Source organism: Cellulomonas persica, from assembly GCF_007989825.1.
GTDB lineage: Bacteria > Actinomycetota > Actinomycetes > Actinomycetales > Cellulomonadaceae > Cellulomonas > Cellulomonas persica.
The window spans coordinates 169,257-226,457 of the sequence record NZ_BJUA01000004.1 but is presented as its reverse complement, the minus strand read 5'-3'; the positions used below and the strand labels follow the sequence as shown (position 1 = coordinate 226,457).

The window sequence follows — 57,201 nt, the reverse complement described above, 5'->3', positions numbered from 1 at the left end:
CGACGAAGCCGCCGACGCGCAGGTGCGGCGCTGGTGGAACCGCGAGTACGTGACCTCGGCGGTCGAGGCGGGCACCGTCGTCGTCGCGGAGGCGTCCACGAGCATCGTCGGTGTCGCGCAGCGCGGTCGCGCCGGGGACGAGCACGTCGTCTACAAGCTCTACGTCGCCCCGGAGGCGCGCGGCACCGGGCTCGGACCGCGCCTGCTCGACGCCCTCGTGGCGCGCCTGCCCGCCGGGACGCCGCGCCTGCTCGTCGAGCACGTCGCCGCGAACACGCGCGCGGCGACGTTCTACGAGCGCGAGGGCTTCGAGGTGCTGCGCGTCGACCCGCACCCGACCGAGGACCCGGCACTCGCGACGGTGTGGCGCACGCGCGACCTGCGCCGCTGACCGCCCGCCGTCGGGCCCGTGGGGGCCGGCGACGGGCGGGTCGGCAAGCAGGTCCAGCGGACGGTTCAGCCGGTCACCGCGGCGGGGACCATGTCCCGTGCGACGAACTCGCGGAAGTCGCGCGCGTCGCGCCCGAGCACGTCTCGCACCCCGTCCGTGGGCCGCGAACCGCGTCCGTCGAGGATCTCGGTGAACAGGTAGCCGAGCAGGTCGACGAGGTCCCGCGGCAGGCCGGCGGCCGTCAGGCCCGCGGTGTACTCCTCGACGGGGACGCCCTGAAACCGCACCGGCTGCCCGGTCACGGCGGCGATCTCGCCCACCGCCTCGGCGAACGTCAACGCGCGCGGGCCGGTGAGCTCGAGCACCTGACCGGCGTGCGCGTCGGAGGTGAGCGCGACCGCGGCGACGTCGGCGACGTCCTCGAGGTCGACGAACGGCTCGGGCGCCGTCCCGTCGGGGAGCACGACGACGCCGTCCGCGATGCCCTGCGCGAGGAAGTTCTCGGTGAAGTTCTGCGCGAAGAACGCCGCGCGCACCACCGTGCGCGCCGGGTGGGCCTCGAGCACGAGCCGCTCGGCCCGCTCCGCCTCGGTCTCGCCACGGCCGGACAGCAGCACGAGCCGCTCGACGCCGAGCTCGTGCGCCAGTTCCGCGAGCCGGGCGACCGTCTCGGGCGCGCCGGGCATCGCGAGGTCCGGCGCGTACGCCACGTACACCGCGCCCGCGCCGTCGAGGACCGGGGCCCACGTCGTCGGCTCGGCCCAGTCGAAGCGGTGCGGTCCCCCGCGCGCCGCGGCGCGCACAGGCAGGTCGCGGGCCTGCAGCCGCTCGACGATGCGACGGCCGGTCTTGCCGGTCCCGCCGAGCACGGCGACGGGGCGGGCCCCCGGTCGGTTCTGGGTCATGGTGACTCTCCTCGCGGTCCTGTGGCCCCTGTGGCCACAACTCCGAGCAAACCGGGCGGCGGCGAGACGTTCCATGGTCGAGAGACGCATCTTCATACGCGACCGTCTCACCGCTAGGGTCCGGCCATGGACGTCGTCGGTGGGCTGCTCGACGGGCCGCGAGCGCGCGGCGCGTTCCTCCTGCGGGTGCATCTACGCGCTCCCTGGTCGCTCCGGCTCCAGGACGAGTCGCCGCTCACGCTCGTCCCGGTGCTGCGCGGGTCCGCGTGGATCGGCCCGCCGGCACCCACGGCCGACGACCCCGGCGAGCACCTGGGCCCCGGCGACGTGGCCGTGCTGCGGGGCGGAGGCGTGTACGTCGTCGCGGACTCCCCGACCACGGCACCGCAGATCGTCATCGGCCCCGAGCCGGACGTGTGTCGCCCGGTCGAGGGCGTCCCGTCGCGGATGCGCGAGCTCGGAGCACGCACGTGGGGCAACGACCTCGACGGCGAGACGGTCCTGCTCACGGGGACGTACCTGACGGACAGCGCCGTGGGCCGCCGGGTGCTGCGCACGCTGCCCGCCCGCTCGGTGGTGCGCCGCGGCGAGGTCGACCCCGTGCTCGTCGACCTGCTCGCCCGGGAGATCACCCAGGACCTGCCGGGCCAGGACGCCGCGGGCGATCGTCTGCTCGACCTCATCCTCCTGTCCTGCCTGCGCAGCCGGCTCGCGCACCCGGGGGCGCCCGGCTGGTACCGCGCGGGCGGCGACCCGGTGGTGGGGGCCGTGCTGCGGCGTGTCCACGACGACCCCGCGCACCCGTGGACGCTCGAGGGCCTGGCCCGTGAGGCCGGGTTGTCGCGCGCGGCGTTCGCTCGGCGGTTCACCGCGCTCGTCGGCGAGCCGCCCGTGACGTACCTGACCGGTTGGCGGCTCGACCTCGCGGCGGACCTGCTGCTCGACCCGGACGCGACGCTCGCGTCGGTCGCACGCGCCGTCGGCTACGGCTCGCCGTACGCGCTGAGCGCGGCGTTCACGCGCGTGCGCGGCGTCAGCCCGAGCGAGCACCGGCGCCGCGTCCTCGCCGGCGACTGCGGCACGACCCAGCTCGACCCTGTCGCCCTGTGATGTTCCCGATCCCGGTCGCCGGGTGAGGCTCCCCGGGTCCCTGGACCGCCGACCCGGTGAGGGTCGGCACCGCCGGACGACGGTCGCCGCGACGCGCGACGGTCACCCGGTGGCTGCGGCCGGAGCACCCTCGTGCGGGTGCGAGCATGGTCGTGTGGAGTCCGACGAGCTGCTCGACGTGCTGCTCGCCGGTGGACGACGAGCCGAGCGCGCGACCCACGTGCGCCACCTGCCCGCCCGCGAGGGCGTGCGCGAGCCGTGGCCGACGTGGGCCGACACCGACCTCGTGCGCGGGTACCGCGCGCTGGGCGTCGAGTCGCCGTGGCGCCACCAGGTGCAGGCCGCGCAGGCCGCCTGGTCCGGGCGGCACACCGTGCTGGCGACCTCGACCGGCTCGGGCAAGTCCCTCGCGTACTGGCTGCCCGCGCTGTCCGCCGTGCGGGGCCGGGCCGCCGAGGCGTCGCTCGACCCGGGGCGGATCGAGTCCGCCCGCCGCCGCGCGAGCGTCCTGTACCTGTGCCCGACCAAGGCGCTCGCGGCCGACCAGCTCTCCGCGCTCGAGCGCCTCCTGACCGCAGCCCAGGTGCGCGACGTCCGGGTGGCCACGTGCGACGGCGACACCTCGACCGACGAGCGCCGCTGGGTGCGGGACCACGCCGACGTGGTCCTGACCAACCCCGACTTCCTGCACTTCTCCTTCCTGCCGCAGCACGAGCGCTGGTCGCGTCTGCTCGCGTCGCTGCGGTACGTCGTGCTCGACGAGTGCCATGCGTTCCGCGGGGTGTTCGGCGCGCACGTCGCGCTGGTCCTGCGCCGGCTGCGCCGCCTCGCCGCGGCGTACGGCGCCTCGCCGACGTTCGTCCTGGCCTCCGCGACCACCGCCGACCCGGCAGCCAGCGCGGCGCGGCTGCTGGGCGTGGACCCGGACGAGGTCGAGGCCGTCAGCGACGACACCTCCCCCGCGGGCCGCAAGACCGTCGTGCTGTGGGAGCCGCCCGAGCTGCCCGGGTACGGCCCCGACGCGAGCACCCCGTGGGCCTCGCTCCTGCCCGACGAGGACCCGTGGGCCACCCCGGGCGAGCCCGAGACCCGGCCTCGTCGCACCGCGACCGCCGAGGTCGCGGACTTGCTGGCGGACCTCGTCGCGCACGGCGGTCGCACGCTCGCCTTCACGCGGTCGCGCCGGGCCGCGGAGTCGGTCGCGACCGCGACGCGCGAGCACGTCGGGCACGTGGACCCGTCGCTGCGCGGGGCGGTCCAGGCGTACCGCGGCGGGTACCTGCCGGAGGAACGGCGAGCGCTCGAGCAGGCGATCCGGTCCGGCTCGTTGCGCGCGCTGGCCACCACGAACGCGCTCGAGCTCGGCGTCGACATCTCGGGTCTCGACGCGGTGCTCATCGCGGGCTGGCCGGGCACGCGCGTGTCGTTCTGGCAGCAGGCGGGCCGTGCCGGGCGCGCGGGAGCCGACGGGCTCGTCGCTCTGGTCGCGCGCGAGGACCCGCTCGACACCTACCTCGTGCACCACCCCGAGGCGGTGCTCGACACCGCGGTCGAGGCCACCGCTTTCGACCCGACCAACCCGTACGTGCTGGCCCCGCACCTGTGCGCGGCAGCCGCCGAGCGGCCCGTGCGCGCCGAGGAGCTGCCCCTGTTCGGCGACCGCGCGCTGGCCGTGCTCGACGACCTCGTGGAGCACGGGGTGCTGCGCCGACGCTCGTCGGGCTGGTACTGGACGCACACCGAACCCGCCTCTCGACTGACGGACCTGCGCGGCGCGGGCGGCAACCCCGTGCGCGTGGTCGAGACCGACACCGGCCGCGTGCTCGGCACGGTCGACGCCGCAGCCGCCGACGCGACCCTGCACCCCGGAGCGGTCTACGTGCACCAGGGCGCGACGTTCGTCGTCGACGAGCTCCACCAGGCCGACGACGTCGCGCTCGCCACGCGCCGCGACGTGGACTTCGGGACGTGGGCCAAGTGGCTGACGACCACGGCGATCGTCGACGTGCACGACGAGCGGTCCTGGGGTCCCGTCGCGTGGTACCTCGGCACCGTCGACGTGACGTCGCAGGTGCTCGGCTTCCACCGCAAGCACCTGCCCGACCTGCGCGTGCTCGGCTACGAGGACCTCGACCTGCCGCCGCGCACGCTGCGCACGTCGTCGGTGTGGTGGACCGTCCCCGCCTCCGTGCTCGACGAGGCGGGCGTGACGCTCGAGGCGCTGCCGGGCGCGCTGCACGCCGCCGAGCACGCCTCCATCGGGCTGCTGCCCCTGCTCGCGACGTGCGACCGCTGGGACCTCGGCGGGCTGTCCACCGCGCTGCACCCGGACACCGGCGAGGCCACCGTCTTCGTGCACGACGCCCACCCGGGCGGCGCGGGCTTCGCCGAACGCGGGTTCCACCTGGGCGCGACGTGGCTCACCGCGACCCGCGACGCGATCGCGGGGTGCCGCTGTGCGACCGGCTGTCCCGCGTGCGTGCAGTCGCCCAAGTGCGGCAACGCCAACCACCCGCTCGACAAGGCGGCCGCCCTCCGCCTCCTCGACACGGTCCTGCGGCACGCGGCCACCTGAGCGTCGGTCGCCCACGTCACGGTCGCCGCGCTCGGACCCGAGGGTCCCGGCAACCGCTCGTCCGGGTGGGACGCGTGGAACGCTCGCCTCCGCGCTCGCGGCGGGGCGCTGCGAGCCCGCAGGCCGCGGACCGGCCCGTGCGTGTGCCCGCGCCGTGGCGCCGGGTGCCGGAGCGCCGACCGACACCTCGACGACCGACCCGCCGCTCACGACGCACGCGAGCAGCCGCGCGCCGTTGCGGTCCGCGACGCGGCCGGCGAGCGCGCACGCCGCCGCGTCGTCGTACCCGCGCTGCACGTGCGTCGCGGCGGCGAGCGCCGACAGGTCGGCCGCAGCCTGGGCTCGTCCGCGCGCCGCATGGGCCGCCGCGACCGTCGCCAGCCCGGCGGCGGTCAGCAGCGCGACGAGCACGACCGCGAGGAGCAGCGCCGTCCCGGCCCCGCGGTCGTCGTGCAGGTCGAGGCGCCGCGTCGGCGTCACGGCTCGACCCACGCGGTCGCGCGGCCGCTCACGGTGACCGCCTGGCCGATCCCGGCGACCGGGAGCGAGCCTGCGACGACGACCGTCACCCAGCCCTCGTCGTGCGTGACCGTGACGCTCGCGGCGTCACCCGCCACACGACGCGAGGCGTCGACCACGGCACCGTCGTCCTCACCGAGCGCCGCGAGGCGCGCACCCGTACGGGCCGCCTCGGCGCAGCGCTGCTGCACCACGCCCGCCGCGCCCGCACCGAGCACGACGAGCAGGAGCAGGACGACCGCGGGCAGGCCGACCGCGAGCTCCGCCGTCACCGACCCGCGGTCGGCCTGCCCGCGCCTCACAGGGACAACGCCTGCTTGATGATCCCGCCGAGCAGACCCTTGACCTCGTTGCCCTTGAGGATCACGACGAGCAGCCCGGCGAAGCCCACCGCGGCGAGCGTCGCGATCGCGTACTCGGCGGTGGCCATGCCGGCGTCGTGCGCGCCCCGCGTGACGCGACGGGCGACCCGCGCCGGCACCCACCCGCTCGACGGCCGCCGCGTACGCCACCGCCGGTAGCGTGCCGACGCCGACTCGGCGTGCTCCGCGTCCGTCGCTACCACCTCCCGTGCGAGCCCCGCGTCCTCCCGCGCGCACCCCGCCTCGTCCGCGGGGCGCGCCTGCAGTGCTGTGCCGCGCATCCGGCACCTCCTGTCCGCCGACCCGAGGTCGGCCCTGATGTGAGGGCACGCGACCCGTGCCCGCCCGACCGGTGCCGGGCCGGGCCAGCGTCGCGAGCTCGTCCGGGCCACGGGGCGGCCCGGTCGCGATCTGGGGGCGAGACCCGTGCCGACGTGACCTGGGGACGGTTCGGCGACGTGCCGACCTCACGGCAGCACCCCGTCGAGCAGTCCGGAGCCGAGGCCGAGCACGAGCGGGGCCAGCCCGAGCAGCGCGAACGCAGGCAGGAAGCACAGGCCCAGCGGCAGGACGAGATGCACTCCGAGCGCGGCCCCGGCGGACCGCGCCCGACGCCGCCGCTCCCGCCGGATCGCAGCCGACCGCGAGCGCAGCGCGGGTCCCGGTGCCGCTCCGGTCTGCCACGCGTCCGCGAGACAGTCCCGCACGTCGAGCGCCCCGTCCGGTGCGTCGGCCCACGCCGCGGACCACGACGCGCCGAGCACGAGCGCGGTCCCCGCCGCGTCGAGCGCGCGCCCCGCTTCCCCGCCCGCCGCACGGCCGACCGCGTGCAGCGCGCGGGGCAGTGCGGCCCCCGACGCGACCGCGGCGTCGAGCAGGTCGAGCAGCAGCACGCCGTCGATCTCGGTCGGCCGCAGCGCACGGCGAGCGCGCCGCGACGACGAGCGGGCACCTCCACCGCCGAGCACGGGCCGGACGGTCCACGGCCCGACCGCGAGGACGAGGGACAGGACGAGCGCGAGCTCCACGTCAGGACCGCGTCAGCCGGACGCGGCCGGGCACCGGGCGTCGCGACCACCTGCGCCCTCGCGGTGGCGCGCTCGCCCCCCGGGCGGCGCTCGCGAGCAGGTGCGCCGTCCAACGCCGTCCGACGACGAGCAGGAGCACGCCGAGCAGGCCCGCGGTCGTGCCGAGTCCGCCGCCGAGCAGGACGCCGACCGGGTCGGCGCCGAGCAACGTGCCGAGGGCGACGCCGAGCAGCGGCAACCATCCGAGCACGCGCGCGGTCGCCCGGGGCCCGGCCAGCGCCGCTTCGAGGTCGTCCCGCTCCGCGGCGTCCGCGGCGAGGGACTCGGTGACGCGTTCGAGCACCCCGACGAGCGGCGCCCCGAGCTCGTGCGCGGTCCGCGCCGCCACGACCACGGCGGTCGCCCGCTCGACGAGCCGCTGCCGCTCGCGCGCGGCGACCCCGCCCCGGCGTGCGCGCGCTCCGGTGCCGCGCGACCGTCCTGGCTGTCGGGGGCCGGGCCCTCTGCGCGCCGCTCCTCGTCGGCCGTCGCTCCTGCGCCCGCGCGACTGGCCACCGTCCGGACCGCAGGCCGCGACGAGCGCCTCGACGGCCGGCACATCACCGTCGAGCGGGACGCCGAGCGCGGTCTGCCACGCGTCGTGCGGCGCGCGTCCGGACCGCAGCTGCGCGGCGACCGCCACCAGCAGCCCGTCGAGGCCCCTGCCCGGGTGCGTCGACGGAGCGTCCTCGTCGAGGTGCGGCGCAGCCGCGGAGCGGACCGGGGGCCGGCCGGGCGGACCGCCGACCGCGAGCACCGCGAGGGCGACGGCGACGCCCACGGCGGCGCTCACGTCGCGGGCTCCAGACGTGCCGCGAGCCGTGCCCACCCGGGTCCGCGTGCGACCGCGCCGGACGGTCCGACCGCGACCGCCGTCACGGCCTCCAGACCGTCGCGCCCACGCTGCACGACCGCGATCTCGGCGAGCATCCGGCGCGTCCGGCCTGGACCCGACCGCCGCAGGTGCAGCACCGCGTCGAACGCGGCGGACGCCTGCGCGGCGGTCGCGTCGCGGCTCAGGCCCGCGAGAGCGGCGAGCGCCTCGAGCCGGGCGGGGACGTCGGCCGCCGTGTTGGCGTGCACGGTCGCGCACCCGCCGTCGTGCCCGGTGTTCAGCGCGGCCATGACCTCGCGGACCTCGGCGCCCCGGCACTCGCCGAGCACGATCCGGTCCGGTCGCATCCGTAGCGCCTGCCGCACGAGCTCGGCCAGGTCGACCCGGCCGACGCCCTCGACGTTCGCGCGGCGGGCCAGGAGCCGCACGACGTGCGGGTGGTCGGGCGCGAGCTCTCCGGCCTCCTCGATGACGACGATGCGCTCGTCGTGCCGTGCCCACGAGAGCAGCGCCGCCAGCAGAGTGGTCTTGCCCGCGCCGGTGGCGCCCGAGACCAGCAGGTTCGCGCGGGCGTCGACGAGCGCGCGCACGACACCGGCGAGCTCACGCGGAACCGTCCCGACCCGGACCAGCTCGTCCATCGACAGCGCGCGCGAGCGCACGACGCGCAGGCTCAGCAGCGCGCTCCCACCGGCGACGGGCGGCAGCACCGCGTGCAGGCGCGTGCCGTCGGGCAGGCGCGCGTCGACCGTCGGAGCACCGTCGTCGAGGCGCTGCCCGCCCGCAGCCGCCAGACGCACCGCGAGCGCGCGCACGTCCTGCTCGGAACCGAGGTCCACGTCCGTGCGGATCAGCCGCCCGTCGAGCTCGACCCACACGTCGCGCGGACCGTTGACGAGCACGTCGCTGACGCGAGGGTCGTCGAGGAACGGCTGCAGCGGACCGGCCCCGAAGATCGCCGCTCGCACGGCCTGCACCGTGGCCGGCAGCACCGCCGAGCCGAGCACCGCGCCGCGTTCGCGCGCGACGAGCTCGACCGCTGTCCCGAGCGCGCGCTCCCCCGCAGGCAGCTGCTGCACGCGCTCACGGACGGCATCGACGAAGTCCGCCGCGACGAGCACCGGCTCGACGGGAGCCGTGGCGACGACGCTCACCACGCGCCCTGCCGCAGCGCAGGCACGCCACCCGCCGCCACGGCCCCACCGTGCGCCAGGCCTGATCCCGCGGGCGGGTCGGTGCCGACGGCTCGCGCCACGCGCGCGGCGGCCCGGGCGACCGCTCCGGTCAGCGGCACGCCACCCCGCTCGGTCGCCGCCGCTGTGCGCCGGTCGACGCCCATCCGCGCGAGGACCGGCAGGTCGACCGCGTGCGAGAGCTCGTCGGCGCTCAGCCCGCCGGGCGAAGGCCCGCACGCGACGAGCCCCACGAGCGCGCCGTGCCCGACGAGCCGGTCGCGCATCGCGAGCACCCCGGCGACGGTGCGCAGGTCCCGCGGCGCGAGCACGACGATCGCGTCGCACGCCGCGGCGACGGACTCCCCCGTCACGACACCGGCGCGCTCGAGGTCCACGACGACGACCCCGCACGCGCAGGCGAGCGCATGCAGCACGTCGGCGACGACACCGGGCTCCGGGAACGTCGGACGCCGCCGGTCGGCGCTGAGCACCGCGCACGGGCCCCAGCGTGGCAGCAGCGCGAGCACCTGTGCGCCGTCGACGTCGCCGCGCGCCGACGTCAGGTCGGGCCAGCGCACGCCGTCCGAGTCCTCGAGCGCGAGCAGCACGTCGATGCCCGCTCCGCACCGGTCGAGGTCGACGAGGGCCGTCGCCGTGCGCCGGGCGAACCGTGCTGCGAGCGCGGCCGCGAACGTCGACGCCCCCGCTCCGCCCCGGCCACCCACGACACCGATCACGCGAGCACCCGGCCGAGCGGACGCGGTCGGGGACGCCACCGCTGGCCCCGCCAGCGGCCAGCGGTCGCTCGCCTGCCACTCCCCGGTCTGCCGTTCGGCCTGCCAGTCCTCGAGCTCGCCCGATGCCCTCACGCGCCGCCTCCTCTCGTCGTCCCACCCGCCCGCTCGTCGCCCCGTGGTGGGGCCGCTCGGCTCTCTCGATGCCCCGGCTGACCGGCCGCTCCCGGTGCCCGGGCGGACCCGTCAGCCCGACCGCGGACCGCCACGCCGACCTGCACAGGACCCGGGCGCGGGCACCCGGCCGGCCCACCGACCGTGCCGGAGCAGCGGGCCCGACGAGCGCGGCGGACGGCGGTCTGGGGATACGGGGGTTGGGGCCCAGGGCTGGGGTCGGGTCGCGTCCCGCGCAAGCGCGAGCAGGCGGCGGCACGAGACCGGCGCACAGCGCGGTGACCTGTGTGCGGTGTCACAGGAGGTCGCTACGCTCGCGGGGTGCCTCGCCAGGCACGCCACGCCTCACCGCGACCGGGCACGCCCGACCAGGGAAGGAGCGCACGGATGGCCGACGAGCACGCCTCGAGCAGCCCCGCGCACCCGCCCGCGCGCGCAGCGGCGTTCTTCGACCTCGACAAGACGATCATCGCGACGTCGTCGGCCACGGCGTTCTCGCGCGGCTTCCTCGCCGAGGGCCTGCTCACGCGTCGCAACGTGCTGCGCACCGCGGTCGCGCAGTTCCTGTACCTCGTCGGCGGCGCCGATGCCGCACAGACCGAGCGGCTGCGCGCGAACCTCTCGCGCACGGTGACGGGGTGGCCCGTGTCGCAGGTGTCGCAGATCGTCGCCGAGACGCTGCACGAGGCGATCGACCCGACCGTCTACGCCGAGGCCGTCGCGCTGATCGCGGAGCACCACGAGGCGGGCCGCGACGTGGTGATCGTCTCGGCGTCGGGCAGCGAGATCGTCGAGCCGATCGCCGCGATCCTGGGTGCCGACCACGTGGTCGCGACGCGCATGCAGGTGCTCGACGGCAGGTACACGGGCGACATCGACTTCTACGCGTACGGCGAGAACAAGGCCCAGGCGATCCGCGAGCTCGCGGCCGAGCGCGGTTACGACCTCGAGGCGAGCTACGCGTACTCGGACTCGATCACCGACGCGCCCATGCTCGGGGTCGTGGGCCACGGGTTCGCGGTGAACCCGGACCGGGCGCTGCGCCGGCTGGCCGTCGAGAACGGGTGGGGCGTGCTCGCGTTCCGACGCCCGGTGCCGCTGTTCGACTTCGACCGCGAGGCGCGGGTCGCAAGCGCGCTGGTCGTCGCCGCGATGGTCGCCGGGGGCGTCGCGTGGTGGGTGTGGCACCGTCGTCGAGCGCGCGCGAGCTGACGTCCGGCCGTCTCACCAGCGGTCTCGCCGACGCATCCGTCCGCGGCCTCGACGCACGTCCGGACTGCGGACATGCGTCCCACCTTGTGATCGCGCCCGGTATGCGACCTGCGACGACGCGCGCAGCCCTTTCCGAACCCGTCGGATGGGGGTATCAACGGATCTACAACTGCAGAGCCGGAGGGCACCCACGCGCAGGTGTAGCCCACCTTCGGGCGGGTCGACCGGGCTGGTCCCGTTGCGACCAAGAAGATGCACGCTTGATCACCCTCCGGCGGCAGACGACGACGGCGTCCCACGGGGCGCCGTCGTTCGTGCGCCCCAACGCATCAGCCGCCGCCAAGTCGTCAGCACCAGGCGAAGTCGTCAACGCCAAGTGAAGTCGTCATCGTCAACTCACGACCTCGCGTGTTCCTGACGACCGGCGAGTGCGTGCCGACCCGACGACCCGCGGGTGCCGGCGCGGTGCACCGCGCCCGGGAGTCGTGAGCACCAGGGTGAAGTCGTCGGCACGGGGCGAAGTCGTCAACGTCATGTCACGACCACGAGTGGATCTGACGACCTCGCAGGGGGTCCGCGCGGCGGGCGGCCAGCGGTCGGCGCGGCGCGCGCCCCGGTCAGCGGGGCCGTGCTGGGGTGGTCAGGAGAGGGAGCCGGCGAGCACCGCGTCGGCGACCGTGCGGGCGGCCGCCGCGCCGGCGACGACCGCCGACGCGTACGACGTGAACCACGCCGCGACCCGTTCCGGCTCACCGGTCGAGTAGCCCGCGACCCCCGCGACGTAGGGCTGTGGAGCGTCGGCCCACGTGAGCTCGGGGAGCACCGAACCGGTCGGGTCGAGCCCGCCGGAGGTCGCGAGCACGCGGGCGACGAGCCGCGCGACGAGCCCGTTGCCCGCGACGAACGGCCGCACGGCCAGCACCTCAGCGTGCACGAGCGCGGCGACGACGAGCGCGGGCGCGTTCGTCGTGGCGACGGTGCGGGCGAGCAGGTCGATGCGTGCGGCGACCTCGCGGCCCGTGGGTGCGGGGCCGAGCCCCCGCTGGTCGAGCGCGGGCTCGTCGGTGCGCAGCCGCCCGAGCGCGTCGACGGGGAGCCACCCCGCACCGACGACGGTGTGCGCGCGGGCGAGGAGCTGCGGCAGCGGGGGCAGCGCCGCACGCTGCTGCGACCCGAGGTCGGGCACGAGCGACTCGACGAGCGAGGCCCCCCGCAGCGCCCCGACCAGCACCGCCTCCGCATCGACCGCCGGCACGCCGGCCGCGGACCCGCCTCGCGCAACGGTCGGCCCAGCACCGTCGTCGGCCGGACGTGGGGCAGCACCGGCCGCGGGCCAGCTCGTCGTCCCGGTCGCCAGCGACCGCACGAGGTCGAGCGGGAGGCGCGCCCCCTCCAGCGCTGCGCTCGCGTGCGCGGCGCGCAGCCCGGCCTCGGCTCGGACCTCGCGCCAGCGCCTGCGGTACGCCTCGTGCCAGCGCAGCTCGTCGCACGCCGCGCGCGCCCGCTCGACGGCGTCGGCCGTCACCTCGACCCACCCGGTCAGCGCGTCCTGCGTCACCCGGCGACGGTACCCGCGCGCGCGGGTACGCGGACGCCGCAGCAGAGCGCGCCACGACGCCCACGAGGCGACGACGCCCCAGCACACCGCGACGCCGTGCGCCGAGCGCTCGCGGAACCGGGGCGGCACACTGGCGGCATGGCCGGGCCGAGCGTGTCGTCGTCCATCACCGTCCGCCTGCACGTCGCGGCCCGCCCGACCGCGGTGAGCGAGCTGACCACCGCGATCGAGCAGGAGGGCGGCATCGTCACGGCACTGGACGTGACCGCGTCCGGGCACGAGCAGATGCAGGTCGACGTCACGTGCGCGACCCTCGGCGAGGAGCACGCCGCGCGGATCGTCGACGCGCTCGACGGGCTGGACGGCGTGCGCGTCGACCGGGTGAGCGACCGCACGTTCCTCATGCACCTGGGCGGCAAGCTCGAGATCACCTCGAAGGTCCCGCTGCGCAACCGGGACGACCTGTCGATGGCGTACACGCCCGGTGTGGCGCGCGTGAGCGAGGCGATCGCGGCGCGCCCGGAGGATGCCCGGCGGTTGACGATCAAGCGCAACACGATCGCGGTCGTCACGGACGGCACGGCGGTGCTCGGCCTGGGCGACGTGGGGCCGCTCGCGGCGCTGCCGGTCATGGAGGGCAAGGCGGTGCTGTTCAAGCGGTTCGCGGACATCGACGCGTTCCCGATCGCGCTGGACACCACGGACGTCGACCAGATCGTCGAGACGGTGTGCGCGATCGCTCCGGTGTTCGCGGGCATCAACCTGGAGGACATCAGCGCGCCGCGGTGCTTCGAGGTCGAGCGGCGGCTGCGCGAGCGCCTCGACATCCCGGTGTTCCACGACGACCAGCACGGCACGGCGATCGTCGTGGTGGCGGCGCTGACGAACGCGCTGCAGGTGGTGGGCAAGCGCATCGAGGACGTGAGGATCGTGCTGTCGGGTGCCGGCGCGGCGGGCACGGCGGTGCTGCGGCTGCTGCTCGCGGCCGGTGCGCACGACGTCGTCGTCGCGGACATCGACGGTGTGGTCCACCCGGACCGGCCGGGCCTGACCGAGGCGCTGCGGTGGACGGCGTCGGTGACGAACCCGCGCGGCGTGACCGGGTCGATCCCGCAGGCGCTCGTGGGGGCGGACGTGTTCATCGGCGTCTCGGCGCCGGACGTCATCACGGGCCGCGACGTCTCGCGCATGGCCGACGACGCGATCGTGTTCGCGCTCGCCAACCCGCGTCCCGAGGTCGATCCCGACGACGCCGCGCAGTACGCCGCGGTCGTCGGCACGGGCCGCTCGGACTTCGCGAACCAGATCAACAACGTGCTCGCGTTCCCGGGCGTGTTCCGCGGGCTGCTCGACGCGCAGAGCCACCGCATCACCGACGCGATGCTCCTCGCGGCCGCCGGCGCCCTGGCCGCGGTGGTCCGCCCCGACGAGCTCAACCCGACCTACATCGTCCCGAGCGTCTTCAACCCGGAGGTCACGACGCGCGTCGCGGCCGCGGTGGCGCACGCCGCCCGCGAGCACGGCTGACCCTCACCGGGTGGAGCGGCCACACCTGACCTGACCAAACCCACCCCGTGCGCATCGTTCCGCGTGCATGCTGACGATGATGACGGGCAACAGGGGGAGCAGGGGTCGGGTCGGCGTGCGGCTGGCCGCAGGGGCCGTGGTGGGGCTGGCGGTGGTCGGCGGCATCGCGGTGGCGACGGCCCGGCCGTCGCGGACTGACGGGGTGCCCGCAGCTGTGGCGGCGTGGTTCACCGACGAGGGTGCCGGCCACGTCGACGCCGGGCTCGTCCCGGTGGTCGACGGTGACACCGTCGTGACGTTCGGGCCGGTCGTGCCACATGTCGTCGTCGGCCTGCCCGGGTACGACCTGGGCGACGACACGGTCACCGGTTCCACCGACTACGCGAGCACGGCCGAGCTCAGCGGCGAGTGGTGCGCCCAGGTCGTCGCGGACGGCGTGGCGCAGGACGCCGTCCTGTGCGCGGTCGAATCGGGCGGCGGGGCGACGTTCACCGGGCTGACCCAGGTCGATCTGGTGCCGTCCGGGCGCGAGCTGCCGAGCCGGCTCCTGCACTGGCAGGGCGGGTGGTTCGGCGTCACGCCCGACGAGGTCGCGGCGCTCGACGAGCGAGCGCTGGTGGATGTGCCGACGCCCGTGGGCTATGAGGAGTTCGTCACGGCAGCGGCCCGGCGCGCCGCCGAGTACGCGCTGGTCCTGGACGACTCGAGCGGCGGCACCGGTCCGTCGCTGTTCTCGCCCGACGAGGCCGAGCTCGCCGCGTGGGAGCTCCAGGTCCAGCAGGCTCGGGACGCGAGCGGCGGGCTGCACGCCTGGGCGTGGTGGCTGATCGGCGGGGTCGTGGTCGTCGGCGGCGTGGCCGGGGCGAGCGTGGTCAGCGGAAGGCGCCGCGCACGTACTGGGGCTGGTAGCCCGTCGTCGTGACGGCCTCCAGCGGCACGGACGCGGACGGCTCGGGCGAGGCGGGCAGCTCGCCGAGCCGCACGCCGAGGTGGTGCGCCGCGCGCAGCGGCCACGACGGGTCGCGCAGCGCACCGCGTCCGACGAGCACGGCGTCGGCGGAGCCGTCGGCGAGCACCTGCTCCGCGAGCGCCGGGTCGTCGAGCAGGCCGACCGCCGCCACGGGCAGCCCCGAGACCTCACGGACCCGCCGGGCGAACGGCACCTGGTAGCCGGGCTCGACGGGGATGGCCGCGAGCGCGTTGCCGCCGGTCGAGACGTCGACGAGGTCCACACCGTGCCCGACGAGCAGGCGCACCACGTGCGCGACGTCGTCGACGCTCAGCCCGTCCGGGGTCCAGTCGGTCGCGGACACGCGCACGAGGAGCGGGCGGTCGTCGGGCCAGGCGGCGCGCACCGCGTCGACGGTCTCGACGAGCAGGCGCGCCCGGTTCTCGAGCGACCCGCCGTAGGCGTCGGTGCGCTCGTTGGACAGCGGCGACAGGAACTGGTGCAGCAGGTAGCCGTGCGCGGCGTGCACCTCGACCACGTCGAAGCCCGCGTCGAGCGAGCGGCGCGCGGCGGCCGCGAACGCCTCGGGGATCGCGGCGACCTCGTCGGCCGACAGCGCGGCCGGCGCCGCGAGCTCGGGGAACGCGATCGGCGACGGGCCGCGCGTCGTCCAGCCGCCGTCGTGGGACGGCACCGAGCCGGACGACGACGAGAACGGCCGGTACACCGACGCCTTGCGCCCCGCGTGCGCGAGCTGCACGCCGATCCGGGTGCCGCGCGCGTGCACGAAGTCCGTGACGCGCCGCCACTCGACCGCGTGCTCGTCGGACCACAGCCCGGCGTCCTGCGGCGAGATCCGCCCCTCGGGAACCACCGCGGTCGCCTCGGTGAGCAGCAGGCCGAACCCGCCCGACGCGCGTGCGCCGAGGTGCACGAGGTGCCAGTCGTCGACGAACCCGTCGACCGACGAGTACTGGCACATGGGCGCGAGCCACGCACGGTTGGTGAACGTCGTGCCACGCAGGGTCAGGGGCGAGAACAGATGCGTCACGCGCGCGAATCTACGTCCCCGAGCACGTCTGGCCCGCCCGCGCAGCCTTTCGTCCCACGAAACGGATAAGCGTCCACGCGAGCATGGCGGGGTGCTGAGCATCGAGGAAGCGGTCGAGACCCAGGTCGAGAACGCGCACCACAAGGTCGAGCTGTTGTCGACCCCCTGGCTGTTCCTGGTGCGCACCATGCTGGCCGGTGCGTACATCGGCATCGGCGTGGTCATCATGGTCGAGGCGGGCGGCCCGCTCGTCGCCGCCGCGAACCCGTTCGCGCCGCTCGTGCAGGGCATGGTGTTCGGCGTCGCGCTCACGATCGTGGTGATCGGCGGCGGTGAGCTCGCGACGTCCGCGATGATGATGCTCACGCAGGGCGCGATGCGCCGTCGCATCACGTGGGCCCGCGGGGGCCTCACACTGCTCGCCGTCCTCGGCGGCAACCTCGTCGGCGCGTTCCTGTTCGCGGTGCTCGTCCACCTCTCGGGCGTCACCGCGCCGGGCACCGCCGCGGGCGACCAGATCGCGCGCATGATCGAGCACAAGGCGCACGAGACGAACGTGCAGCTGTTCGTGCGCGGGATCCTGTGCAACCTGCTGGTCTGCCTCGGCGTGTGGTGCGCGACCAAGCTGCGTGACGAGGCCGCGAAGATCATGGCGATCTTCGCGTGCGTCATGGTCTTCATCACCTCGGGCTTCGAGCACGTCGTGGCGAACATGACGACGATGTCGCTCGGCGTGATCGGCGGGCTCCCCGAGGCGACCGTGCTCGAGTTCGCACGCAACATGCTCTTCGTCGGCCTCGGGAACACGGTCGGCGGTGCTCTGCTCGTCGGCGCCGCGTACGCCTACCGTGCGACGCCGCGGGTCGGCGAGCCCGCCGTGGCCCCGGCCGCCGTGGTCGCGCCGAGCGTCGGACCGTCCGACGAGGCCGCGGCTCCCGTCGCGCCGCAGCCGACCGACCAGAACGACACGCCCCGCGCAGCGCGCGCAGGACGAGGTGAACCCGCCGTACGGTGAGCGGGACGGCGGTGCAGCCGGCACCGCCCGCACTGCGGGGAGGCGCCCGATGAGCACGTCCGAACCTCCCCCGGACACCGGACGGCACGCCGTCGTCCGGCCGGAGCCGGTCCCTCCCCCGCCTGCACGCACGAGCGCGCGTCCCGCCGCGCCCTCGCCGGTCACGGGACCCGCCGCGGCACCGCCGCAGGGCGCCGGACCGACGACGCCGCTCGACGGCACGCGCGTCGTGCCCGCCGTCGCGCCCGCCGTCGACCCCGCGGCGCCTGCCGCGCCCGCACCCGCTGCGACCGCACCGGCTGCGCCCGCACCTGCCGCGACCGCACCGTCGGCCCCGACCGGCGACGACGCGCTGTTCCCCGAGCCGAACGCGCCCCGCACCACGGCCGTCGGCACGCACGTGCTGGGCGCGCTCGTCGGGCTCGTGCTGGCCCCGCTCGCGCTGGCCGTGCTGCTGCTCGGGCAGTCGCGCATCCTCGCGGTGCAAGTCATCGGCTGGGACGACACGGTCGACTGGTCGGGCGTGGTGCTCGTCGCCCTCGGGCTGCTCGCGCTCGGGTGGGTCGCGGTGCTCGCGGTCTGGACGCCCGCGGCGCCGCTCACGGGCGGCGCCGTGCTCACCGTCCTGGGCGTGGTCGCCCTGGTCACGCCGCACGTCGTGCGCACGCAGGTGCTGCGCGTCGTCGGCGACAGCAGCTGGCGTTCGACGGCGCTCGAGGTCACGGTCGCGGGCACCTCCGGGACGCTCCTCGTGGCGGGGGTCCTGCTGCTGCTCGCGGGCGTCGCGGCGCACGCCGCGCACCGCCGCGGGCTGGTCCTCGGCGCGTTCCGCGAGCGTCACCGCTGACGCCACCGGCCTGCTCAGCCCGCGGCCGGCCCGCGGAACCGACCGATACCCGCCCACGGCGGGGCGCATCGGGCCGCGCGGTCGCTAGAGTCTGAGTTCACGGGGGACCTAGGTCCCCCGCCTGCACCGATGTCGCTGCACCTGGAGGCCTGCGTGTCCGACCCGACCGCCGGCGGCCTGGAGAACCTGCTCTCCGAGGACCGCCGCTTCCCGCCGTCCGCCGAGTTCGTCGCGCAGGCGAACGCCACCGCCGACCTGTACGCGTGGGCCAACGCCGACCGCCCCGCGTTCTGGGCGGAGCAGGCGCGCGAGCTGATCTCCTGGAGCACACCGTTCGAGCAGACCCTCGACTGGTCGCAGGCGCCCGTGGCCCGGTGGTTCGCGGACGGGACGCTCAACGCGGCGTACAACGCGGTGGACCGGCACGTCGAGGCGGGCCGGGGCGACCGGGTCGCGCTGCACTTCGAGGGCGAGGCCGGCGACACCCGCACGATCACGTACGCGGACCTGCAGCGCGAGGTCTCGAAGACGGCGAACGCGCTCGCGTCGCTCGGCGTCGGCACGGGCGACCGGGTCGCGATCTACCTGCCGCTCATCCCGGAGGCGGTGTTCACGATGCTCGCGTGCGCGCGGATCGGTGCGCCGCACTCGGTGGTGTTCGGCGGTTTCTCCGCCGAGGCGCTGCACAGCCGCATCCTCGACGCCGAGGCGAAGGTCGTCGTCACCGCTGACGGCGGGTTCCGCCGCGGCGCGCCGTCCGCGCTCAAGCCCGCGGTCGACGAGGCGCTCGACAAGGGCGCGCCGTCCGTGCAGCACGTGCTCGTCGTGCAGCGCACGCAGCAGGAGGTGAGCTGGACCGAGGGCCGTGACGTGTGGTGGTCCGACGTGGTCGACCCCGCGTCCGACCAGCACACGCCGGTCGACGTCGAGGCCGAGCACCCGCTGTTCATCCTCTACACGTCCGGGACCACCGGGAAGCCGAAGGGCATCTTCCACACCACCGGCGGCTACCTCACGCAGGCCGCGTACACGCACCTCAACGTCTTCGACCTCAAGCCCGAGACGGACGTCTACTGGTGCACGGCCGACATCGGCTGGATCACGGGCCACACGTACGTCGTCTACGGGCCGCTCGTGAACGGCGCGACGCAGGTCATCTACGAGGGCACGCCGGACACCCCGCACCGCGGCCGGTGGTGGGAGATCATCGCGAAGTACGGCGTGACGATCCTCTACACCGCGCCCACCGCCATCCGCACGTGCATGAAGTGGGGCGAGGAGATCCCGGCGCAGTTCGACCTGTCGAGCCTGCGCGTGCTCGGCTCGGTCGGTGAGCCCATCAACCCCGAGGCGTGGATGTGGTACCGCCGCGTCATCGGCGGCGACAAGGCCCCGATCGTCGACACGTGGTGGCAGACCGAGACCGGCGCGATCATGATCAGCCCGCTGCCGGGCGTCACGGAGACCAAGCCGGGCTCGGCTCAGGTCCCGCTGCCGGGCGTCGCCGCCGACGTCGTCGACGACGAGGCGCACTCCGTCCCGAACGGCTCGGGCGGCTACCTCGTGCTCACCGAGCCGTGGCCGGCGATGCTGCGCGGCATCTGGGGCGACCAGCAGCGCTACAAGGACACCTACTGGTCGCGGTTCCAGAACCTGTACTTCGCGGGCGACGGCGCCAAGAAGGACGACGACGGTGACATCTGGCTGCTGGGCCGGGTCGACGACGTCATGAACGTGTCCGGGCACCGCCTGTCGACCACGGAGATCGAGTCCGCCCTGGTCTCCCACCCGTGGGTCGCCGAGGCGGCGGTGGTCGGCGCGAACGACGAGACGACCGGCCAGGCCGTGGTCGCGTTCGTGATCCTGCGGGGTGACGCAGGCGCGAGCCAGACCCCGGCCGACGAGGTGCAGGCGGAGCTGCGCAACCACGTCGCCAAGGAGATCGGCCCGATCGCCAAGCCGCGTCAGGTGCTCGTCGTGCAGGAGCTGCCCAAGACCCGCTCGGGCAAGATCATGCGCCGCCTGCTGCGGGATGTCGCCGAGCACCGGCAGGTCGGTGATGCGACCACGCTCGCCGACTCGTCCGTCATGGACCTCATCGCGCAGGGTCTGTCGACTCCGCAGTCGGACTGACCCTGCCCCGCCGCCCTCCCTGCGGGGCGGCGCGCGGACGCGGCCCGGGATGTGCACCCGTCCCGGGCCGCGTTCGCCGCGTCCGGACGCCTGCGGACCTGCCGCCTAAACGTTGAGCGGAACGCCCGCGCGAGCGCTGCGCTGCTTGAGTGGCGACGGGACCGCATCCGGGCGGTCCCGTCCACCGCACGCCACGACGACGTGGCGTCGAGACACGCGGGCCGTCCGCCCCGGCCCCGGCTCGCAGGAGGAGTGTGTCCATGAGGTCTCGATCCCTGCACGCCGGCGCCGCAGCGGCCGTCCTGGTCGCCGCGCTCGGTGCGAGCGCCCTGGCGACGTCCGCGCACGCGGCGACCCCGCCCGGCCTGCACGTCTCCGGCACCCGGCTCGCGGAGCAGGACGGCACGCCGTTCGTCGCCCGCGGGGTGAGCCACGCGCACACCTGGTACCCCTCGCAGACCGCGGCGGCCATCCCCGCGATCCGGGCCGCGGGCGCCAACGCGCTGCGCGTCGTCCTGTCGGGCGGTGACCGGTGGACCAGGAACGACGCCGCCGACGTCGCGCGCGTCATCAGCCTGTGCAAGGCGAACGAGCTGATCTGCATGCTCGAGAACCACGACACGACCGGCTACGGCGAGCAGAGCGGCGCGGTGACGCTCGAGGAGGCCGCCGACTACTGGGTGAGCATCGCCTCGGCGCTGCAGGGCCAGGAGGACTACGTCCAGATCAACATCGGCAACGAGCCGTACGGCAACAACGCCACCGCGAACGCCGGCTGGACGGCGGACACGATCGCCGCGATCCGCACCCTGCGCGACGCGGGCCTGCACCACAACATCGTCGTCGACGCGCCGTCGTGGGGTCAGGACTGGGCGGGCATCATGCGTGACAACGCCCAGACGGTGGCCGCGGCCGACCCGGACCGCAACGTCCTGTTCTCCGTCCACATGTACGGCGTCTACAAGGACGCGGCGACGATCAGGACGTACCTCGACACGTTCGAGGCCAAGGGTCTGCCGCTCGTGATCGGCGAGTTCGGCAACATGCACTCCGACGGCGACCCCGACGAGGACACGATCATGTCCGAGGCGGTCGCGCGCGGGATCGGCTACTACGGCTGGTCGTGGTCGGGCAACGGCGGCGGCGTCGAGTACCTCGACATGGTGACCGGCTTCGACCCCGCGCAGAAGAGCACGTGGGGCACTCGGATCTTCGACGGCGCGAACGGCATCAAGGCGACTGCTGTCACCGCGAGCGTCTTCGGCGCACAGCCGACGCCGACCCCCACCGCAACGCCCACGCCCACGCCCACAGCGACCCCCACGCCGACTCCGACTCCCACCCCCACGCCGACGCCCGGCCCGACCGGTACCTGCGTGGCGTCGTTCAGGCTGGTCGGCAGCTGGCCGGGCGGGTTCCAGGGCTCGGTGACCGTCACGGCGGGCACGACCGCGATCTCGTCGTGGCGCACGACGTTCGCGCTGCCCGGCGCGAGCGTCCAGCAGGGGTGGAGCGGCACGTTCAGCGGGACGAGCGCCGTGACCGTGACCAACGCGCCGTGGAACGGCTCGCTCGCGCCGGGCCAGACCGCGGAGTACGGCTTCATCGGCTCCGGCGCCGCACCGACGGTCGCACCTCCCGTGACCTGCTCCTGAGCCGTCGCGGCAGGGGCGAGCCCGCCGGGGCGTCGTGCGTCAGCGCAGCTCGAGGTGCTCGAGCAGCTCGCGCACGGCGTCCCGGCCCGCCCGGTTGGCGCCGATCGTGGACGCCGACGGTCCGTACCCGACGAGATGGAGGCGAGGGTCGGCCGCGACCCGCGTGCCGTCCATGACGACCCCGCCGCGCGCGCTGCGCAGCCGCAGCGGCGCCAGGTGGTCGAGCGCGGGCCGGTAGCCCGTCGCCCACACGATCGTGTGCGCCTCGACGTGCGCGTCGCCGGCGACCCACGCACCGAGCACCGGCGACACGCCGTCGCGGGCGTCGACCGGCTCTGCGTCGGTCGGCTCCGCGTCGACCGGCTCTGCGTCGACCGGCGGCGCGGCGACCGGCGGCGGCACCGGGTCGTCCCAGACGACGCCGTCGGCGACGATCCGGCTGAACGGCGGGCGCGCGCGCAGCACGCCGGACGCGATGCCCGCGCGGTAGGCGTCGGTGAGCGGCAGGCCGGTGACGGACACGATCGACCCCGGCGGCAGGCCCGCGCGGGTCCGCTCGGCGACCAGCGCGACCGCGGCCCGCCCGAGCTCGGGGGTGAGCTGGCCGTCGCGCCACGCGGGCGGGCGGCGCGTCACCCACGTCGTCGTCGTGACGTCCGCGAGCGCGAGCAGCAGCTGCACGGCCGACGTCCCGCCACCCACGACGACGACGTGCCCGTCCGCGAGCTCGGCGGGGTCGCTGACGTCGCGCGAGTGCACCTGCCGGCCGCGGAACGCCGCGCGGCCCGGGTAGGTCGGCCAGAACGGCTTGCGCCACGTTCCCGTCGCGTTGACGAGCCCCCGCGCGCGCCACACGACCGTCTCGCCGCTCGGCACGCCGCTGTCGTCGACCAGCCGCGACGTGACCCGCAGGCGCCGGCCGCCCCGCGCGCGGCCGTCGTCGTCGGGGTCCTCCTCGACGCGCGTGACCGTCACGGGACGCTGCACGTGCAGCCCGAACGCCTCCTCGTACTGCGCGAAGTAGTACGGCACGGCCTTCGAGGCGCTCTCGGTCTCGTCAGGCACGAGCAGCGGCATGCCTGGCAGGTCGTGCACGCCGTGCGCGTCGGCGACGCGCATCGCGGGCGGACGGTGCTGCCACGCCCCGCCCGGCTCGGGCGCGTCGTCGAGCACGACGAACGTCGCGGCCGCGTCCTGCCAGCCGCGATCGCCGACGGGCACGAGACCCGCGCGGTGCAGGTGGAACGCGGTCGACAATCCGGCCTGCCCGGCGCCGATCACGACGACGTCGACGTCGACCACCTCGGGGTTCGTCGCGCCGGTCGGCGCGGGCTCCGCCGTGGCACGCGCTCGCCGGGCGCGACGCCCGCGGGCAGGTGCGGGCTCGGCCGGCGCCTCGGGCCGCGCGGCACCGACGGGTGCAGCGACGACTGACGCGGTCGCGACTGGCGCGGTCACGGCCGGCGCGGTCGGGACCGGTGCGGCGGCCCCGGGCACGTCGGTGCCCGCGGTCTCGGGCGAGGGCTCCTCGGCGGCCCGCGGTGCGACGGCGACCTCGGTCGCTGCCGCAGCGGCCGCTGCGGCGGCCTCGCGCAGGGCCCGTCGGGTCACCCGGCGCGTCCCGGCAGGGTTCGTCGCGACGGCGGTGTCCCGCGACAGACGGTGCGGCGCGGAGTCGCTCGTCGAGGTCGCGCGGTTCGTCGCGGCCGCGGCGTCCGCGAGCGGGGTTGCCGGGGGCAGCGTGTCGCGGTCATCCCGGCCCGCGCGCACGAGGTCGGGGTCGAGGTTCATGGTCGGTCCAACGTACGTCACACCGACGGCGTGCCACAGGCCGACCACGCGGGCGGACGGGCGATGCGTCGCTGCTCACCGCAGATCACCCGGTCCGACCTGTCGCTCTCCCGGGTGACCCCCTGCCTTCGGGCCGTCTCGCGTGATGGGATGGGTGGATGGTCGAGCCGACGAAGGCGCGTGTCGCGGTCGCTGCGCACCCCGCACCCCTCGAGCCCGGGACCGCCGCCGCCGTGCGCCGACTGGCCGCCGACGCCGCCGCGCACGACGGCGTCCCCCCGCTCTCCGAGCAGCCGCTGCTGTGGCTCGAGGACCCGGAGGCCCACGTCGTGCACCTGCTCGCGACGGCACCCGAGGTCGGCGAGGACGAGCCCGCCGGGCCCGAGCCGGTGGAGCACGAGCTCGTCGGGTACGCGCAGGTCGAGGTCGGCAGCGGGTCGACCGCGCGCGCCGAGCTCGTCGTGCACCCCGCGCACCGCCGCACGGGCGTCGGGACGGCGCTGCTGGACGCCGCGCGCGTGACCGCAGGCAAGGTGAAGGGGCGCGAGCTGCGCGTCTGGGCGCACGGCGACCTGCCGGAGGCGCGCGCGCTCGCGCAGTCCGCGGGCATGGCGGTGGTGCGCGAGCTGTGGCAGATGCGCCTCGACCTCGCGCAGCGCCCCCAGGTGCCGGACCGCGCGCTGCCGCCGCGGGTGACCGTGCGCGAGTTCGTGCCCGGGCAGGACGAGGAGGCGTGGCGCCGGGTCAACTCGCGCGCGTTCGCGCACCACCCGGAGCAGGGCCGCATGACGAGCGCGGACCTGCGCGCCCGCGAGGCCGAGCCGTGGTTCGACCCCGCCGGGTTCCTGCTCGCCGAGCGCGACGGCATGCTCCTCGGATCGGTGTGGACCAAGGTGCACCCCGAGGGCGAGCACGGCGACGAACGGGTCGGCGAGATCTACGTCGTCGGGGTCGACCCCGACGCGCAGGGCCTCGGTCTGGGCGGGGCGCTGACCGACCTCGGGCTCACGTCCCTCACGGTCGCGGGGCTCCGCTCGGTCATCCTCTACACCGAGGCGTCGAACGAGGTCGCGATCCGCACGTACCGCCGCGCGGGGTTCGAGCGCAGCGGGGTCGACGTGATGTTCGGGGACGACACGCCACGTTCACCCAGTGGTGCCACGATGGCCCCATGACGGACGCGACCGCCCTCGACTCCGAGCTCGAGGACCGCATCGCCGAGCACCTCGCGCGCGCCGAGGCCGCCGTGCCGGCCCTCGCGCTCGCACCGCTGCCCGACGACCGGTTCCTGGACCGCGAGCTGTCGTGGCTCGCGTTCAACCAGCGGGTCCTCGAGCTCGCGGAGGACGTCGACCTGCCGCTGCTCGAGCGCGTGCGGTACCTGGCGATCTTCGCGTCGAACCTCGACGAGTTCTTCATGGTCCGCGTCGCGGGCCTCAAGCGCCGGATCGCGACGGGCATCGCGGTGACCGCGGCGTCGGGGCTGAGCCCGCGCCAGGTGCTCGAGGCCATCAGCGAGAAGGCGCACGAGCTGATGGACCGCCACGCGCGCGTGTTCGTCGACCACGTGCAGCCCGCGCTCGCGAGCGAGGGCATCACGCTCGTGCGCTGGCAGGACCTCGGCGAGTCGGAGCAGGACCGCCTGCGCAAGTTCTTCAAGCGGCAGATCTTCCCGGTGCTGACGCCGCTCGCGGTGGACCCGGCGCACCCGTTCCCGTACATCTCGGGGCTCTCGCTCAACCTCGCGGTCGTCGTCGTGAACCCCGTGACGGGCAAGGAGCACTTCGCGCGCGTCAAGGTCCCGCCGCTGCTGCCGCGGTTCATCGCGGTCGACGCGTCGGGACGGCCGAGCGCGCCCGACGAGCAGACCGCCTCGGTGGAGAAGGGCCCGACGAGCTTCGTGCCCGTCGAGGACGTCATCTCCGAGCACCTCGACCACCTGTTCCCGGGCATGGAGGTGCGCGAGCACCACACGTTCCGCGTGACGCGCAACGAGGACGTCGAGGTCGAGGAGGACGACGCCGAGAACCTCCTCAAGGCGATGGAGAAGGAGCTGCTGCGCCGGCGCTTCGGGCCGCCCGTGCGCCTGGAGATCGCCGAGGGCATCAGCCCGCGCATCCGCACGCTGCTGGTCCGTGAGCTGGGCATGGCCGAGGACGAGGTCTACGTGCTGCCCGCGCCGCTCGACCACACGGGCCTGAACGTCATCGCGGACCTGGACCGCAGCGAGCTGCAGTTCCCGCGCTTCGTCCCGACGACGCACCGCCAGCTCGCGGAGGTCGAGTCGGCCACACCCACGGAGATGTTCGCCAAGATCCGCGAGCGCGACATCCTGCTGCACCACCCGTACGACTCGTTCTCGACGAGCGTGCAGACCTTCCTCGAGCAGGCTGCGGCCGACCCGTACGTCCTCGCGATCAAGCAGACGCTGTACCGCACGTCGGGCGACTCGCCGATCGTCGACGCGCTGATCGACGCGGCCGAGGCCGGCAAGCAGGTCCTCGCGCTCGTGGAGATCAAGGCCCGGTTCGACGAGCAGAACAACATCTCCTGGGCGCGCAAGCTCGAGCAGGCGGGCGTGCACGTCGTGTACGGGATCGTCGGGCTCAAGACGCACTGCAAGCTCAGCCTCGTCGTCCGCCAGGAGGCCGACGGCCTGCGCCGCTACAGCCACGTGGGCACGGGCAACTACCACCCGAAGACCGCGCGCCTGTACACCGACCTCGGGCTGCTCACGAGCGACCCGGACGTCGGGCAGGACCTCACGCGCCTGTTCAACCAGCTCTCCGGCTACGCCCCCAAGAGCCGCTTCCACCGCCTGCTCGTCGCGCCGCGCTCGGTGCGCACAGGGCTGATCGAGCGGATCGACCGTGAGGCCGCGGCGGCGCGTGCCGGGCAGCCCGCATGGATCAAGATCAAGGTCAACTCGATGGTCGACGAGGCCACCATCGACGCGCTGTACCGCGCGAGCCAGGCGGGGGTGCCGATCGACCTCGTCGTGCGCGGCATCTGCGCGCTGCGTCCGGGCGTACCGGGTCTGAGCGAGACGATCCGTGTCCGCTCGATCCTCGGGCGCTTCCTCGAGCACTCGCGCGTGTTCGCGTTCGCGCACGCGCAGGCGTCGGACGACGAGGTGTTCACCGGCCCCGAGGTCTTCATCGGCTCGGCGGACCTCATGCACCGCAACCTCGACCGGCGCGTCGAGGCCCTCGTGCGCGTGTCCGACCCCGACCAGGTCGCGGAGATCGTCGACCTCGTCGACGAGTCGGTCGCGCCGACGACGTCGTCGTGGCACCTCGAGCCCGACGGCTCGTGGCGGCGGCACTCGCGCGCCGAGGACGGCACGCCGCTGCTCGACCAGCAGTCCGCGCTCATCACGCGCCAGCGGCGGCGCCCTGGCACGGGCCTGTGAGCTCGACCTCCCGGACGACCGTCGTCGAGGCGGCCGGCGCTCTCGTCTGGCGTGTCCGCACGGGGCGCCTGCAGGTCGCCCTCGTGCACCGGCCGCGCTACCGCGACTGGTCGTGGCCCAAGGGCAAGCTCGACCCGGGCGAGACCGTGGTCGCGGCCGCGTGGCGTGAGGTCGCCGAGGAGACCGGGCACGACGTGGTGCTCGGCGTCCCGCTGCCGCCGCTGGAGTACCCGCTGTCCGAGGGCCGGCTCAAGCGCGTGCACTACTGGGCGGCGCAGGTGGCCGGGCGCGACGACGCAGCGGCCCTGCGCGCGCGTCCGCCCGTCCCGCGGGCGTCGCGCGACGAGATCGACCAGGTGCGCTGGTACGACGTCGAGGCCGCCGCGGCCCGCCTGACGCGGCCCGCCGACCGCGCCCCGCTCGTCGCGCTCGTCTCCGCGCACGCCAAGGGCCGGCTCGACACACGTGCGCTCGTCGTCGCCCGCCACGGCACCGCCAAGCGACGCTCCACGTGGACCGACGGCGAGGAGACCCGCCCCCTGACGCCCGTCGGCCGCCGCCAGTCCGCGACGCTCGTGCCCGTCGTCTCGGCGTTCGGCGCCGGACGCGTCGTGACGAGCCCGTGGCGGCGGTGCCTGGAGACCGCGCAGCCGTACGCGTCGGCCGCCCAGGTCCCGATCGAGCACGTCGCGGCGCTGTCCGAGGCGGGGCACGCGCACGCGCCGCAGGACGTGACCGCGGTCGTCGAGGACCTCCTGCAGTGGCCGGGCGACTCGCTGCTGTGCACGCACCGGCCGGTGCTGCCGACCGTGCTGGCGGCGCTGGCCGCGCACGCACGGCGCTCGGTCCGCGCGGCGCTGCCCGCCGCCGACCCGTACCTGCACCCCGGCCAGGTGCTCGTCGCGCACGTCGCCCAGCACGCATCGGGACCGCGGGTGGTCGCCGTGGAGACGCACCGCTCACCCATGTGAGCGCGAGTGCGGGTCCGCGAGTGTGACCTCCCGCACGCCGGGACGTCGGACCCGGCAGGTCCGCGGGTGAGCGGGCCTTACGATGGTCGGGCGACGTCGGGCCGCGGTAGCCCCGGGCTCCATCTTCAGCCGCTTCGAGCGGCCGCGCGCCGAGAGGCGCTCCCGGTCCGGCGTCGCGCCCATGTCCTCCCCTAGGCGAGTCAGGAGAGTCCCACGGACACGAGGTGAGCCTGTCACCATGAGTCCATGCCGACGGCACCGCACGTTTCCTGATTCGTCGTCCGGCAACTAGCCTGAGCCCGACCTACCTCCCCTCCTCCGGAGCCTGAAGTGCGCCTGCGCCTGACACCGCGCGACACCACGTTCTTCGACCTCTTCGCCGCCTCGGCGCAGCACCTGGTCACGGGAGCGAACCTGCTGAGCGAGATGCTGGGCGCCACGCCCGCCGCCCGCAAGGAGATCAACAAGCGGATCTCCGAGGCCGAGCACCTGGCCGACGAGGCGACGCACCAGATCATGCGTCGGCTCAACCAGACGTTCGTGACGCCGTTCGACCGCGACGACATCTACATGCTCGCCTCGGCGCTCGACGACTGCATGGACTTCATGGACGAGGCCGCGGACCTCATGGTCCTGTACAAGGTCGGCGAGCTGCCCGCGCGTGTCGCGGACCAGGTCCAGGTGCTGCAGCGCTGCGCCGAGCTCACGGCCGAGGCCATGCCGCGCCTGCGCTCGATGGACTCGCTGTCGGAGTACTGGGTCGAGGTCAACCGCCTCGAGAACCAGGCGGACAAGACGTTCCGCAAGCTCCTCGCGCAGATGTTCGACGAGATCAGCGACCCGATCCTCCTGCTCAAGTTCAAGGAGATCGTCGAGGCCCTCGAGGAGGCTGCCGACGCGTTCGAGAAGGTGGCCAACGCGGTCGAGACGATCGCCGTCAAGGAGTCCTGAGCTCCGTGGAGGTCGCGCTCGTCATCCTCGTCGTCGCGCTCGCGCTCGGCTTCGACTACACCAACGGGTTCCACGACGCCGCGAACGCCATCGCGACGTCGGTGTCCACCCGGGCCCTGACCCCCCGCATCGCGCTCATCATGGCCGCGGTCATGAACTTCGTCGGCGCGATGCTGGGCACCACCGTCGCCGAGACGATCGCGACGTCGATCGTCGACCTGACCGACGCGAGCAACCACAGCGCGCTGCTGGTGATCGTGTGCGCCTTGGTCGGCGCCATCGTGTGGAATCTCATCACGTGGTGGTTCGGCCTGCCCTCGTCCTCGACGCACGCCCTCATCGGCGGTCTGGTGGGTGCCGGGCTCGCCGCGAGCCTGGGTGTCTACTGGTCGTCGGTGTACGCCAAGGTCGTCGTGCCGATGGTCCTGTCGCCGGTGCTCGGCTTCACGCTCGCGTTCTTCCTCATGGTCGGCGTGCTGTGGCTCCTGCGGAACCGCCCGCCGACGCGCACCATGCGCCGGTTCCGGCTCGCGCAGACCGTGTCCGCGGCCGCGATGGCGCTCGGCCACGGCCTGCAGGACGCGCAGAAGACGATGGGCGTCATCTACCTCGCGCTGCTCACGGTCGGCTGGGCCGACAAGGACGCGGGAATCCCGCTGTGGGTCAAGGTCGCCGCGGCCGCCGCGATCTCCGCCGGCACGTACGCGGGCGGGTGGCGCATCATGCGCACGCTCGGCCGCAAGATCATCGAGGTCGACCCGGCGCGCGGCTTCGTCGCCGAGTCGGTCTCCGCGACGGTGCTCTACGGCATGGCGATGGGCCTGCACGCCCCGGTCTCGACCACGCACACCGTGACCTCCGCGATCATGGGCGTCGGCGCGACCAAGCGCGCGTCGGCGGTGCGCTGGGGCGTCGCGAAGAACATCGCGACCGCGTGGGTCCTGACGATCCCCGCGGCGGCATTCGTCGCGGCGCTGTTCACGCTCCTGCTCCGCCCCGTCATCGGCTGACCGAAGGTCAGTCGAGCACGCCCGCGCGCCAGAGCCGGGCGGCGTGCTCGAGCTCCTCGGCCGTGCGCAGCAGCGCAGACGCGCCGAGCGTCATGCGCGTCGCGCCGCTCGGGTCGACGACGTCGAGCCGGTCGGCGTCGAACGCGGCGCCGGCCGCGAGCACCCGGCAGAACGCGCCTGCGCGCTCGAGCGCGACGTCCAGGTCGCCCGTGTAGACGCCCGAGAGGACGGCGTCGGCGACGGCCCGCACGTCGGCGGGCCCCGGCGCCTGGGCGACCCCCGCGACGACGTCGTGCACGGGCACGGCGGCGGTCCCCTGCCGGTACCGGTCGGCCACGGTCTCCGGGTCCCGGCGCACCCACTCCCGGAGCACGTACAGCCGCCACAGGGCACCCGGCAGCGTCGTCGGCGCGCTGTCCGACCACAGCGCCGCGACCACGTCGAGCCCCTCGGTCTCGACGAGCGCGACGAGCCGGGCGACGACGTCCGGGTCGGCCGTCGCGCGTCCCTGGTGGACCAGCGCGGCGGCGGTGGTGTGGGCGATCTCCGAGCGCAGTGCGGGGTCGATCGCACCCGGCAGCTCGTCGGCCTCGTGGGGGTCGAGCATCGCGGGCCGGCGCGGGCGGCGCGGTTCGTCGGCCATGGTCACCTCCTGCTCGTCGGACTGCTGCTCGTGCCGCCGGCGTGCGCCGTACCGCCGTCAGGTGCCCCGGCCATCTCTCGACGTGCAGCCTCGCACGTCCCGGTCCAGTGTGAGACACGGGGCTCACCACAGGGCCGACGGCACGGCGGCCGACGACCGCCTGCAGGACGAGAGGGGCAGGCGCCATGGCCACAGCATCGGACGAGCCGGTCGGCAGCGGCGCGCGCAGCCCGCACCACGGCAAGGCGGTCGGTCTCGCGGTCGCAGCTGCGGTCGGCGGCTTCCTGTTCGGCTTCGACTCCTCGGTCATCAACGGCGCGGTGAAGGCGTTCACCGACGAGTTCGGCCTGGGCGACGCGCTGTCCGGCTTCGCGGTCGCGGTGGCCCTGCTCGGCTGCGCGCTCGGCGCGTGGCTCGGCGGCCGGCTCGCCGACCGGTGGGGCCGCACGCGTGTGATGTTCCTGGGTGCGGTGCTGTTCTTCGTCTCGTCGATCCTGTCCGGCATCGCGTTCGGCGTGTGGGACCTGATCCTGTGGCGCGCGATGGCGGGCATCGGCATCGGCATCGCATCCGTGATCGCCCCGGCGTACATCGCCGAGATCGCGCCCGCGGCGATCCGCGGGCGCCTCGGCTCGCTGCAGCAGCTCGCGATCGTCATCGGCATCTTCGCGGCGCTGCTCTCGGACCAGCTCCTCGCGCTCGCGACGCCCGGTGAGGGTGCCGACGCCGCCGGCGAGCTGTGGTTCGGCCTCGAGGCGTGGCGCTGGATGTTCATCGTCGCGGTCATCCCCGCGACCGTGTACGGCGTGCTCGCGCTGATGATCCCCGAGTCGCCGCGCTACCTCGTCGCGCGCGGGAAGCAGGACGAGGCGCTGGCCGTGCTGACGGACGTGCTCGGCACGCGCGACGAGGCGGCCACGCGTCTCCGCGAGATCGAGCAGACCATCAAGGCCGACGAGTCCGCCCCCAAGGCGAGCCTGCGCGGGCCGCGGTTCGGCCTGCTGCCGCTCGTCTGGGTCGGCATCCTGCTGTCGGTGTTCCAGCAGTTCGTCGGGATCAACGTGATCTTCTACTACTCGAACACGCTGTGGCAGGCGGTCGGGTTCGACGAGAGCGACTCGTTCACGATCTCGACGATCACGTCGGTCACCAACGTCGTCGTCACCTTCATCGCGATCGCGCTCGTCGACAAGGTCGGCCGCCGCCCGCTGCTGCTCATCGGCTCGGCGGGCATGGCGTTGTGCCTGGGGCTCATGGCGCTCGCGTTCACGCAGTCGTACGAGATCCCCGACCCGGACAACGCGGGCGAGGTGCTGACGCAGCTGCCGGGGAGCTGGGGCACGGTCGCGCTGATCGCCGCGAACGCGTTCGTCGTGTTCTTCGGGGCGACGTGGGGTCCGCTCGTGTGGGTGCTCCTCGGCGAGATGTTCCCCAACCGCATCCGGGCCGCGGCGCTCGGGCTCGCGGCGGCTGCGCAGTGGATCGCGAACTTCCTCATCACGATCTCGTTCCCGCCGCTGCTGGGGGCGTTCGGCGCCTCGGTGCCCTACCTGATGTACGCGATCTTCGCGGTGCTGTCGTTCTTCTTCACGCTGTGGAAGGTCCCCGAGACCAAGGGCGTCGAGCTCGAGGACATGGAGGGGCTCAAGGTCGAGCGCCGCTCCCGCAGCGCGGCCGCCTGACGCCGGCCTGCCCGATCGGTGTGACCGGGCAGACAGGGCAATCACTTGCATGCTGCACGCATCGGCCATATGTTTGCTTGCAGCAACCACTAGTGAGGACCCAGCCGAGCCATGACCGAAGCCCTTCCCCCCGAGGTCGCGGTGCTCCGGGCCGTCGAGACGTTCTGGCGCGCGCTGCGCGAGGCGAGCACGGTCATGGTGCGCGACACCGAGTGCAGCCGGTCGACCGCGAGCCTCGTCCGCGTCCTGGCGACCCGCACCCGCGCGGGGCGCGTCACCCAGGTCGGCGACGTCGCGCACGCGCTGCGCGTCGACACGTCCGTCGCCAGCCGCCAGGTCAGCCAGCTCGTCGACGAAGGCCTGGTCGAGCGCACGGTCGGCTCCGACGACCGACGCGCCCGCTCCCTGCGCCTGACGCCCGCCGGCCTCGAGCGCGCCGAGGCGATCGAGGCGGCCCTGCTGCGCACGACGGCCGACCTGTTCGCGGACTGGCCCGCGCAGGACGTGGCGGCCGCCGCCGCGACGCTCGGGCGGCTCAGCGCGACGTTCGACCGCGTCCACGCCCCGGCCGCCGCGCACGAGCGCGTGCCCGCCTAGCACGACCTGGTCGCCCGACCGGGACCCCACCAGCACGACCACCCACCTGCACCCGCCGACGCCGCCGGGCACCCGACACGAAGAGCAAGGAACGACCGTGCCCACCGAACCCAGCACCGCTGCCCCGAGCACCGCAGCCCCGATCACCGCAGCCACGCCGCCCGGTGCCGACACCTCCCCCGAGGTCGAGACCTCCGCCGCGGCGACCACGCCTCGCATGACCCACCGGGAGGTCCTCGAGGCGCTCTCGGGCATCCTCCTGGGGATGTTCGTCTCGATGCTCGCGACGAGCGTCGTGTCGTCCTCGCTGCCGCGCATCATCACCGACCTGGGCGGCAAGCAGTCCGCGTTCACCTGGGTCGTCACTGCGACGCTGCTGACGACGACGATCTCGACCCCCATCTGGGGCAAGCTCGCCGACCTCGTCAACCGCAAGCTGCTCATCCAGCTCGCGCTGGTGATCACGGTCGTGTCCTCCGCGCTGGCCGGGTTCGCGCACAACACCGAGATGCTCATCGGGATGCGCGCGCTGCAGGGCATCGGCGCCGGTGGTCTGACCGCGCTCGGCACGGTCCTGATCGCGGACATCATCAGCCCGCGTGAGCGGGGCCGCTACATGGGCCTCATGGGCGCGGTCATGGGCATCAGCATGGTCGGCGGCCCGCTGCTCGGCGGCGTCATCACGGACTCGTCGCTGACGTGGCGCGCGAACTTCTTCGTCGGCCTGCCGTTCGCGGTGTTCGCGATCGTCGTGCTGCAGCGCACGCTGCACCTGCCGCCGCTGCCCCGCCGCGTCGTCAGGATCGACTACTGGGGTGCCGCGCTCCTGTCGGTCGGCATCGCGCTGCTCCTGCTGTGGGTCACGTTCGCGGGCGACACGTTCGACTGGGCCTCGTGGCAGACCGCCGCGATGCTCGTCGGCTCGGCCGTGGTGCTCGCGGTCGCGCTGTGGGTCGAGTCGCGCGTCGACGAGCCGATCATCCCGCTGCGCCTGTTCCGCAACCGCACGCTCGTGCTCGCCGTGGTCGCCTCCGTGGCCGTCGGCATCGCGATGTTCGGCACGTCGGTGTTCCTGAGCCAGTACATGCAGCTCGCCCGCGGCAAGACGCCGACCGTCTCGGGCCTCATGACGATCCCGATGATCGCCGGCGTGCTGGTCTCGTCGACCGTGTCCGGCGCGATCATCTCGCGCACGGGTCGCTACAAGTCCTTCATGATCTGGGGCGCGCTGCTGCTCACCGGCGGGATCGCCCTCATGGGGACCATCCACTACGACACGAGCTTCCTGCTCGTGAGCATCTACATGTTCGTCCTCGGCTCGGGCGTCGGCATGCTCATGCAGAACCTGGTCCTCGCGGTGCAGAACACCCTGCACGTCTCCGAGATCGGCTCCGGGACGGCCACCGTCGCGTTCTTCCGGACGCTCGGCGGCGCGATCGGTGTGTCCGCGCTCGGTGCGGTGCTGTCGAACAAGTCGACCGAGTACATCGTCTCCGGGCTGGCCACGCTCGGCATCGACCCCGCGGGGCTCGGCTCGAACGGCGCGCTGCCGGACGTCTCGACGCTGCCGGGTCCCCTGCGCACGGTCGTCGAGCAGTCGTTCGGTGACGCGATCGCGGACCTGTTCCTGGTCGCGACGCCCATCGCGCTCATCGCGTTCGTCGCGGTGCTGTTCCTCAAGGAGGTCCCGCTGGGCCGCCGCTCGGGCGTCGAGCAGCGTCTCGCCGACGAGATCGCGGAGTCGGCGGCCGCGGTCGCGCCGGTGACCGACGAGCTCGTCCCGGCCGCGCTCGGCGCGCACGACGAGGTCGCCGAGCCGGATGCGGGCGCGCGCCGCACGCGCTGACGACGGGTGCACGGACGCGAAGGGCGCGGACCGCGAGGTCCGCGCCCTTCGTCGTGCAGCCGGTGAGGTGCGGCCGAGCCGGATCGCCGTCCGGGCGTCAGACCGTGGCGTGCGGGCGGTCGGCCGGCGGCTGGGTCATCCACGCCGACGACAGGTCGCGGTTGAGGCGACCGAGCTGCGCGGTGAGCTGGGCGATGTGCTCCGGCGACCAGTCCTCGAGGGCCCGGCCCAGGAACTCGCGCCGGGCGGCCTGCGCCGCGAACAGCCGGGAGGCGCCGTCGGCGGACAGCGCCAGGAGCTGCCCGCGGAAGTCGTCGGGGTCCGGGGTGCGCGTGATCAGCCCCAGCTTGGCGAGGCGCGCGAGCTGGCGCGACATCGTGCCGCGACCCACGCCGATGTACGCGGCGAGGTCGCTCGCCCGCACGCCGGGCGTGCGCTCGATCAGCGCGAGCAGCTCGTAGGCCGACGGCTCGAGCTCCGGGTGCACCCGGCGGGCCATCGCGCTCGAGGAAGCGGTCGCGCGGCGCAGGAACAACCCGAGCTCACGCTCCAGCTGCTGCAGGTCGTCGTCCATCCGGCCATCTTCGCGCGAGTCGCCAGGCCACGGAACGATCGGCGCGGGCGAAGTCTCGCGCGCCACGTCCCCGGCGGGGGTGCTGGCACCCAGGTGCACGCGCGTCGCCCCGCGCGCGGGGGCCACGACGCCGACGCGTCCCGGCCGCCGGGTCAGCGGCCCCAGGTGGCGCGCTGACGCGCGACGTGGGCGATCGCGGCCACGCGGTCGGGCTCGAGCACCACGGGCATCGCGCGGATCACGCGCGGCAGCTCGGAGCGCGTCACGACGACCGCGCCGTGCGGGTCGGGCGCGCCGTCCTGCACGAGCGAACCGCGCACCACGACGATCGAGCGGACCGAGACGTCGGCGCAGCCGGCCCGCAGCAGCAGGCCCTGGACGCGCGCGGCCTCCATGCGCGCGGCGTGCAGGTGCCCGACCGGGACCCCGTCGACCGTCATGGTCCGACCCTCGACGACCACGTGCTCGTCGGGCTCGCTGCGCTGCGTCACGGTGCGGATGCCGCCCGGACCGATGAGCAGGTGCTCGACGACGGTGCCCTGCCGGCCCAGCGGCACGTCGTGGATGACGTGCCAGCCCTCGGCGTAGAGCCGCTCGAGGCGCGTCCGCAGCGGCGCACCGCGCTCCGCGCGGGACTCGTCGCCCGACCCCAGCCACGCCGCCAGCGCCGTGCGCTCGGGCTCACCGAACGGCTGGCGCGGCAGCGGCAGGGTGATCTCGTTGCCGTCGCCTCGCAGGAACGCCTGCGCCGCGCGACGCAGACCGTCCTCGAGCTCGGGCTCCTCGACGACGACCTCGCCGGACTGCAGGTCGATCGAGCCGACCCGCGCCCCGGTCTCGTGCGTCACGAAGAGCCGGTCGGCGCCGTAACGCCGCCACCTCCGGACCGTGAGCACCTGTTCCACGACCCCATTATCGGCGGGAAGGGCGCCCGGCTTCAGTCGTCCGCGCAGACTCACCCGCGAAGTCGACCGAAAGGCGGACACGACGGTTGCCGGACGCCCCCGTGCCGGCGGTCAGCCCTGCGCCGGCTCGAACGTCAGGCTCACCGAGTTCATGCAGAACCGGTCGCCGGTCGGCGTCTGCGGGGCGTCGTCGAACACGTGCCCCAGGTGCGACCCGCACCGCGCGCACAGCACCTCGGTGCGCACCATCCCGAGCGAACGGTCCTCACGCAGCTCGACGGCCTCACCGGCCAGCGGTGTGAAGAAGCTCGGCCACCCGCAGTGCGAGTCGAACTTCGCGTCCGAGGAGAACAGCTCCGCGGAGCACGCGCGACACCGGTAGACGCCCGTGCGCTTCTCGTCGAGCAGCGCACCCGTCCAGGCACGTTCGGTGCCGGCCCGGCGCAGCACCGCGAACTCCTGCGGCTCCAGCTCCAGCGCCCACTGCTCGTCGGTCTTCGTGACCTCGTACGTCACGTGCCCACCTCCTCGTCGGACGCACCCGTGCGCGTCCTCGATCCCCTCAACAGGACGACGAGCCGGGACGTTCCCGACGGTTCGCCGTGTGCAGCACAGGGGTGATCCGTCGCGGTGTTCTCGCCCGCGGCGCGTCGAAACGCTTACCTTTGCCGGTATCCGACTGCACGTATCCGATCGGGGGGCGCCGGCCGAGCCGGGCGGACCACCGCAGCCGAAGGGAGTCGCAGCGTGTCGCGAGCCACCACGCGCCGACGCTGGTCCCTGACGCGCTACTTCGGCGTGGTGAGCTTCCTGGCCATGCTCGCGCTCGGTGTCGCGCTGGTCTGGGTCACCGGTCGGGTCATGCAGGCGCAGTCGGTGCGCGACGGCACGGAGGCGGCGACGTCCGTCATGTCGTATGCGACCGCACCACTCCCGCCCGACGCGTTCGCCGACGGCCTGCTGACGCCCCAGCAGCGCACGGGGGTCACGACGTCGATCATGGGCTTCGACGAGCGCGCGATCGAGGTGCGGCTGTGGAGCACCGTGGGCGCGCTGATGTACAGCTCGAGCGACGCCGAGGTCGCCTTCCCCGACACCGAGCGCCTCAACTCCGTGCTCGCCTCCGGGCAGCCGGACGCACGCGTGATCGAGGACGTCAGCCAGGAGGGCCGCTCGGTCACCGGGGCGAGGATCCAGGAGGTCCTGGACGTGTACGTGCCCGTCCGGGCCTCCGACGCGCAGGACCTGTCAGGTCTCGAGATCGGCTCGGAGATGCCCGCGCCCGACCCGCTCGCGATCGGCGACGACGAGGTGATCGGCGTCGCCGAGGTCGTGCTCGACCACACGGCGGCCATCGACGCGCTCGCCCAGGCGCGGCGCACCGTCTCGCTCGTGGTGGGTGCCGGGCTCGTCGCCCTGTGGCTGCTGCTGTTCCGCACGGTGCACGCGACCTCGAAGCGTCTGCAGGCCTCCGCGCTCGAGAACGCCCGCCTCGCGCTGCTCGACTCGCTCACCGGCCTGCCCAACCGTCGCCTGCTCGCGGACCGCATGCGGCGCGACGTCGCGGACGCGCTCGCCACCGGCGGGCGCGTGGGGCTCGTGCTGCTCGACATCGACCGGTTCAAGGACATCAACGACTCGCTCGGCCACGACCACGGCGACGAGCTGCTCGAGCAGGTCGCGGAACGGCTGCGCGGCGCGCTGCGCGACGAGGACGTGGTCGCGCGGCTGGGCGGCGACGAGTTCGCGGTGCTCCTGCCCGACGTGCGCTCGGTCGCGAACGCCGAGCGCCTGGCCCGCCGCGTGCGGCAGCTCTTCGTGCCGCCGTTCCAGCTCGGCGAGATGTCGCTGCACGTCGAGACGTCGGTGGGCGTCGCGTGCATCCCGGACCACGCGAGCGACGCGTCGTCGCTCATGCGCACCGCGGACGTGGCGATGTACAGCGCCAAGAACCACCGCACGGGCGTGGCCGTGTACGACCCCGACGAGGACCACTCGTCGCCGCAGCGGCTCGTCCTGCTCGGCGACCTGCACCACGCGATCGAGGCGCCGCACGACTCGTCCGAGCTCGTCATGCACTACCAGCCGAAGATCGCGCTCGACACCGGACGGACCGTCGGCTACGAGGCGCTCATGCGCTGGGACCACCCGACGCGCGGCTTGCTCCTGCCGGGCGTCTTCATCCCGCTCGCGGAGCAGTCGGGGCTCATCCACGAGCTGACGCACTTCGCGCTCACGGGCGCGATCACGCAGCTCGCCCGCTGGCGCGAGACCGGCACGCCGCTGCCCGTGGCGGTCAACCTGTCGGCGCACGACGTGACGACGACCGCCGTCGTCGACGTGATCGAGGGACTGCTGACCCAGCACGACGTGCCCGCGGACCTGCTCGAGGTCGAGATCACCGAGACCGCCCTCGTGGCGGACCCGTCGAGGATCGTGCCCGTGCTCGAACGGCTCGGCACGCTCGGGGTGCGCGTCGCGATCGACGACTTCGGGATCGGCAACACGTCCATCTCCCAGCTGCGCGACCTGCCCGTCGGCGAGCTCAAGATCGACCGGCTGTTCGTGGGCGACCTGCGCGACGGCGACCGCTCGGGGTCCGAGGTCGTCGTGCAGGCCATGGTCGACCTCGCGCACTCGTTCGGGCTGCGCGTCGTCGCCGAGGGCGTCGAGGACGAGCAGACGGCCGCGACGCTGCGACGCCTCGGGGTGGACCGCGCGCAGGGCTTCCTGTACTCCCCCGCGGTCCCGGCCGACGAGGTGCCCGACGTGCCGCCGGGCGGCAAGGGACGAGGCGGAACTCACCCCCGCAGACCCACGCGCGTGCGATCATCCGGATGAAAGTCGGGCAGACTGGTCAAGTTCGGGTGTGGCATGCCGATTGATGTGTACCCGCTGTGACCGCCCGCCCGACCTGGGGGAGTACGACCGATGATGGATGACCTGCTCGAGGAGATGGTCAACCCCGCGCCCGCGCAGGCCGACCGCGCTCGTCGCCGTCGACTCTGGGCGACCGTGACGATCGTCGGGCTGGCCGCCGTCGGGGTGACGTCGCTCACGACGTCCGCGCTGTTCACGGACAACGAGACGACGAGCGACGCGATCAAGACCGGGTCGGTCAACCTCACGATGGACGCGGTGTCGTTCAGCGTGCCGGTCGACAACATGCTCCCGGGTGCCTCGATCGTCGCGCCGATCGAGGTGCGGAACGCCGGTTCGCTGCGGTACCAGTACGCGATCAGCTACGAGGCGGAGAACGGCGCGGGCAACGGGACCGGAGCCCTCACCGACCGCCTGCGGCTCGCGATCTTCACGCGCACCGCGGGCAACTGCACGCTCGACGGCACGACGAGCGCCACGGGGCGGATCGGCCGTAGCTCGTCGACGAACGCCTTCGGCCTCGCGACGAGCCTCACGCCGATCGTGGGCGACCCGGCCGACTACGCCAACGCCGAGAACCGCTTCCTGAGCGCGACCGAGTCGGAGGACCTGTGCGTCCGGATCGACTTCGACGTCGACGCCGACAACACCTACCAGGACACGTCCGCGACGCTCACCCTGAAGTTCGACGCGCGCCAGCTCGACTTCGATCCCTCGCAGCCCGACGAGTCGGGCGTGACCGGTCCCTGATCCACCCACGATGCCCCGACCGCCGCGACACCCGGTGCCGCTCGAGCTCGACCGACGCGACGCCCGCCCGGTCCGGGTCGAGCCGGCCCCGCGGCGTCCCCGCTGGCGCGGCGCGACGTCGATCGTGCTGTGGACCGTCGTCGTCCTGGGCACGCTCACGTTCGCGGTCTCGCTCGCGGTCCCGCTGTGGTTCCAGGCGCGCGACCAGCGTCTGCTGATCGTCACGTCGGGCTCGATGGCGCCCGTGTTCGACGCGGGTGACGCCGTGGTGATGCGCAAGGTCGACGACCCGTCGCAGCTCAAGGTCGGTCAGATCGTCTCGTTCTGGCCGCTCGGCTCCGAGCAGCTCGTGACGCACCGGATCGTCGACCTGGTGACCCTGCCGACGCTCGAGCAGGACGAGGAGACCGGCCGCATGGTCGAGGTCCTCGACCCGGACACGGGCGACCCCGCCGAGAGCCAGTACCTCGTCACGCGCGGCGACGCGAACGCCGAGAACGACCCGAACGCGACGCCGTACACGCGCGTGCGCGGCATCGTGCTCGAGGTGCACCCCGGCTGGGGGTGGGTGCTGCAGTGGGCGGGCTCGGCCGTCGGCCGGGCCGTGATGCTCGTCCCGCCGCTGCTGGCGCTCGGCCTGCTCGAGCTGCTCGCGGTGCGCGACTCCCGGCGCCGCCCGCGCAGCACGACCCCCGACGAGAGGTTCGTGGATGCGTACCTCCAGGGGTGAGCGCCCGGCCGGCGCCGCGACCGGGTTCTTCTCCTCCGACCGCGGTGCGGTGGTCCGGCTCGTCGTGACGCTGCTGCTCGGTGCGTGCGCGCTCGTCGGCCCGCGCGTCGGGCACACCGGCGCGGACTTCACGCACTCCGTCGAGGTGCCCGCCACCTTTCGCACGGCGCCGACGTTCGGCCCCCCGCCCGCCCCGGGCGACGGAGCGGGCGGGGGTGCGGCCGACGAGGGCAACGACGCGGCCGTCCAGCCCACCACGGAACCGCTGCGCGACCCCGCCGGCGGGCCGGACGACCGCTGACCTGCCAGCCGAGCGCCGACCCGCCTGCCGACCCTGCCCTCGACCCTGCCCCGGCCGCCGGTCAGTCGCGCAGCCCGCGGGCGGCGAGCAGGACACCCGCCGGGTCGTACGTGAGCGACAGCTCACGCAGGCGCGCGGCCACGGGCGCGGGGTAGGCACGCTCGAGCCAGCCGGCGCCGGTGGAGAAGTTCGGCATCGCACCGGCACGCGACCACGGCGCCAGGCCCTGGGCGATGCGCCGCGCGTCCCCGCCGACGACGTCGGCCGTCTCCGGGATCGCGAAGCCCGCGGTGAACACCGAGTACGGCGCGTCGCGGTGCGCGAACGCGCAGTCGTCGCCCTCGCGGAGCTTCCCGCCGAGCTGACGCACCTCGACCATGAGCTGCGGTGAGGGCACGTGCGGTCCGACGAGGTCGAGGAACCGCTCGACGGCCTCGGGGCCGAAGTCCTCGAGCAGGAACGTCGACTCCGAGGTCGGCATCGGATCCTCCGGGTCGGCGTGCACGGCGCCGATCGCGGCGTACGGCATCACGGCGACGGAGTCGACCAGCGGCTGCCCGACGGCGCGCACCGCGCGCAGGAGCTCGGCGCCCTCGTCGGGGTCGCCGGTCCAGACGAACCGTACGCACACGACCGTGCGGCCGCGCAGCGGCGGCGGCACGAGCTCGAGGTCCGGCAGCCGCAGCACCGCGAGCGACGTGGTCGCCGCCGCCGGCAGCAGGTCGGCCCACACGCCCCACGTGCGGACCACGGGCGTGGCGTCCTCGGCCGCGAACCACAGCGCGCCGCCGTACACCTGCGCCACGGGCGGCAGGTCGAGCTCGACCGCGGTGACGATCCCGAGCGCACCCTTGCCGCCGCGCAGACCCCAGAACAGGTCGGGGTGCTCGGTGCGGCTCGCGCGGCGCACCACGCCGTCGCCCGTGACGACCTCGAACGCCTCGACGTAGTCCGACGAGAGCCCGTGCGAGCGCGCGAGCGGCCCGACGCCGCCGCCGGTGAGGAACCCGGCGACGCCGACGTGCGGCGACGACCCGCACACGGGTGCCAGCCCGTGCGGCGCGGCGGCCTCGATCACCGCGGACCAGCGCACACCGGCGCCGATGCGCGCCCGGCGCCGGACGGGGTCGACGGTGAGCTCGTCGAGCGCGGCGGTGTGCACGAGCACCGCGCCGGTCATCGCCTCGGTCACGCCGTGCCCGGTGCCCTGCACGGCCACGCGCACACCTGCCTCGGCGGCCAGTCGCAGGGTCGTGGCGACCTCGTGCGCGTCGGTCGCCTCGACGACGGCCACCGGCTGGACGGGCGTCGCGAGGTTCTGGGTGGTCGTGAGGCGCGCGTAGCCCTCGGTGCCGGGGGTGTGCACGCGCGTGACCGCGGCGGTCAGCGCGCGCACGGCGTCGGCGGCGGGGCGGGAGCCTGCGTCGATCGGCGTCGTGATGGTCATGGGTGGTGTCCTTCGTTCCAGAGCCGTGTCGGCCCGTCGGATCCTGGAGCGCCTGGGGGTGGCGCACGGAACATCAGGACGCCCGACCAGGTCGTCTGATACGTCCGGTTCCCGAGCCGCTCGTCAGCACCCGCCCGGCGGTCAGGCGGCGGGGGTCTCGGGCGGTCGCGCGGGGAGGCGGACCGTGACGGTCGTGCCCTCCCCGACGGTGCTCGCGATCGCGAGCGTGCCGCCGTGCGCCTCGACGACGGCCCGGGTGATCGACAACCCCAGGCCCACGCCCGGGACGGCACCCCGTGCGGCCGCGCCCGCCCGGAAGAACCGCTGCGTGAGCTGGTCGATCTCGTCGGGCGCGATCCCCACACCCGAGTCGCTGACCTCGAGCACCGCTCCTGCCTCACCCGTCGCGGCGTGGTCGTCGCGATCCGGCCCCACGGACACCGCGACGGTCCCGCCGGGCTGCGTGAACTTGATCGCGTTGCTCAGGAGGTTGTCGACGACCTGCGCGAGCCGCAGCGGGTCGGCGACGAGCCGCGTCGTCTCGACGTGCTCGACGAGCCGCACCTGCGCGGCCTGCGCGCTGTACGCGGCGGACGCGAGGGCCGTGCGGGCCACCTCGGCCAGGTCCATGTCCTGCGGCGTGATGACGAACCGGCCCGCCTCGAGCTGTGCCGTGAGCAGCAGGTCGCTCACGAGCCGCAGCTGTCGACGCGCGTTGCGCTCCACGATCGCGAGGTACTCGCGCTGCTCGTCGGTGAGCGGGTCGGTACCGTCCTGGACGAGCTCGAGGTAGCCGAGCACCGCGGTCAGCGGCGTGCGCAGCTCATGGCTCACGAGGCTCACGAACTGCTCCTTGAGCGCGGCGGCCTCGCGTTCGGCCGTGACGTCGGTCGCGACCACGACGAACCCGCTGCTGGCGCCGTCGGCGTCGACGCGGCGCGTCACGGCGAGCCGGACCGTGCGCGTCTCGCCGTCGCGTCGCACCCACCTCCAGTCGCGCACGTGCGAGCCGCCGCCGGACGCCGACGCCACGACCGCCTCGAGGAGGCGACGGTCCGCCTGAGCACCCTCACCACGCGCGTCGTGCCCGAACAGGGCCCGGTACCGTTCGGCGAGCTCGGCGGGCTCGTGGAACCGAGTGAGGTTCGCGCGGCCCACGACCTCGCCCTGCGCGAACCCGAGCAGGCGTTCGGCACCGGCGTTGAACACCTGGACGACGCCCGCGGAGTCGGTCGCGATGATCGCCTGCTCGGTCGCGGAGTCGATGACCGAGACGAGCTGCTCGAGCGCCAGCTCGCGCTCGCTCGCCACGCGCGCGATCACCTCGGCGTCGCGCCGGACGATGTCGAGCAGCTCGTCCTGGTGGACCCGCAGCCGGTCGAGCGCGGCGTTGCGCGCGCGCAGCCGCTCGGTCGCCTCGTGCGCGACGACCGCCTGGAGCAGCGCGACGAGCGCGACGACGATCGCGCGGGCGACGGTCTGCACGGTGAACGTCGCCGGCTCGAACACGACCGGCGTGAACACGACCGCCACCACGCCGACGGTGGCGATGACGACCCCGCGCCGGCCGCGCTGCGCTGCGAGCGTGAGCACGGGCAGGAAGATGAGCGCCGCGAACACCGACCCCGGCCCGCCGGTCCCGGTGCGCAGCAGCGCGATCGCCAGCAGCGAGACGACCGGCAGCACGTCCGGGGCCCACTCCGGCCAACGCTGCCAGGGCAGCAGGACGGCCAGCACCGGCACCGCGACCGCGATCGCGGCGGCCACCGCGACCAGAGCGGGATCGGTGACGAGCGACGGGACCAACCACAGGACGATCATCGACAGCGCGAACGCCACGACGAACGGCTGCTGGCGCTCGAGCACGCCCGCCTCGGGGCCGGTGAACCGTGAGACGAGTCGCACGAGACGGGTCCCGGGTCGCCGACGGTCCCGGCCCGTGCGCTCCGCGCTCATCGCAGGGCACCGAGCACGACGAGCACCGCCGCGGTGACCAGCAGGCCGACGAGCGCGACCCACAGCACGCGACGCTCGGCGCGCGCGTCGGCCCGGATCTCGTCCGCGAGCTCGTCCGGGTCGGGCGTGCTCGCAGGCTGGTCGTCGGTGCTCATCCCACCACCCGCCCTGTCTTCTCCGTCTTGTCCCACACCGCCACCGCACCCCGCCACTGCTTGACGTACGCGTCCAGCGTGATCGCGCACAGCACGGGCCCGAAGCCGATGACGTAGAGCAGCGGCACGGACAGGACCCGCAGCGCGCGCACCCCGTCGCACGCGCGCACGAGCGGGGCGAGCAGCATCGCGAGCAGCGGCCACGCGTACAGCGCGAGCTGCCACGCGTCGCGACCCGCGTCCGACATGCGCAGCCCCAGCAGGCCGGGCACGGTGTCCTCCCACAGCCCGGGGAACCACGCGGCGCTCATCACGACGAGCGCGAGCAGCCCGGGGAACGTCAGCCCCTGGAACCAGGACCGGCGGGCGGTCTCGCCGTCGAGCAGCAGCGTGACGGTCGTGATGAACACGTACGCGGCCACGGCGAGCCACCACAACGACCGGAACGCGACGAGCGCGGTGGTCTGCGCCACCAGGTGCAGACCGACGAGCCCGATGCTCGCGGCGACGATCGCGACGGGCAGCAGGTAGACCGAGAACCAGATCACCCCGAACGTCCACGACCCGAGCCGCTGGCCACCGCGCCGCACCGGCCACGGCCGGCGGAACCAGACGTGCTCGAACGTCCCGGTGATCTGCACGTTGCCGCGCGCCCACCGCACGCGCTGCTTCCACAGCGCGCGCACCGAGTCGGGCTCCTCGGCGAGCACCACCGCGGCGGGCTCGAAGACGACGCGTCGGCCGTCGAGCTGCGTGAGGAACGTCGTGTACGTGTCCTCGGCCAGGGTGCTGGTGTCGATGCGGCCCCCGATCGCCTCGAGGTTCGCGCGCGAGTGCAGCTGCGCGCCACCCGCGAGGCACGCCATCGCCCCGAGCACGTTCTGCGCGCGGCGCGCCGCCGCCTGCGCGGTCACGTACTCGTACCCGATGAACCGCGCGACCGAGCCGGGCCGCCCGCTGCCCTCCCGGATGAACGCGGTGACCGCACCGACGCGCTCGTCGGCCAGGTGCCGGGTCATCCTGCGCAACGAGTCGGGGCGGTAGATGACGTCGGCGTCCATGATGAGCAGCGCCTGCATCCAGTCGTCCGCGAGCGCGTGCGCGATCCCGTGGTTGAGCGTGTGCGCCTTGCCCTGGCCGCCGTGCGCGCGACGCAGGTGCACGATCCGGCCCGGGTGCTCCGCGGCCTTCGCGAGGACGACGTCGGGGGTGTCGTCGGTGGACGCGTCGTCGACGACGAGCACGCGCAGCCGGTCCGGCGGGTACTCCAGGCGCATGAGCCGCTCGAGCGACGCAGCCAGCACGGCTCCCTCGTTCCACGCGGGCACCACGACGACGACGCGCGGCAGGTACGGCGCCGCGTCGCGCAGGTGGTTGCGCCACGCGTGCACCGGCACGAGCGCGTACTGCAGGATCCCGGCGAGCACGGGCACCGCGCCGAGCAGGACGAGGACGACGAGCGCGACGACGAGCGCGTCGTGCCCGCTCACGTCGCCGCTCCGCCGCGGGCGTCGGCGTCCGCGAGCAGGCGCGGGTACCGGCCCACGTCGGCGGCGTCGTGCGCGTCGCTCGACGCGACGAGCGCGACGCCCGCGTCGCGCCACCGCTCGACCACGCGCACCCCCGGGCAGTGCCACTTCTCGTTGACCTCGACGAGCGCGCCCGCGGCGACCGCGGCCGCGGCGATCGCGTCGAGGTGCTCGTCGCTCACGTCCTCCTCGCGCAGCCCGATCTTGGGCAGCAGCGACAGCGGGTGCGCGAGCTGGGCGTGCGGCACGCGGCGCAGCGCCGCGACCGTGGCGTCGACGAGCATCGCGAGCACGTCGTCGGGCGCCAGGCCGAGGTCCATGGCCTCGCGTGTGCGGCGCGGGCTCCACGGCCCGTCCGGCCCGGGGAGCTGGTGGTCGGCCAGCAGCACGCGGTCGACGCCGCCGCGCGAGCCGGCCGCCGCGAGCACGTCGGCCGGTGCGTCGACCGCACCCGTCACGTCGAGGATCTTGGCCTCGACCCCCGTCAGCACCGTCAGCCCGTCGACCCGCGGCAGCGCGCGCAGCGCGTCGAGGCGCTGCGGCACGTCGGTCGTCGTGACGCGCACGTGGTCGACCATGCGGATCACGCGCAGCCCGCGCGCGACCGCCGCGTCCAGGTTCTGCTGCGGCGTGCTCACGGCGTCGTCGGAGAACGTCGAGTGGACGTGGTGGTCCTCGTCCAGCCACGGCACGGGCTCGCGGGCCTCGGTCATCGCGGCCTCAGGGACCCGGCTCGGGGGACGGCCCGGCGGTCGAGCCGGCGGGGAGCACGTCGTCGAGCGGCAGGAAGACGTCCTCGAGGTAACGCACGTTGGCGGTCTCGACGAAGTCGACGTGCCGCGGCAGCGCGCGGCCCAGCATCGCGTCGAGGACCAGGGACGGCATGTCCACCCCCGAGGCGATGGTCAGCGGCATGGCTCCCGGGAACCGCGGGTTCACCTCGAGCAGGCCCGGCGTGCCGTCGGCGGTGCGCTTGAGCTGGACGTTGGCGACGGTCGTGAGCCCGATCGCCTCGGCGACGGCGGTCGCGGCGGCGACCAGCGCCTCGTCGTGCACCGTGACGCCCGCGACCGCGACGCCCGAGTCGACCCGCAGCCGCGCGCGCGGGACGGCCGCGACGACGTGCCCGTCGAGGTCCGCGAGGACGTCCACCGAGAACTCGTCGCCGGGCAGCAGCTCCTGGACCAGGAGGTCCTCGTCGGCGTGCACCGCGTCCAGCTCGGTCTGCGACAGCACGACCCGCACACCGCGCGACCCGGCACCCCTGCGCGGCTTGACGATCACCGGGAACTCCCAGCCGGAGACGGCCTGCGGCGTCCCGACGAGCTCGGTGCGCGGCACGTACGCGGTCCGCGCGCAGGCCCGTGCGAGGGCGAGCTTGTCGAGCGCGGTCTCGAGCGTGCGCACCGACGGCGACGCCAGCAGCGTCCCGGCGGCGGCGAGCTCGTCGCGCGCGGCCGCGAGACGCGGCAGCTCGACGTCCACTGTCGGGAACAGCACGTCCACGCGGTCGTCGGCGCACATCGCGCGCACGGTCTCGACGAAGTGGTCGGCGAGCCCCGCGGGCACGAGCCGGCGGCGGTCGGCGGGCACGAGGTAGATGCCGCTCGCCCAGCGGTCCATGTCGGCGGCCAGCACCTCGACGTCGTCGCGGCGCTGCAACGAGCGGATCACCGCGACGCCCGCGGGCCCGCCCGCGCCGGTCACCAGCACGCGCACGCTCATGCCCCCTCCGACCCCTCGTGGACACCGTGCTCGACCTGCGCACGCGCCCCGGACCCCGTCGCCCCGACCCCGCCCGCGGTCCGCACCATCTCGAGCGGCTCGACGAACGTCCCCGTGCCGAACCGCGCCCAGTAGCGCGCCGTCGCCCGGACGAGGTCGGGCGCCATGTACGCGCGGTGCGCCTGCGACGCGAACGCCGCGAGCATCTCGAGCTTGGTGTCGACGTACCCGTCGACCGTGACGAACCGCGTGGGCCGGAAGTCGACCGTGGCCGACGGGCTCTGGAAGCAGCCCAGGGTCGGGACCTGGCGCGCCGCGACCTGCACCGCACGGTGCGTCGCGCGGTGGTCCTGGTGCCGGTCGTGCTCCGAGTGCGTGTAGACGATCGTCGGCCGCACCTGCGCGATCGTCTCCTCGATCGCGGTGATGAGGCCCGCGGCGGGGTCGAGGTGCGTGTCGGCGAAGTCGAGCAGGAACAGGCGCGCTCCGACGACGGCCGCCGCGGCGAGCGCCTCGCCGTGGCGCTCGTCGGTGTCGCCGCCGACCGCACCGCCGGACAGGGTCAGCACCGCGATCGTGTCCCCCGCGTCGCGGTGCGCGGCGAGCGTCGCCCCGACCCCGATCTCGACGTCGTCCGGGTGCGCGCCGACCGCGAGCACGACCGCGCCCTGGTGCGCCTCGCGCCGCGCCCGGCCCCGCTCGGCGATCCGGGTCGCCCGCTCCACGAGGTCGGCGGCGGACAGCGGCTTGACCAGGAAGTCGTCGGCCTCGCGCTGCAGAGCGTCGACGGCGTAGTCGACGCTCGCGAACGCCGTCATCACGACGACCGGCACGCCCGGTGCGGCGCTGCGCAGCTCGCCCAGGAGCTCGAGCCCGGACATCCCGGGGAGCTGGATGTCGGTGAGCACGAGGTCGAGCGCGTGCGTGGCGACGTGGGCGAGCGCGCTCATGGCGTCGCCGACGACCGTCACGGACATGCCCGCGCGGCGCTCGAGGACGGTCCGCACGAACAGTGCGGTATCGGCGTCGTCCTCGACGACGAGCACGTTCACCTGCGCGTCCGCCATGCATCTGCCTCCCGCGGCCATGCCACCATCCCCGAGGGCGGGCCGCAATCCAGCGGGCGTCGCACCAGCAGGGAATACTCACGAGGGGCGGGAGGTTGACGCGGCCAGTACATGCAAACGCATGGATCTGTTCGAGGAACGAGGCGATAGCGATGCAGTTCGGCATCTTCTCCGTCGGCGACGTGACGACCGACCCCACCACAGGCCGCACGCCCGACGACACCGAGCGCGTGCGCGCGATGCTGACCATCGCCCGCCACGCCGACGAGGCCGGCCTCGACGTCTTCGCGACCGGCGAGCACCACAACCCGCCGTTCGTCCCGTCGTCCCCGACCACGATGCTCGGCTACCTCGCGGGCGTCACGAAGCAGATCACGCTGTCCACCGCGACCACGCTGATCACCACCAACGACCCGGTCCGCCTGGCCGAGGAGTACGCGATGCTCCAGGTGATCTCCGACGGCCGGATGGACCTCATGATGGGCCGCGGCAACACCGGCCCGGTCTACCCGTGGTTCGGCCAGGACATCCGCCAGGGCATCCCGCTCGCCATCGAGAACTACGCGCTGCTGCGCCGCCTGTGGACCGAGGACGTCGTCGACTGGTCCGGCAAGTTCCGCACCCCGCTGCAGGGCTTCACCTCGACCCCGCGTCCTCTCGACGGCGTCCCGCCGTTCGTCTGGCACGGCTCGATCCGCTCCCCCGAGATCGCCGAGCAGGCCGCCTACTACGGCGACGGGTTCCTGCACAACGCGATCTTCTGGCCCATGGAGCACACCGCGCAGATGGTGAACTTCTACCGCCAGCGGTTCGAGCACTACGGGCACGGCGCGGCCGACCAGGCGATCGTCGGCCTCGGCGGTCAGGTCTTCATGCGCAAGGAGTCGCAGAAGGCGTGGGACGAGTTCCGGCCGTACTTCGACAACGCGCCCGTCTACGGGCACGGGCCGACGATGGAGGACTTCACGCGTGAGACGCCGCTGACCGTCGGCTCCCCGCAGCAGGTCATCGACCGGTACGGCGCGTTCTGGGAGCAGGTGGGGCACTACCAGCGCCAGCTGTTCCTCATGGACCACGCCGGTCTGCCGCTCAAGACCGTCCTCGAGCAGATCGACCTGCTCGCGACCGAGGTCGTCCCCGTGCTGCGCCAGGAGGCCGAGGCTCGTCGTCCCGCGCACGTGCCGGCCGGACCGCCGTCCCACGCCGAGCGCGTGGCCGCCGCGCGTGCGGCCGGTGAGGTGCACACGCAGCGCGTCGCCGAGGGCGACCACTGGACCGGCCGGACCGCCGAGGACGACGTCGACGCTGCGGACGCGGTGGCACGATGAGCACCTCCTTCCCGATCGGAGCACCCATGGCCGCGGAACGCTCGCTCGTCGTCGTCTCGGCGGGCGTCAGCCAGCCGTCGTCCACGCGCCTGCTCGCCGACCGGCTCGCCGCCGCGACGGTCGACGAGCTCGCCGCCCGGGGCCTGCGCGCGACCGTCACGACGATCGAGCTGCGCGACCTCGCGCACGAGATCGTCAACATGACGCTCACCGGCTTCGCGTCGGGCGCGCTGTCCGACGCGCTGACCAAGCTCGCCGCCGCCGACGGCGTGATCGCCGTGACGCCGGTGTTCACGGCGTCCTACGCGGGGCTGTTCAAGTCGTTCGTCGACGTGCTCGACAAGGATGCGCTCGCCGGGATGCCCGTGCTGCTCGGGGCGACCGGCGGCACCGGCCGTCACTCGCTCGTGCTCGAGTACGCGCTGCGGCCCCTGTTCGGGTACCTGCACGCGGACGTCGTCGGGACCGGCGTGTTCGCCGCGACCGACGACTGGTCCGACGGGGGCGGCGACGACGTCAAGCCGCTGCCCGAGCGGATCCGGCGCGCCGGGCGGGAGCTCGCCGAGGGCGTCGCCGAGCGCGAGCCCGCCAAGCCCGCGGGCCTCTACGACGCGGTCCCGAGCTTCGAGGACCTGCTGGGTCACTGACGCCTCGGGTCACCGAGGATCGCGACGACGGGCCGCGTGCTCAGCGGCCCGTCGTCGAGAAGTGCTGGTAGTCGGTCGGCGAGTCCCAGTACCCGCCCCACCGCCACCCCGCGTCCGCGAACGCGCGCACGACCTCGTCGTCCGGGCGGATCACCCCCGGCGCGGGCGACCGGTCCACGAACGCCCGCCCCGCGCGCGGCGCGACGTGCGAGCCGATCACGTACGGGTTCTCGACCGGGTTGAGGTCGAGCGCGCGCCCGTACGCGTGCTCGGACCACCCCGTGCCGCCCGTGATCGCGCGGCAGTTGAACGCCGACGTGTTGTCCGCGTCCATCGACGCCGTGTCGTCCGCGCCGAAGTCGTCGACGAGCCGCATCGACCGGATCGGGTAGCGCTGCGCGAACAACCGCGCGAACACCCCGACGACGCCCTCGGCGAGCTCCTCGTGCACCACGAGCTCGCCCTCGTGCACCGCGCCGTCGAAGTCGACGTGGCTGACCCGCACGTAGCGCAGGTCCGCGAGCGGCACCGGGCACCCCCGGCGCCAGGAGGCGTGCATGCGCGCCGCGAGCGCGTCGTCGATCGTCGTGATGCTCGAGCGGAACACCGGGCCGGGTTCGGCCGTCGGCTGTAGCGTCGGTACGGCGGGCGTCGCGGGCGTGGCGGTCGCCGCCGGGACCGTCCGTGACGTGCGCGTCGGTGACGGGCGCGTCGGTGACGGGCGCGTCGGTGACGGGCTCGTCGGGCCGGTCGTCACCTGCGCCGGACCGGAGGCGACGCCCGGCCGGCTCGCTCCTGTGTCGTCCCGCGGGTTCGTCGTGCAGCCGACGACGAGAAGCCCGAGCGCGAGCACGACGAACCTGCGAGCGCGCCCCCGGCGGGTCATCGCCCCATCATGGGACGGCACCGCGTCGCGGGCGACCGCAGCGCTGCGGCCGACCGGTCAGCGCAGCACGACGAGGTCGTTCACTCCCGTCTCGGCGGTTCGTGAGCCCCAGATCCGGTCACCGAACGTGGTCATCCAGTCCACGCCGTCGGGCACCGTGACCTCGCCGGCGGGTGTGCCGTCGAAGGTCAGCGCGTGCACCACGGGCGGCTCCGGAGCCTGGCCGTCGACCGGCTCCCGCAGCTCCGTGAGGTACAGCCGCACGCCGTCGGTCAGGACACCGCCCGAGTAGCTCTCGTCGTCCGGCCTCTCGTGCACCCAGCGCTTCTCCCCGGTGCTCCCGTCGCACGCGGCCAGGCCCGAGGCACCGAGCGCGTACACCGTGCCGCGCACCACCTGCACCACGTCGTACGTCGCGACCGGCTCGTCAGGGTCGACCGACCACCGGCGGGTCCCGCTCGCGGCGTCCCACGCCGTGAGCCCGTCGGCGGTCGTGAAGACCACGTCACCGAGCGAGCCGTCGTCGACGAGCCCGGGCACCATGTCGCCCCGCAGCTCGGGGCCGATGGCACCGTCCCGCACGAGCGCCGTCCGCGAGCCGTCGGCGTCGTTGGGCAGGTTCACGACGACCACGTCCCGGTCGGGCGCGTTCCACCCCCTCGAGCTCTCGAGCGGGAGCACCGACCCGTCCGCCCTGACCAGCTGGACGTAGCCGTCCGCGGTCGAGGCGACGAAGACTCCCCCTGCGGACGACACGCTCGCGGGGAAGTAGCTGCCCTCGTCGACCTCCCCCGTCTCGGGGAGGGACCGCTGCCAGCGCTGCTCGCCCGTGGCGAGGTCACGCGCGGTCAGGACGACGCCCGTGCGGTCACGGCCGGCCGTCGCGACGACGCCGTCGAGCACCGCGATCTCCTCCGCGCGCTCGTCCACGTCCCAGGCCGCGACCTGCCGGCCGTCGTCCTGCGCGTGCACGACCAGGCGTGCGTATGTCGCCTCGCGCCACGAGTAGCGGCCGTCGTCGTCCCACACCGTGCCGCCGTCGCTGTCGAGGCACACGACGACGGCGCCCTCGTCCGCCGTCCCGGTGCTGCAGCGCATGTTCTCGCCCGCCTCCGGACTCGTCGAGCTGCCGACGCGCGCGTCCCAGAGCACCGTGCCCGTGTCGAGGTCCCACGCCTGCAGGTGCGGCGTCGAGTCGTCGCCGGTCGTGACGAGGAACGCACGGCGGCCGTCGTCGGCGAGGTCGAGCCAGGACAGGCTCGGGAGCTCGTACGCGACCGACAACGCGTCGCCGAGGGGCGCGACCACCCCGGGCACCTCCTGCAACGCGGCGACCGCGGCCCGTTCGCGCGCGTCGAGCACGGCCTGCCCGGCGACCAGCCCGGCGCCGATGAGCGCGGCGCCAGCGCCGAGCCAGACCAGCCCGCGCCTCGACCTGCGCGGGCCTGCGCCCGGCGGCTGCGTGGGCGATCGGTCGAGCTCCGGCTCGAGGGCGTCCTCGGTCAGCTCGACGCGCTGCAGGTCGCCGCTCATCGCACCCACCCGGACGAGTCCGTCGTCATCGCTCGCGTGCTCAACCCGTTCCTCGGTCTCTGGCTGCCAGGTGCGTGAAGCATCCGATATCTACCATGCGCGCCGTGCTCCTCGACGTCGAACTGCGCGACCGTTCGCTGCCGTGACGCGGACGAGCCCCGGCCCGCCCACGCCGTCCGGTCCGTCGGGGACCGGGGGCGGGCGGCCGGGGCTCGTCGTGCGGCACGTGCCGTGTCACACGGCAGGTGTGGCGTCCGGTGGTGGCGCGGTCAGGTCCGCGCCACCGAGCCGTCGGACGTCAGGGCTGCGGGGTCAGCGTGAACGCGGAGCCGTTGCCGGCCGCCTCCACGTCGAGCTGCTGCGACGCCAGGGTCGCGGACGTGCGCTCGTCGACGTACACGCGGGCGCCGCCCGCCTCCACCACGTCGTCGCCGGGTGCGGGGCCTGTCACGAGAGCGAGGTCGAACGCGCCCGTGTCCTGCTGCGCGATGCGCAGGCCTCCCGACTCGGCGGGCAGGCCGGACTGCTCGGTGAGGGCCTCGACGGCGGTACGGGCGTTGTCGGTCAGGGTGAGCATGAGGCTCTCCTCTCGGTCGCCTGGGGACGGTCGTCGCGGCGCACGTGCCGGTCCCGGTCGTCGCCGGTGCCGGCCGCCGTGCCGGTCGGGCCGCCTTCGGTCGTGACCCACCGTGTGCAGGTCGCCGGCGGTCTGGCAACCGCGCCGTCCGCTGCGCGAGACGGATGCGAAGATCCTGTGACCGGGCTCGCGAGGCCCGCGGGACGGTCGTACGGTGCGCCCCGCACCCTCTCGCCGCGCGTGGGGGACGGCCGTCAGCGCAGCACGACGAGCACGTCGGAACCCTCGTCGCGTCGGGTCCAGAGCTGGTCACCCAGCCGCGAGGTCCAGATCACGCCGGACGGCATCCGGATCTGCCCCTCGGACCGGCCCGCGAACGTCAGGGCCTCGACCGCGGTCTCGCTGCTCGAGGACACCGAGTCCTCCGACAGGACGTAGAGCCGACGTCCGTCGGTCTCCACGGACCTGATCATCCGGTCGTCGGGCGACGCGGCCCGCGACCAGAGCTCGCGTCCGTCCTCGCCGTCGAACGCGACGACGCGGGACATGCCCCACGCGTAGACGTCCCCCCGCAGCACGAGCGCACCGTCGAAGGCCGCCGGACCGACGTCGGCGCTGTTCTCCGCACCCCACGACCACAACCGCTCGCCCGTGACCGGGTGCCACGCCGACAGGCCCTGCGACGTCGTGAACACGAGCCGCCCGAGCGAGCCGTCGTCGACCGACGTGGGCACCGGCTCGCGTTCGATCTCCTCGCCGAGGACGCCGTCCAGCAGGACCTCGACGCTCGCGCCACCGTGCGACAAGAACAGCGCAGGCCCGTCGGCCTCGCCCCAGCTCACCGTCCGCGCGGGAAGCACCTGACCGCTGTACGTGACGACGCGGTCGTCGCCCCGCAGCCCCGAGACGACGACCGCCCCGCCGCCCTGGCTCAGCCACGCGTTGCCCGGGTCGCCGTCGGACGGCTCGCGCGCCGCGCCGAGGAACGTGCGCTCCCAGTTCTCCTCGCCGGTCGCGACGTCGTGCGCCGACAGCCGCACGTCCTCGCCGTCACGCGCGAGGACGAAGACCTGGTCCTCGTGGACCGCGATCCCGTCCACCGGCTCCTCGAGGTCCCACGCGACGAGCCGTGCACCGTCGTCCTGGGCGTGCACCACGACCCGCGCGTACGTGGCGGGCAGCACGACGAGGTCATCGGCCTCGTCCCACTCGTAGCGGCCGTCCGTGTCGAGGCACGCCACCACCGCACGGTCCCCGGCGACCCCCGAACCGCAGTGCACCTGCGCGCCACGGCCGTCCCCGCGCGGGGCGTCGGGCGCGAGCGGCACGTCCCACCGCAGCGTCCCCGTCGCCGCGTCCGTCGACCTCAGGCGTGGCCCGTCGTCGCTCCAGACGACGGTCAGCAGCGTCGACCGGTCCCCCGGGAAGTCGAGCCACCAGGGACTGGCGACCTCGAACGCCACCGCGAGCTCGTCGCCGATCGGGCTCAGCACACCGGGGACGGCCTGCAGCTTCTCGAACACCGCCCGCTCGCGCGCGTCGATCACCGACTGCGCGACCACGAGCCCGCCGACGACGACCGCCGCACCCGCCACCAGGCCCCTCGCCCACCGGCGACGGCGCCGCTCCGTCTCGGCGGTGCGCGGCGAGACCGGCTCGTCGAGGACGCCCTCGTCGAGCTCGACGCGCTGCAGGTCACCGCTCATCGTCGCTCCCTCGCCGCCGCCGCTCGGCGCCTCGCCGCACCCTAGGCAGCCCGACCCCGCCGGGTCCAGGATGGGACGGGTGCGTCATCCGACGCCGCCGGACCGTCCCGACGAGGAGGCCGTCATGGCTGTCGTGCTCAACCCGTACCTCGGCTTCGCCGGCCGCGCGCGTGAGGCGCTCGAGTTCTACCACGCGATCTTCGGCGGCGACCTGCACCTCATGACCTGGGGCGAGGGCGGCCTCGCCGACGACCCGGCGCGCGTCGACCTGATCCAGCACGGTCAGATCAGCGCCCCCGACCTCACGCTCATGGCCGCGGACTCCGGCTCCCCGGAGCAGGAGCAGTCCGGCTCGTCGATCAGCGTCTCCCTCAGCGGGGACGACGAGACGCGGCTGCGCGCCTACTGGGACGGGCTGGCCGAGGGCGCGACCATCACCGAGCCGCTGACCCAGGCGCCGTGGGGCGACACGTTCGGCATGCTCACCGACCGCTTCGGCACCGCGTGGATGGTCAACATCTCCCCCGCCCGGGCCTGAGCCCCGCGCGGCGGTCCCGCCGCGTGCCCGGGGTTCAGCCGAGGACCGCGGCTCGTGTGCCGTCGGCGGACGTCGCGACGAGCGCGCGGCCACGGATCTCGAGGGACCGCCAGCCCGGCGGGGGCTCGAGCACACCCTGCGGGCGCCCGTCGAGGTCGTAGGCGAGCCAGGTCTTGTCCGCGCCGAGCAGCCCGTGCAGCGCGACGTAGAGGTGCTCGCCGTCGGTGAAGAGGTCGGTGACGTACGCCGACTGCGGCGGCGGCACCGACCACAGCACCGTCCCGGTGCGCCCGTCGACGGCTCGCACCTGCGCGGAGTCGCCGCCCTGGTAGACGACGCCGTCGAGCACGACGGTCCCGCTGTCGCGGCCCTCGACCGCCCACAGCGGGCGGCCCGAGTCGGGGTCGAGGCCGCGCAGTCCGTCGTCGACCGTGAGCACGACGTCGGACAGCGAGCCGTCGTCGAGCGTCGGCATCGCCACGACACCACGGAGCTCGAGGTCGTCCAGGCCCGGCCGCAGCAGGATCGTGCCGGCTCCGTGGTCGACGGTGAGCAGCACGATGCGGTCCGACCGCGCCTGCCGCACGTACCCGTCGACGCGCCCGCCGGGCCGCAGCTCGCCGTGCACGTCGAGGAGGTAGACCTGCTGGCCCGCACCGACCGCGACGACGTCCGGCCCGGCGACGAGCTGGACACGCGCGATCCGGGGCGGCGCGCTCAGCGAGCCGAGCTGGAGCGTGCCGGTGCGCGGTACCGGGAAGCTCGCGTCCCACGCGGTGCTTCCGGTCAGCAGGTCCTGCGCGTGGACGTGCACCCGACCGAGCACGCGCCAGGCGACGACCGCCAGGTCCTGGACGACGACCACACGCCCCGCCTGCGCGGGGGTGTCGCGGCGCGCGAGCAGCGCGCCCGTGCGCGCGTCGAGCGCGACGACCTCGGCGCGGCTCGCGCCGGCGGCCTCGTGCAGGCCGCGGGCGTGGAAGCCGAGCACGCAGACGAGCACGTCGCGTTCGTCGGGCAGCACGGACGTCGTGCAGGCGTTGCCCCACAGCGCGACGGCCGCGTCCTCGTCGGGACGCCCTCGCAGCGACGTCATCCACCGGGCGACGCCCGTCGCGGCGTCCAGCGCGACGGCCTCGACGGTCCCGTCCCGCAGGCTCCGGGCACCCACGTAGGCGCCGTCGACCGGTGCGTCCAGCAGCAACGAGTCCATGAGGGCTGCGTCGGTGACCCACCTCACCTGCGGCTGCGACGCGACCGCATCGATCGC

The 57,201-nt window shown here is 74.4% G+C and carries 51 protein-coding genes and 1 pseudogene (2 of these 52 running past the window's edge); 25 read left to right on the top strand and 27 right to left on the bottom strand.

Annotation, left to right across the window (positions count from 1 at the left end):
- Positions 1-391: the 3' portion of a GNAT family N-acetyltransferase gene (locus CPE01_RS05850; RefSeq protein WP_146805696.1), read on the top strand. 113 nt of this gene lie to the left of the window's left edge; 391 of the gene's 504 nt are visible here — the last part of the coding sequence; its start codon lies beyond the left edge, outside the window; it ends in the stop codon at positions 389-391.
- 65 nt (positions 392-456) lie between these two features.
- Here the strand turns inward: CPE01_RS05850 and CPE01_RS05845 are convergent, their stop codons facing one another.
- Complete coding sequence (locus tag CPE01_RS05845) at positions 457-1,296, bottom strand: Rossmann-fold NAD(P)-binding domain-containing protein (RefSeq protein ID WP_146805695.1); 840 nt, start codon at positions 1,294-1,296, stop codon at positions 457-459.
- 126 nt (positions 1,297-1,422) lie between these two features.
- Here CPE01_RS05845 and CPE01_RS05840 point away from each other — a divergent pair, with 126 nt between their 5' ends.
- Together CPE01_RS05840 and CPE01_RS05835 are read left to right on the top strand one after the other, a co-directional pair.
- On the top strand, positions 1,423-2,406 hold the full coding sequence (locus CPE01_RS05840; protein WP_146805694.1) for an AraC family transcriptional regulator: 984 nt from the start codon (positions 1,423-1,425) through the stop codon (positions 2,404-2,406).
- A gap of 154 nt (positions 2,407-2,560) precedes the next feature.
- Positions 2,561-4,981, top strand: a complete 2,421-nt coding sequence (locus tag CPE01_RS05835; RefSeq protein WP_146805693.1) for a DEAD/DEAH box helicase — start codon at positions 2,561-2,563, stop codon at positions 4,979-4,981.
- Positions 4,982-5,119: 138 nt separating this feature from the next.
- On the opposite strand, the pseudogene CPE01_RS05830 reads toward CPE01_RS05835, so the two are convergent.
- From CPE01_RS05830 to ssd, 7 genes and pseudogenes are all read right to left on the bottom strand, one after another.
- Positions 5,120-5,461, bottom strand: a pseudogene (locus CPE01_RS05830) (Rv3654c family TadE-like protein); the annotation flags it as partial.
- Positions 5,458-5,802 (bottom strand): TadE family type IV pilus minor pilin, encoded by a 345-nt coding sequence (locus CPE01_RS05825; RefSeq protein ID WP_146805692.1) that lies wholly within the window; start codon positions 5,800-5,802, stop codon positions 5,458-5,460. The pseudogene CPE01_RS05830 and the gene CPE01_RS05825, both read right to left, overlap by 4 nt.
- Entirely contained in the window at positions 5,799-6,143 is a 345-nt protein-coding gene (locus CPE01_RS05820; protein WP_146805691.1) for a DUF4244 domain-containing protein, read from the bottom strand. The genes CPE01_RS05825 and CPE01_RS05820 overlap by 4 nt, the downstream gene beginning before the upstream one ends.
- Positions 6,144-6,329: 186 nt before the next feature.
- The gene (locus CPE01_RS05815) at positions 6,330-6,890 is read right to left on the bottom strand and encodes a type II secretion system F family protein (RefSeq protein WP_146805690.1); all 561 of its coding nucleotides are present in this window, start codon (positions 6,888-6,890) and stop codon (positions 6,330-6,332) included.
- A 1-nt stretch (position 6,891) separates the two neighbouring features.
- The gene (locus CPE01_RS05810) at positions 6,892-7,722 is read right to left on the bottom strand and encodes a type II secretion system F family protein (protein ID WP_186811421.1); all 831 of its coding nucleotides are present in this window, start codon (positions 7,720-7,722) and stop codon (positions 6,892-6,894) included.
- On the bottom strand, positions 7,719-8,918 hold the full coding sequence (locus CPE01_RS05805) for a TadA family conjugal transfer-associated ATPase (protein WP_281285103.1): 1,200 nt from the start codon (positions 8,916-8,918) through the stop codon (positions 7,719-7,721). Before CPE01_RS05805 ends, CPE01_RS05810 begins: the two co-directional genes overlap by 4 nt.
- Positions 8,915-9,808, bottom strand: a complete 894-nt coding sequence (ssd, locus tag CPE01_RS05800) for a septum site-determining protein Ssd (protein WP_246783765.1) — start codon at positions 9,806-9,808, stop codon at positions 8,915-8,917. Before ssd ends, CPE01_RS05805 begins: the two co-directional genes overlap by 4 nt.
- A gap of 426 nt (positions 9,809-10,234) precedes the next feature.
- Between ssd and CPE01_RS05795 the strand changes: the two genes are divergently transcribed.
- Positions 10,235-11,059: an HAD family hydrolase gene (locus CPE01_RS05795; protein WP_146805689.1), complete on the top strand. Its 825-nt coding sequence runs from the start codon at positions 10,235-10,237 to the stop codon at positions 11,057-11,059.
- 640 nt (positions 11,060-11,699) lie between these two features.
- Here CPE01_RS05795 and CPE01_RS05790 read toward each other — a convergent pair.
- Entirely contained in the window at positions 11,700-12,617 is a 918-nt protein-coding gene (locus CPE01_RS05790; RefSeq protein WP_246783764.1) for a Fic family protein, read from the bottom strand.
- A gap of 138 nt (positions 12,618-12,755) precedes the next feature.
- Here CPE01_RS05790 and CPE01_RS05785 point away from each other — a divergent pair, with 138 nt between their 5' ends.
- Complete coding sequence (locus CPE01_RS05785) at positions 12,756-14,144, top strand: NAD-dependent malic enzyme (RefSeq protein ID WP_146805688.1); 1,389 nt, start codon at positions 12,756-12,758, stop codon at positions 14,142-14,144.
- Positions 14,145-14,211: 67 nt separating this feature from the next.
- On the top strand, positions 14,212-15,066 hold the full coding sequence (locus CPE01_RS05780; protein ID WP_146805687.1) for a hypothetical protein: 855 nt from the start codon (positions 14,212-14,214) through the stop codon (positions 15,064-15,066).
- Here CPE01_RS05780 and CPE01_RS05775 read toward each other — a convergent pair.
- Positions 15,017-16,144 carry an NADH:flavin oxidoreductase/NADH oxidase gene (locus CPE01_RS05775; protein WP_222592872.1) on the bottom strand — a complete coding sequence of 376 codons (1,128 nt, stop codon included), beginning with the start codon at positions 16,142-16,144 and terminating at the stop codon, positions 15,017-15,019. The genes CPE01_RS05780 and CPE01_RS05775 overlap by 50 nt on opposite strands.
- A gap of 91 nt (positions 16,145-16,235) precedes the next feature.
- Between CPE01_RS05775 and CPE01_RS05770 the strand changes: the two genes are divergently transcribed.
- The 4 genes from CPE01_RS05770 (at position 16,236) to CPE01_RS05755 (ending at position 21,794) form a co-directional block, all read left to right on the top strand.
- A complete protein-coding gene (locus CPE01_RS05770; protein WP_146805685.1) occupies positions 16,236-17,159 on the top strand; it encodes a formate/nitrite transporter family protein in 924 nt (307 codons plus the stop codon).
- Positions 17,160-17,208: 49 nt separating this feature from the next.
- The gene (locus CPE01_RS05765; protein ID WP_146805684.1) at positions 17,209-18,006 is read left to right on the top strand and encodes a hypothetical protein; all 798 of its coding nucleotides are present in this window, start codon (positions 17,209-17,211) and stop codon (positions 18,004-18,006) included.
- Between the two features lie 129 nt (positions 18,007-18,135).
- Positions 18,136-20,139: an acetate--CoA ligase gene (acs, locus tag CPE01_RS05760; RefSeq protein WP_146805683.1), complete on the top strand. Its 2,004-nt coding sequence runs from the start codon at positions 18,136-18,138 to the stop codon at positions 20,137-20,139.
- 260 nt (positions 20,140-20,399) lie between these two features.
- Positions 20,400-21,794 carry a cellulase family glycosylhydrolase gene (locus CPE01_RS05755; protein WP_146805682.1) on the top strand — a complete coding sequence of 465 codons (1,395 nt, stop codon included), beginning with the start codon at positions 20,400-20,402 and terminating at the stop codon, positions 21,792-21,794.
- Positions 21,795-21,833: 39 nt separating this feature from the next.
- On the opposite strand, the gene CPE01_RS05750 is transcribed toward CPE01_RS05755, so the two are convergent.
- Entirely contained in the window at positions 21,834-23,096 is a 1,263-nt protein-coding gene (locus tag CPE01_RS05750) for an NAD(P)-binding domain-containing protein (RefSeq protein ID WP_146805745.1), read from the bottom strand.
- A gap of 647 nt (positions 23,097-23,743) precedes the next feature.
- Between CPE01_RS05750 and mshD the strand changes: the two genes are divergently transcribed.
- The 5 genes from mshD (at position 23,744) to CPE01_RS05725 (ending at position 29,929) form a co-directional block, all read left to right on the top strand.
- A complete protein-coding gene (mshD, locus tag CPE01_RS05745; RefSeq protein WP_146805681.1) occupies positions 23,744-24,760 on the top strand; it encodes a mycothiol synthase in 1,017 nt (338 codons plus the stop codon).
- Positions 24,757-26,997, top strand: coding sequence for an RNA degradosome polyphosphate kinase (locus tag CPE01_RS05740; RefSeq protein ID WP_146805680.1), 2,241 nt, complete (start codon positions 24,757-24,759; stop codon positions 26,995-26,997). The genes mshD and CPE01_RS05740 overlap by 4 nt, the downstream gene beginning before the upstream one ends.
- Positions 26,994-27,968 carry an NUDIX hydrolase gene (locus tag CPE01_RS05735; protein ID WP_146805679.1) on the top strand — a complete coding sequence of 325 codons (975 nt, stop codon included), beginning with the start codon at positions 26,994-26,996 and terminating at the stop codon, positions 27,966-27,968. The genes CPE01_RS05740 and CPE01_RS05735 overlap by 4 nt, the downstream gene beginning before the upstream one ends.
- A gap of 330 nt (positions 27,969-28,298) precedes the next feature.
- The gene (locus tag CPE01_RS05730) at positions 28,299-28,919 is read left to right on the top strand and encodes a DUF47 domain-containing protein (protein ID WP_146805678.1); all 621 of its coding nucleotides are present in this window, start codon (positions 28,299-28,301) and stop codon (positions 28,917-28,919) included.
- A gap of 5 nt (positions 28,920-28,924) precedes the next feature.
- Positions 28,925-29,929: an inorganic phosphate transporter gene (locus tag CPE01_RS05725; protein WP_146805677.1), complete on the top strand. Its 1,005-nt coding sequence runs from the start codon at positions 28,925-28,927 to the stop codon at positions 29,927-29,929.
- A gap of 7 nt (positions 29,930-29,936) precedes the next feature.
- On the opposite strand, the gene CPE01_RS05720 is transcribed toward CPE01_RS05725, so the two are convergent.
- Entirely contained in the window at positions 29,937-30,536 is a 600-nt protein-coding gene (locus CPE01_RS05720; RefSeq protein WP_146805744.1) for a hypothetical protein, read from the bottom strand.
- Between the two features lie 221 nt (positions 30,537-30,757).
- Between CPE01_RS05720 and CPE01_RS05715 the strand changes: the two genes are divergently transcribed.
- The 3 genes from CPE01_RS05715 (at position 30,758) to CPE01_RS05705 (ending at position 34,697) form a co-directional block, all read left to right on the top strand.
- The gene (locus CPE01_RS05715; RefSeq protein WP_146805676.1) at positions 30,758-32,254 is read left to right on the top strand and encodes a sugar porter family MFS transporter; all 1,497 of its coding nucleotides are present in this window, start codon (positions 30,758-30,760) and stop codon (positions 32,252-32,254) included.
- A gap of 111 nt (positions 32,255-32,365) precedes the next feature.
- Positions 32,366-32,851 (top strand): MarR family winged helix-turn-helix transcriptional regulator, encoded by a 486-nt coding sequence (locus CPE01_RS05710; protein WP_146805675.1) that lies wholly within the window; start codon positions 32,366-32,368, stop codon positions 32,849-32,851.
- A 217-nt stretch (positions 32,852-33,068) separates the two neighbouring features.
- On the top strand, positions 33,069-34,697 hold the full coding sequence (locus CPE01_RS05705) for an MFS transporter (protein WP_146805743.1): 1,629 nt from the start codon (positions 33,069-33,071) through the stop codon (positions 34,695-34,697).
- Between the two features lie 97 nt (positions 34,698-34,794).
- Here CPE01_RS05705 and CPE01_RS05700 read toward each other — a convergent pair whose 3' ends face one another.
- The 3 genes from CPE01_RS05700 to msrB form a co-directional block, all read right to left on the bottom strand.
- Positions 34,795-35,271 (bottom strand): MarR family winged helix-turn-helix transcriptional regulator, encoded by a 477-nt coding sequence (locus CPE01_RS05700; RefSeq protein WP_146805674.1) that lies wholly within the window; start codon positions 35,269-35,271, stop codon positions 34,795-34,797.
- 152 nt (positions 35,272-35,423) lie between these two features.
- Complete coding sequence (locus CPE01_RS05695; protein WP_146805673.1) at positions 35,424-36,176, bottom strand: nuclease-related domain-containing protein; 753 nt, start codon at positions 36,174-36,176, stop codon at positions 35,424-35,426.
- Between the two features lie 111 nt (positions 36,177-36,287).
- Positions 36,288-36,692, bottom strand: a complete 405-nt coding sequence (gene msrB / locus CPE01_RS05690) for a peptide-methionine (R)-S-oxide reductase MsrB (RefSeq protein WP_146805672.1) — start codon at positions 36,690-36,692, stop codon at positions 36,288-36,290.
- A gap of 231 nt (positions 36,693-36,923) precedes the next feature.
- Here msrB and CPE01_RS05685 point away from each other — a divergent pair, with 231 nt between their 5' ends.
- From CPE01_RS05685 to CPE01_RS05670, 4 genes are all read left to right on the top strand, one after another.
- Entirely contained in the window at positions 36,924-39,017 is a 2,094-nt protein-coding gene (locus CPE01_RS05685; protein ID WP_146805671.1) for a putative bifunctional diguanylate cyclase/phosphodiesterase, read from the top strand.
- 90 nt (positions 39,018-39,107) lie between these two features.
- Positions 39,108-39,806 carry a TasA family protein gene (locus tag CPE01_RS05680; protein WP_146805670.1) on the top strand — a complete coding sequence of 233 codons (699 nt, stop codon included), beginning with the start codon at positions 39,108-39,110 and terminating at the stop codon, positions 39,804-39,806.
- A gap of 10 nt (positions 39,807-39,816) precedes the next feature.
- Positions 39,817-40,536 carry a signal peptidase I gene (locus tag CPE01_RS05675; protein ID WP_146805669.1) on the top strand — a complete coding sequence of 240 codons (720 nt, stop codon included), beginning with the start codon at positions 39,817-39,819 and terminating at the stop codon, positions 40,534-40,536.
- The gene (locus CPE01_RS05670) at positions 40,517-40,837 is read left to right on the top strand and encodes a hypothetical protein (RefSeq protein WP_146805668.1); all 321 of its coding nucleotides are present in this window, start codon (positions 40,517-40,519) and stop codon (positions 40,835-40,837) included. Before CPE01_RS05675 ends, CPE01_RS05670 begins: the two co-directional genes overlap by 20 nt.
- Positions 40,838-40,898: 61 nt before the next feature.
- On the opposite strand, the gene CPE01_RS05665 is transcribed toward CPE01_RS05670, so the two are convergent.
- The 7 genes from CPE01_RS05665 to CPE01_RS05640 all read right to left on the bottom strand — a co-directional run bounded on the left by CPE01_RS05665 (position 40,899) and on the right by CPE01_RS05640 (position 48,716).
- Positions 40,899-42,284 (bottom strand): FAD-binding oxidoreductase, encoded by a 1,386-nt coding sequence (locus CPE01_RS05665; RefSeq protein WP_146805667.1) that lies wholly within the window; start codon positions 42,282-42,284, stop codon positions 40,899-40,901.
- A gap of 141 nt (positions 42,285-42,425) precedes the next feature.
- Complete coding sequence (locus CPE01_RS05660) at positions 42,426-44,189, bottom strand: sensor histidine kinase (RefSeq protein ID WP_246783762.1); 1,764 nt, start codon at positions 44,187-44,189, stop codon at positions 42,426-42,428.
- A gap of 47 nt (positions 44,190-44,236) precedes the next feature.
- Positions 44,237-44,395: a hypothetical protein gene (locus CPE01_RS16380; protein ID WP_186811420.1), complete on the bottom strand. Its 159-nt coding sequence runs from the start codon at positions 44,393-44,395 to the stop codon at positions 44,237-44,239.
- On the bottom strand, positions 44,392-45,885 hold the full coding sequence (locus CPE01_RS05655; protein WP_146805665.1) for a glycosyltransferase family 2 protein: 1,494 nt from the start codon (positions 45,883-45,885) through the stop codon (positions 44,392-44,394). The genes CPE01_RS16380 and CPE01_RS05655 overlap by 4 nt, the downstream gene beginning before the upstream one ends.
- On the bottom strand, positions 45,882-46,637 hold the full coding sequence (locus CPE01_RS05650; protein ID WP_146805664.1) for a PHP domain-containing protein: 756 nt from the start codon (positions 46,635-46,637) through the stop codon (positions 45,882-45,884). Before CPE01_RS05650 ends, CPE01_RS05655 begins: the two co-directional genes overlap by 4 nt.
- Before the next feature lie 7 nt (positions 46,638-46,644).
- On the bottom strand, positions 46,645-47,649 hold the full coding sequence (locus tag CPE01_RS05645; protein WP_146805663.1) for an ATP-grasp domain-containing protein: 1,005 nt from the start codon (positions 47,647-47,649) through the stop codon (positions 46,645-46,647).
- On the bottom strand, positions 47,646-48,716 hold the full coding sequence (locus CPE01_RS05640) for a response regulator (RefSeq protein WP_146805662.1): 1,071 nt from the start codon (positions 48,714-48,716) through the stop codon (positions 47,646-47,648). Before CPE01_RS05640 ends, CPE01_RS05645 begins: the two co-directional genes overlap by 4 nt.
- 152 nt (positions 48,717-48,868) lie before the next feature.
- On the opposite strand from CPE01_RS05640, the gene CPE01_RS05635 reads away from it, so the two are divergent.
- Together CPE01_RS05635 and CPE01_RS05630 are read left to right on the top strand one after the other, a co-directional pair.
- Entirely contained in the window at positions 48,869-50,044 is a 1,176-nt protein-coding gene (locus CPE01_RS05635) for an LLM class flavin-dependent oxidoreductase (protein ID WP_146805661.1), read from the top strand.
- 26 nt (positions 50,045-50,070) lie between these two features.
- Complete coding sequence (locus CPE01_RS05630) at positions 50,071-50,691, top strand: FMN reductase (protein WP_146805742.1); 621 nt, start codon at positions 50,071-50,073, stop codon at positions 50,689-50,691.
- 40 nt (positions 50,692-50,731) lie between these two features.
- On the opposite strand, the gene CPE01_RS05625 is transcribed toward CPE01_RS05630, so the two are convergent.
- The 4 genes from CPE01_RS05625 to CPE01_RS05610 form a co-directional block, all read right to left on the bottom strand.
- Positions 50,732-51,577 (bottom strand): M15 family metallopeptidase, encoded by an 846-nt coding sequence (locus CPE01_RS05625; protein ID WP_146805660.1) that lies wholly within the window; start codon positions 51,575-51,577, stop codon positions 50,732-50,734.
- 57 nt (positions 51,578-51,634) lie between these two features.
- Complete coding sequence (locus tag CPE01_RS05620) at positions 51,635-53,110, bottom strand: outer membrane protein assembly factor BamB family protein (protein WP_146805659.1); 1,476 nt, start codon at positions 53,108-53,110, stop codon at positions 51,635-51,637.
- 298 nt (positions 53,111-53,408) lie between these two features.
- The gene (locus CPE01_RS05615; RefSeq protein ID WP_146805658.1) at positions 53,409-53,687 is read right to left on the bottom strand and encodes an iron-sulfur cluster assembly accessory protein; all 279 of its coding nucleotides are present in this window, start codon (positions 53,685-53,687) and stop codon (positions 53,409-53,411) included.
- Positions 53,688-53,941: 254 nt separating this feature from the next.
- Complete coding sequence (locus CPE01_RS05610) at positions 53,942-55,393, bottom strand: outer membrane protein assembly factor BamB family protein (RefSeq protein ID WP_146805657.1); 1,452 nt, start codon at positions 55,391-55,393, stop codon at positions 53,942-53,944.
- Between the two features lie 79 nt (positions 55,394-55,472).
- Between CPE01_RS05610 and CPE01_RS05605 the strand changes: the two genes are divergently transcribed.
- A complete protein-coding gene (locus CPE01_RS05605) occupies positions 55,473-55,931 on the top strand; it encodes a VOC family protein (RefSeq protein ID WP_307723677.1) in 459 nt (152 codons plus the stop codon).
- A gap of 34 nt (positions 55,932-55,965) precedes the next feature.
- Here CPE01_RS05605 and CPE01_RS05600 read toward each other — a convergent pair whose 3' ends face one another.
- Positions 55,966-57,201 carry the 3' portion of an outer membrane protein assembly factor BamB family protein gene (locus CPE01_RS05600; RefSeq protein ID WP_146805656.1) on the bottom strand. It continues 246 nt past the right edge of the window, so 1,236 of the gene's 1,482 nt are visible here — the last part of the coding sequence; the start codon falls outside the window, past its right edge — the gene reads right to left on this strand; its stop codon occupies positions 55,966-55,968.

What these genes read in the sequence shown, in the direction of transcription:
- CPE01_RS05785 (WP_146805688.1), top strand. Translation starts at nt 12,756, where the DNA reads ATGGCCGGGCCGAGCGTGTCGTCGTCCATCACCGTCCGCCTGCACGTC.
- CPE01_RS05795 (WP_146805689.1), top strand. Translation starts at nt 10,235, where the DNA reads ATGGCCGACGAGCACGCCTCGAGCAGCCCCGCGCACCCGCCCGCGCGC.
- mshD (WP_146805681.1), top strand. Translation starts at nt 23,744, where the DNA reads ATGGTCGAGCCGACGAAGGCGCGTGTCGCGGTCGCTGCGCACCCCGCA.
- CPE01_RS05675 (WP_146805669.1), top strand. Translation starts at nt 39,817, where the DNA reads ATGCCCCGACCGCCGCGACACCCGGTGCCGCTCGAGCTCGACCGACGC.
- CPE01_RS05630 (WP_146805742.1), top strand. Translation starts at nt 50,071, where the DNA reads ATGGCCGCGGAACGCTCGCTCGTCGTCGTCTCGGCGGGCGTCAGCCAG.
- CPE01_RS05840 (WP_146805694.1), top strand. Translation starts at nt 1,423, where the DNA reads ATGGACGTCGTCGGTGGGCTGCTCGACGGGCCGCGAGCGCGCGGCGCG.
- CPE01_RS05780 (WP_146805687.1), top strand. Translation starts at nt 14,212, where the DNA reads ATGCTGACGATGATGACGGGCAACAGGGGGAGCAGGGGTCGGGTCGGC.
- CPE01_RS05740 (WP_146805680.1), top strand. Translation starts at nt 24,757, where the DNA reads ATGACGGACGCGACCGCCCTCGACTCCGAGCTCGAGGACCGCATCGCC.
- CPE01_RS05645 (WP_146805663.1), bottom strand. Translation starts at nt 47,649, where the DNA reads ATGAGCGTGCGCGTGCTGGTGACCGGCGCGGGCGGGCCCGCGGGCGTC.
- CPE01_RS05620 (WP_146805659.1), bottom strand. Translation starts at nt 53,110, where the DNA reads ATGAGCGGCGACCTGCAGCGCGTCGAGCTGACCGAGGACGCCCTCGAG.
- CPE01_RS05715 (WP_146805676.1), top strand. Translation starts at nt 30,758, where the DNA reads ATGGCCACAGCATCGGACGAGCCGGTCGGCAGCGGCGCGCGCAGCCCG.
- CPE01_RS05635 (WP_146805661.1), top strand. Translation starts at nt 48,869, where the DNA reads ATGCAGTTCGGCATCTTCTCCGTCGGCGACGTGACGACCGACCCCACC.
- CPE01_RS05705 (WP_146805743.1), top strand. Translation starts at nt 33,069, where the DNA reads ATGACCCACCGGGAGGTCCTCGAGGCGCTCTCGGGCATCCTCCTGGGG.
- CPE01_RS05710 (WP_146805675.1), top strand. Translation starts at nt 32,366, where the DNA reads ATGACCGAAGCCCTTCCCCCCGAGGTCGCGGTGCTCCGGGCCGTCGAG.
- CPE01_RS05765 (WP_146805684.1), top strand. Translation starts at nt 17,209, where the DNA reads ATGAGCACGTCCGAACCTCCCCCGGACACCGGACGGCACGCCGTCGTC.
- CPE01_RS05755 (WP_146805682.1), top strand. Translation starts at nt 20,400, where the DNA reads ATGAGGTCTCGATCCCTGCACGCCGGCGCCGCAGCGGCCGTCCTGGTC.
- CPE01_RS05650 (WP_146805664.1), bottom strand. Translation starts at nt 46,637, where the DNA reads ATGACCGAGGCCCGCGAGCCCGTGCCGTGGCTGGACGAGGACCACCAC.
- CPE01_RS05640 (WP_146805662.1), bottom strand. Translation starts at nt 48,716, where the DNA reads ATGGCGGACGCGCAGGTGAACGTGCTCGTCGTCGAGGACGACGCCGAT.
- CPE01_RS05615 (WP_146805658.1), bottom strand. Translation starts at nt 53,687, where the DNA reads ATGCTCACCCTGACCGACAACGCCCGTACCGCCGTCGAGGCCCTCACC.
- CPE01_RS05625 (WP_146805660.1), bottom strand. Translation starts at nt 51,577, where the DNA reads ATGACCCGCCGGGGGCGCGCTCGCAGGTTCGTCGTGCTCGCGCTCGGG.
- acs (WP_146805683.1), top strand. Translation starts at nt 18,136, where the DNA reads ATGTCGCTGCACCTGGAGGCCTGCGTGTCCGACCCGACCGCCGGCGGC.
- CPE01_RS16380 (WP_186811420.1), bottom strand. Translation starts at nt 44,395, where the DNA reads ATGAGCACCGACGACCAGCCTGCGAGCACGCCCGACCCGGACGAGCTC.
- CPE01_RS05670 (WP_146805668.1), top strand. Translation starts at nt 40,517, where the DNA reads ATGCGTACCTCCAGGGGTGAGCGCCCGGCCGGCGCCGCGACCGGGTTC.
- CPE01_RS05700 (WP_146805674.1), bottom strand. Translation starts at nt 35,271, where the DNA reads ATGGACGACGACCTGCAGCAGCTGGAGCGTGAGCTCGGGTTGTTCCTG.
- CPE01_RS05610 (WP_146805657.1), bottom strand. Translation starts at nt 55,393, where the DNA reads ATGAGCGGTGACCTGCAGCGCGTCGAGCTCGACGAGGGCGTCCTCGAC.
- CPE01_RS05820 (WP_146805691.1), bottom strand. Translation starts at nt 6,143, where the DNA reads ATGCGCGGCACAGCACTGCAGGCGCGCCCCGCGGACGAGGCGGGGTGC.
- CPE01_RS05680 (WP_146805670.1), top strand. Translation starts at nt 39,108, where the DNA reads ATGATGGATGACCTGCTCGAGGAGATGGTCAACCCCGCGCCCGCGCAG.
- CPE01_RS05665 (WP_146805667.1), bottom strand. Translation starts at nt 42,284, where the DNA reads ATGACCATCACGACGCCGATCGACGCAGGCTCCCGCCCCGCCGCCGAC.
- CPE01_RS05845 (WP_146805695.1), bottom strand. Translation starts at nt 1,296, where the DNA reads ATGACCCAGAACCGACCGGGGGCCCGCCCCGTCGCCGTGCTCGGCGGG.
- CPE01_RS05720 (WP_146805744.1), bottom strand. Translation starts at nt 30,536, where the DNA reads ATGCTCGACCCCCACGAGGCCGACGAGCTGCCGGGTGCGATCGACCCC.